At 65.0% G+C, this 56852-nt stretch carries 51 protein-coding genes and 2 tRNA genes (2 of these 53 cut by a window edge); 21 read left to right on the top strand and 32 right to left on the bottom strand.

All coding sequences use genetic code 11. The features are described 5' to 3' along the window. Together F3N42_RS12585 and F3N42_RS12590 are read left to right on the top strand one after the other, a co-directional pair. Positions 1 to 2639, top strand: the 3' portion of a protein-coding gene (locus tag F3N42_RS12585; RefSeq protein WP_191621400.1) for a TonB-dependent receptor. 121 nt of this gene lie to the left of the window's left edge; 2639 of the gene's 2760 nt are visible here — the last part of the coding sequence; the start codon falls outside the window, past its left edge; the stop codon is at positions 2637 to 2639. Between the two features lie 163 nt (positions 2640 to 2802). After that, complete coding sequence (locus tag F3N42_RS12590; RefSeq protein WP_191621401.1) at positions 2803 to 3477, top strand: peroxiredoxin-like family protein; 675 nt, start codon at positions 2803 to 2805, stop codon at positions 3475 to 3477. Here F3N42_RS12590 and F3N42_RS12595 read toward each other — a convergent pair. The 4 genes from F3N42_RS12595 to F3N42_RS12610 form a co-directional block, all read right to left on the bottom strand. Next, positions 3474 to 3758: a BrnA antitoxin family protein gene (locus F3N42_RS12595; RefSeq protein ID WP_150864827.1), complete on the bottom strand. Its 285-nt coding sequence runs from the start codon at positions 3756 to 3758 to the stop codon at positions 3474 to 3476. The two genes, F3N42_RS12590 and F3N42_RS12595, sit on opposite strands and share 4 nt — an antisense overlap. Then, positions 3718 to 4005, bottom strand: coding sequence for a BrnT family toxin (locus F3N42_RS15920; protein ID WP_150864828.1), 288 nt, complete (start codon positions 4003 to 4005; stop codon positions 3718 to 3720). Before F3N42_RS15920 ends, F3N42_RS12595 begins: the two co-directional genes overlap by 41 nt. A gap of 169 nt (positions 4006 to 4174) precedes the next feature. Further along, positions 4175 to 5563 carry a glutamine synthetase family protein gene (locus F3N42_RS12605; RefSeq protein WP_191621402.1) on the bottom strand — a complete coding sequence of 463 codons (1389 nt, stop codon included), beginning with the start codon at positions 5561 to 5563 and terminating at the stop codon, positions 4175 to 4177. A gap of 63 nt (positions 5564 to 5626) precedes the next feature. Next, positions 5627 to 7150, bottom strand: a complete 1524-nt coding sequence (locus F3N42_RS12610) for an aldehyde dehydrogenase (protein WP_150864830.1) — start codon at positions 7148 to 7150, stop codon at positions 5627 to 5629. A gap of 298 nt (positions 7151 to 7448) precedes the next feature. Here F3N42_RS12610 and F3N42_RS12615 point away from each other — a divergent pair, with 298 nt between their 5' ends. From F3N42_RS12615 to F3N42_RS12625, 3 genes are all read left to right on the top strand, one after another. Beyond that, a complete protein-coding gene (locus F3N42_RS12615) occupies positions 7449 to 7697 on the top strand; it encodes a type II toxin-antitoxin system ParD family antitoxin (RefSeq protein WP_150864831.1) in 249 nt (82 codons plus the stop codon). Between the two features lie 8 nt (positions 7698 to 7705). Beyond that, entirely contained in the window at positions 7706 to 7990 is a 285-nt protein-coding gene (locus tag F3N42_RS12620) for a type II toxin-antitoxin system RelE/ParE family toxin (protein WP_224784913.1), read from the top strand. A gap of 192 nt (positions 7991 to 8182) precedes the next feature. After that, a complete protein-coding gene (locus F3N42_RS12625) occupies positions 8183 to 8821 on the top strand; it encodes an FMN-binding negative transcriptional regulator (protein ID WP_150864833.1) in 639 nt (212 codons plus the stop codon). 59 nt (positions 8822 to 8880) lie between these two features. Here the strand turns inward: F3N42_RS12625 and F3N42_RS12630 are convergent, their stop codons facing one another. Beyond that, positions 8881 to 9492, bottom strand: a complete 612-nt coding sequence (locus F3N42_RS12630; protein WP_150864834.1) for a DUF4136 domain-containing protein — start codon at positions 9490 to 9492, stop codon at positions 8881 to 8883. Positions 9493 to 9890: 398 nt separating this feature from the next. Here F3N42_RS12630 and F3N42_RS12635 point away from each other — a divergent pair, with 398 nt between their 5' ends. After that, a complete protein-coding gene (locus F3N42_RS12635) occupies positions 9891 to 10232 on the top strand; it encodes a helix-turn-helix domain-containing protein (RefSeq protein ID WP_150864835.1) in 342 nt (113 codons plus the stop codon). Between the two features lie 18 nt (positions 10233 to 10250). On the opposite strand, the gene F3N42_RS12640 is transcribed toward F3N42_RS12635, so the two are convergent. The 4 genes from F3N42_RS12640 to F3N42_RS12655 all read right to left on the bottom strand — a co-directional run bounded on the left by F3N42_RS12640 (position 10251) and on the right by F3N42_RS12655 (position 16308). After that, positions 10251 to 11759, bottom strand: a complete 1509-nt coding sequence (locus tag F3N42_RS12640) for a hypothetical protein (RefSeq protein WP_150864836.1) — start codon at positions 11757 to 11759, stop codon at positions 10251 to 10253. A gap of 148 nt (positions 11760 to 11907) precedes the next feature. Then, a complete protein-coding gene (locus F3N42_RS12645; RefSeq protein ID WP_150864837.1) occupies positions 11908 to 13113 on the bottom strand; it encodes an aminomethyltransferase family protein in 1206 nt (401 codons plus the stop codon). Beyond that, positions 13110 to 14699 carry a phytoene desaturase family protein gene (locus F3N42_RS12650; protein ID WP_150864838.1) on the bottom strand — a complete coding sequence of 530 codons (1590 nt, stop codon included), beginning with the start codon at positions 14697 to 14699 and terminating at the stop codon, positions 13110 to 13112. Before F3N42_RS12650 ends, F3N42_RS12645 begins: the two co-directional genes overlap by 4 nt. Next, entirely contained in the window at positions 14692 to 16308 is a 1617-nt protein-coding gene (locus tag F3N42_RS12655) for a phytoene desaturase family protein (protein WP_150864839.1), read from the bottom strand. Before F3N42_RS12655 ends, F3N42_RS12650 begins: the two co-directional genes overlap by 8 nt. Before the next feature lie 62 nt (positions 16309 to 16370). Between F3N42_RS12655 and F3N42_RS12660 the strand changes: the two genes are divergently transcribed. From F3N42_RS12660 to F3N42_RS12685, 6 genes are all read left to right on the top strand, one after another. Continuing rightward, positions 16371 to 17573, top strand: coding sequence for an aromatic ring-hydroxylating oxygenase subunit alpha (locus F3N42_RS12660; protein ID WP_191621403.1), 1203 nt, complete (start codon positions 16371 to 16373; stop codon positions 17571 to 17573). After that, positions 17570 to 18211 (top strand): HAD hydrolase-like protein, encoded by a 642-nt coding sequence (locus F3N42_RS12665; RefSeq protein ID WP_150864841.1) that lies wholly within the window; start codon positions 17570 to 17572, stop codon positions 18209 to 18211. The genes F3N42_RS12660 and F3N42_RS12665 overlap by 4 nt, the downstream gene beginning before the upstream one ends. A 2-nt stretch (positions 18212 to 18213) precedes the next feature. Continuing rightward, a complete protein-coding gene (locus F3N42_RS12670; protein ID WP_150864842.1) occupies positions 18214 to 18816 on the top strand; it encodes a GyrI-like domain-containing protein in 603 nt (200 codons plus the stop codon). A 93-nt stretch (positions 18817 to 18909) separates the two neighbouring features. Continuing rightward, positions 18910 to 20058 carry a Gfo/Idh/MocA family protein gene (locus F3N42_RS12675; RefSeq protein ID WP_150864843.1) on the top strand — a complete coding sequence of 383 codons (1149 nt, stop codon included), beginning with the start codon at positions 18910 to 18912 and terminating at the stop codon, positions 20056 to 20058. Between the two features lie 160 nt (positions 20059 to 20218). Then, complete coding sequence (locus tag F3N42_RS12680; protein WP_150864844.1) at positions 20219 to 21148, top strand: ABC transporter ATP-binding protein; 930 nt, start codon at positions 20219 to 20221, stop codon at positions 21146 to 21148. After that, on the top strand, positions 21145 to 22551 hold the full coding sequence (locus tag F3N42_RS12685; RefSeq protein WP_150864845.1) for an ABC transporter permease: 1407 nt from the start codon (positions 21145 to 21147) through the stop codon (positions 22549 to 22551). Before F3N42_RS12680 ends, F3N42_RS12685 begins: the two co-directional genes overlap by 4 nt. Before the next feature lie 11 nt (positions 22552 to 22562). Here F3N42_RS12685 and F3N42_RS12690 read toward each other — a convergent pair whose 3' ends face one another. From F3N42_RS12690 to F3N42_RS12710, 5 genes are read right to left on the bottom strand one after another with little or no spacing between them, the layout of a single operon-like run. Then, positions 22563 to 23405 carry a phytanoyl-CoA dioxygenase family protein gene (locus tag F3N42_RS12690; RefSeq protein ID WP_224784914.1) on the bottom strand — a complete coding sequence of 281 codons (843 nt, stop codon included), beginning with the start codon at positions 23403 to 23405 and terminating at the stop codon, positions 22563 to 22565. 19 nt (positions 23406 to 23424) lie between these two features. Beyond that, positions 23425 to 24231: a sugar-binding protein gene (locus F3N42_RS12695; protein ID WP_150864846.1), complete on the bottom strand. Its 807-nt coding sequence runs from the start codon at positions 24229 to 24231 to the stop codon at positions 23425 to 23427. Then, positions 24228 to 24773 (bottom strand): gluconokinase, encoded by a 546-nt coding sequence (locus tag F3N42_RS12700; protein WP_150864847.1) that lies wholly within the window; start codon positions 24771 to 24773, stop codon positions 24228 to 24230. Before F3N42_RS12700 ends, F3N42_RS12695 begins: the two co-directional genes overlap by 4 nt. Continuing rightward, complete coding sequence (locus F3N42_RS12705) at positions 24770 to 27163, bottom strand: GH36-type glycosyl hydrolase domain-containing protein (protein ID WP_224784915.1); 2394 nt, start codon at positions 27161 to 27163, stop codon at positions 24770 to 24772. Before F3N42_RS12705 ends, F3N42_RS12700 begins: the two co-directional genes overlap by 4 nt. Further along, positions 27129 to 28535: an MFS transporter gene (locus tag F3N42_RS12710; protein ID WP_150864848.1), complete on the bottom strand. Its 1407-nt coding sequence runs from the start codon at positions 28533 to 28535 to the stop codon at positions 27129 to 27131. The genes F3N42_RS12705 and F3N42_RS12710 overlap by 35 nt, the downstream gene beginning before the upstream one ends. Before the next feature lie 172 nt (positions 28536 to 28707). Between F3N42_RS12710 and F3N42_RS12715 the strand changes: the two genes are divergently transcribed. Continuing rightward, positions 28708 to 31230, top strand: coding sequence for a glycoside hydrolase family 3 protein (locus F3N42_RS12715; protein WP_150864849.1), 2523 nt, complete (start codon positions 28708 to 28710; stop codon positions 31228 to 31230). A 25-nt stretch (positions 31231 to 31255) separates the two neighbouring features. Here the strand turns inward: F3N42_RS12715 and F3N42_RS12720 are convergent, their stop codons facing one another. Then, positions 31256 to 32263, bottom strand: coding sequence for a LacI family DNA-binding transcriptional regulator (locus F3N42_RS12720; protein ID WP_150864850.1), 1008 nt, complete (start codon positions 32261 to 32263; stop codon positions 31256 to 31258). Between the two features lie 154 nt (positions 32264 to 32417). Between F3N42_RS12720 and F3N42_RS12725 the strand changes: the two genes are divergently transcribed. Then, positions 32418 to 33425, top strand: coding sequence for a DUF481 domain-containing protein (locus F3N42_RS12725; protein WP_150864851.1), 1008 nt, complete (start codon positions 32418 to 32420; stop codon positions 33423 to 33425). Positions 33426 to 33635: 210 nt separating this feature from the next. On the opposite strand, the gene F3N42_RS12730 is transcribed toward F3N42_RS12725, so the two are convergent. The 3 genes from F3N42_RS12730 to F3N42_RS12740 form a co-directional block, all read right to left on the bottom strand. Continuing rightward, positions 33636 to 34928 carry an NAD(P)/FAD-dependent oxidoreductase gene (locus F3N42_RS12730; RefSeq protein WP_150864852.1) on the bottom strand — a complete coding sequence of 431 codons (1293 nt, stop codon included), beginning with the start codon at positions 34926 to 34928 and terminating at the stop codon, positions 33636 to 33638. Between the two features lie 21 nt (positions 34929 to 34949). Then, on the bottom strand, positions 34950 to 37334 hold the full coding sequence (locus F3N42_RS12735; RefSeq protein ID WP_150864853.1) for a Lon protease family protein: 2385 nt from the start codon (positions 37332 to 37334) through the stop codon (positions 34950 to 34952). Between the two features lie 71 nt (positions 37335 to 37405). Then, positions 37406 to 38380, bottom strand: a complete 975-nt coding sequence (locus F3N42_RS12740) for an alpha/beta fold hydrolase (RefSeq protein ID WP_191621404.1) — start codon at positions 38378 to 38380, stop codon at positions 37406 to 37408. Here F3N42_RS12740 and F3N42_RS12745 point away from each other — a divergent pair. From F3N42_RS12745 to F3N42_RS12765, 5 genes are all read left to right on the top strand, one after another. Beyond that, positions 38379 to 38981: a peptidylprolyl isomerase gene (locus F3N42_RS12745; protein WP_224784917.1), complete on the top strand. Its 603-nt coding sequence runs from the start codon at positions 38379 to 38381 to the stop codon at positions 38979 to 38981. The two genes, F3N42_RS12740 and F3N42_RS12745, sit on opposite strands and share 2 nt — an antisense overlap. Positions 38982 to 39009: 28 nt before the next feature. Then, complete coding sequence (locus tag F3N42_RS12750; RefSeq protein WP_150864855.1) at positions 39010 to 39891, top strand: DMT family transporter; 882 nt, start codon at positions 39010 to 39012, stop codon at positions 39889 to 39891. 10 nt (positions 39892 to 39901) lie between these two features. Then, a complete protein-coding gene (locus F3N42_RS12755) occupies positions 39902 to 40804 on the top strand; it encodes a hypothetical protein (protein WP_150864856.1) in 903 nt (300 codons plus the stop codon). 475 nt (positions 40805 to 41279) lie between these two features. Continuing rightward, positions 41280 to 41356 (top strand) — tRNA-Arg (locus tag F3N42_RS12760). Positions 41357 to 41399: 43 nt separating this feature from the next. Then, the gene (locus tag F3N42_RS12765; protein ID WP_150864857.1) at positions 41400 to 42095 is read left to right on the top strand and encodes an endonuclease/exonuclease/phosphatase family protein; all 696 of its coding nucleotides are present in this window, start codon (positions 41400 to 41402) and stop codon (positions 42093 to 42095) included. A gap of 5 nt (positions 42096 to 42100) precedes the next feature. Here the strand turns inward: F3N42_RS12765 and F3N42_RS12770 are convergent, their stop codons facing one another. Both F3N42_RS12770 and rnd read right to left on the bottom strand, forming a co-directional pair. Continuing rightward, positions 42101 to 44206 (bottom strand): VTT domain-containing protein, encoded by a 2106-nt coding sequence (locus tag F3N42_RS12770; RefSeq protein ID WP_150864858.1) that lies wholly within the window; start codon positions 44204 to 44206, stop codon positions 42101 to 42103. Next, positions 44203 to 45396, bottom strand: coding sequence for a ribonuclease D (gene rnd / locus F3N42_RS12775; RefSeq protein ID WP_150864859.1), 1194 nt, complete (start codon positions 45394 to 45396; stop codon positions 44203 to 44205). The genes F3N42_RS12770 and rnd overlap by 4 nt, the downstream gene beginning before the upstream one ends. Positions 45397 to 45607: 211 nt before the next feature. On the opposite strand from rnd, the gene F3N42_RS12780 reads away from it, so the two are divergent. Next, the gene (locus tag F3N42_RS12780; RefSeq protein WP_191621405.1) at positions 45608 to 47671 is read left to right on the top strand and encodes a formylglycine-generating enzyme family protein; all 2064 of its coding nucleotides are present in this window, start codon (positions 45608 to 45610) and stop codon (positions 47669 to 47671) included. A gap of 7 nt (positions 47672 to 47678) precedes the next feature. On the opposite strand, the gene F3N42_RS12785 is transcribed toward F3N42_RS12780, so the two are convergent. The 4 genes from F3N42_RS12785 to metX form a co-directional block, all read right to left on the bottom strand. Continuing rightward, positions 47679 to 48503 (bottom strand): S1/P1 nuclease, encoded by an 825-nt coding sequence (locus F3N42_RS12785; protein WP_150864861.1) that lies wholly within the window; start codon positions 48501 to 48503, stop codon positions 47679 to 47681. Beyond that, positions 48474 to 48560 (bottom strand) — tRNA-Leu (locus tag F3N42_RS12790). Before F3N42_RS12790 ends, F3N42_RS12785 begins: the two co-directional genes overlap by 30 nt. A gap of 70 nt (positions 48561 to 48630) precedes the next feature. Beyond that, positions 48631 to 49206 carry a cysteine dioxygenase family protein gene (locus F3N42_RS12795; protein WP_150864862.1) on the bottom strand — a complete coding sequence of 192 codons (576 nt, stop codon included), beginning with the start codon at positions 49204 to 49206 and terminating at the stop codon, positions 48631 to 48633. After that, positions 49203 to 50318, bottom strand: coding sequence for a homoserine O-acetyltransferase MetX (gene metX, locus F3N42_RS12800; protein ID WP_150864863.1), 1116 nt, complete (start codon positions 50316 to 50318; stop codon positions 49203 to 49205). Before metX ends, F3N42_RS12795 begins: the two co-directional genes overlap by 4 nt. 65 nt (positions 50319 to 50383) lie before the next feature. On the opposite strand from metX, the gene trmB reads away from it, so the two are divergent. Continuing rightward, positions 50384 to 51088 (top strand): tRNA (guanine(46)-N(7))-methyltransferase TrmB, encoded by a 705-nt coding sequence (gene trmB / locus F3N42_RS12805; protein WP_224784919.1) that lies wholly within the window; start codon positions 50384 to 50386, stop codon positions 51086 to 51088. Here the strand turns inward: trmB and F3N42_RS12810 are convergent. The 8 genes in view from F3N42_RS12810 to ccmB are tightly spaced (at most 16 nt apart) and all read right to left on the bottom strand, a layout consistent with a single transcriptional unit that may run on beyond the window. Beyond that, a complete protein-coding gene (locus tag F3N42_RS12810; RefSeq protein WP_150864864.1) occupies positions 51085 to 52146 on the bottom strand; it encodes a tetratricopeptide repeat protein in 1062 nt (353 codons plus the stop codon). The genes trmB and F3N42_RS12810 overlap by 4 nt on opposite strands. Further along, positions 52146 to 52580, bottom strand: coding sequence for a cytochrome c-type biogenesis protein (locus F3N42_RS12815; protein WP_150864865.1), 435 nt, complete (start codon positions 52578 to 52580; stop codon positions 52146 to 52148). The genes F3N42_RS12810 and F3N42_RS12815 overlap by 1 nt, the downstream gene beginning before the upstream one ends. Further along, complete coding sequence (locus F3N42_RS12820; protein WP_150864866.1) at positions 52577 to 53113, bottom strand: DsbE family thiol:disulfide interchange protein; 537 nt, start codon at positions 53111 to 53113, stop codon at positions 52577 to 52579. Before F3N42_RS12820 ends, F3N42_RS12815 begins: the two co-directional genes overlap by 4 nt. After that, on the bottom strand, positions 53110 to 55059 hold the full coding sequence (locus F3N42_RS12825; RefSeq protein WP_150864867.1) for a heme lyase CcmF/NrfE family subunit: 1950 nt from the start codon (positions 55057 to 55059) through the stop codon (positions 53110 to 53112). Before F3N42_RS12825 ends, F3N42_RS12820 begins: the two co-directional genes overlap by 4 nt. A 3-nt stretch (positions 55060 to 55062) precedes the next feature. Beyond that, complete coding sequence (gene ccmE, locus F3N42_RS12830; protein ID WP_150864868.1) at positions 55063 to 55530, bottom strand: cytochrome c maturation protein CcmE; 468 nt, start codon at positions 55528 to 55530, stop codon at positions 55063 to 55065. 2 nt (positions 55531 to 55532) lie between these two features. Further along, a complete protein-coding gene (gene ccmD / locus F3N42_RS15645; protein ID WP_191621406.1) occupies positions 55533 to 55694 on the bottom strand; it encodes a heme exporter protein CcmD in 162 nt (53 codons plus the stop codon). After that, positions 55691 to 56440, bottom strand: coding sequence for a heme ABC transporter permease (locus F3N42_RS12840; RefSeq protein ID WP_150864870.1), 750 nt, complete (start codon positions 56438 to 56440; stop codon positions 55691 to 55693). The genes ccmD and F3N42_RS12840 overlap by 4 nt, the downstream gene beginning before the upstream one ends. Positions 56441 to 56456: 16 nt before the next feature. Then, positions 56457 to 56852: the 3' portion of a heme exporter protein CcmB gene (ccmB, locus tag F3N42_RS12845; RefSeq protein ID WP_150864871.1), read on the bottom strand. It continues 300 nt past the right edge of the window; only the last 396 of its 696 coding nucleotides appear in the window; its start codon lies beyond the right edge, outside the window; its stop codon occupies positions 56457 to 56459.

The raw sequence follows: 56852 nt of genomic DNA on the forward strand, positions 1-56852 counted from the left end.
TCAAGTACAGCATGACGGCGGCCGTCGAGATCAAGCGTGAATCAATGGCGATCGTTGATTCCATCGTCTCTGAGGATCTCGGTAAATTCCCCGATAACAACGTGGTCGAAGCCATGCAGCGCATCCCCGGCGTGCAGGTGACCGATCGCGGCGCGGGCGAAGTGTCCGTGGTGTCGATTCGCGGCCTGGCCGATGTCACCACTACGATCAATGGTCGCAACGTGTTTACCGCCGCAGGGCGTTCCGTGGCGTTGCAGGACATTCCGTCCACCCTGATCAACCGGGTCGACGTGTACAAGACGCGATCCGCCGAGAACATCTCGCGTGGTATCGCCGGCCAGATCGATATTCACACCAATCGCCCCTTCGATTTCGATATCGACGAGGGCCTGCATTTCCTGGGCCAGGTGCGAGCCACTTACATGGAAGCGGCGGATGAGTTCAACCCGCAGGGGAGTTTCCTGCTGAGCGACCGTTTCGAGACCGGTGGCGGCGGTGAATTCGGCTGGTTGATCAACATTGCCTACACGCAGGTCGACTGGCGTGACCAGGGTGCGCATGCCGGTGCATCGTTCCCGTTCGACACCGTGGCCAACGGCCTGGGCCAGATTCCGCCTGACCAGGGCTGGACCCCGGGTACCGACCGCGGCCTGCCGACGGCGCCCGGTTCGACGTTGCCTGGCGACCCGAGCCGCGAATACCTGCACTGGCGTGACGCCATGTTCAACCTGGACGCGCGCGGTGAGCGTGAGCGCCCGGCGGGTAACGTGGCCCTGCAGTGGGCGCCGAATGAAACTTCCCAGTACACGATGGAAGTGTTCTACAACGGTTACCGCGAGGACATCTTCAACAGCCTCTGGTTCCAGTTCCTGAACTCGCCGATATACGACCTGGCTGATCCGGTCGAAATCTACAGCGGCACCAACATCATTCGTGGGCGCACCATGGGCGACGGCTTTAGCTTCACCTCCGGTGACGTGACGGTGCAGCAGACCGACAGCTGGCTTTACGCATTGAATGGCCAATGGGAGCTGAGCGATACGTTTACCCTGGAATCCGATGTCGCCTTCCAGGACAGTGAGTTCGAAACGGACTTCTGGGGCCAGCGCGTGGCCCGCATCGCACCCGAGTTCTACATCAACATCAACTCGGGCGACGGCGTACCGTACCTTGACTATGACCCCAGTGGAATGGGTTCTCCGGCGAATGACCCGACCAACGTCGACAACTACTTCCTGGACTGGGGCTTCCAGAACGGCGCACGCTCCAGCGGCGATGCCTTGACCTGGACCGCCGACGCGGACTGGGACGTGGACTGGGGTGTTGTGAAGACACTGACCTTCGGCGCCCGCTGGGACGACCGTTCCGCCGAAGACCAGGTCACGCCCGGACTGGAGGGTGGCCCGGTTGATGGCACCACGCTGGCGGACCTGCCGCCGGAATTCACGATGTACAACACCGGCGATTTCTTCGGCGGACAGGAAGGCGTCGTGCAGGGCTGGGTCGTGGCAGATCCGAACTGGGTGCTGTCCAACCTGCCGCAGTTGCGCCAGATTTACGGCTTTGCGGACCCGAGTTACAGCCCGGTGTTCCAGGTCGACGAAACGCAGATCGCGGCGTACATGCAGGCTGACTTCTATGCCGATGTCGGCGCCGGTTTTATCGACGGTCGCGTTGGCCTTCGCTGGCTGGACGTCGACACTGATATCGCGTCACCTGATGATACCGGCGCATTTGTCACGGCCAACAACAGCAACACGACAACGTTGCCCAGCCTGATGGTGCGTTGGGGCATGACCGAGAACCTGCTGGCACGTTTCAGCTACACCGAAACGTTCAACCTGCCGGCGTTCAACCAGCTGAATCCGTACATCCAGTACTTCCCGGACGTCACGAATATCGGCTATGGCACGGCCTCGGGCGGTAACCCGAACCTGGAGCCGATCGAATCGGAGAACACGGACATCTCGCTGGAGTGGTACTTTGCCGAGGGCAGCGTGCTTTACGCCACCTGGTTCAAGCGCGATATCAGCAACAACATCGTGCCTTTCCGGAATGTCGTCAACATCGACCTCCCGGATGACTCGCCGGACCGTGGTCCGTATGACTACATCCTGAGCCAGCCGGATAATGCGGGCGCCTCCAGCCTGGACGGTTGGGAGTTTGGTGTGACCTGGTTCCCGGAACTGCCCGGCTGGTTTAACGGCCTGGGCATTCAGGGCAGCTACACGATCCTGGATTCCGAGCAGCAATTGCCGGTCCTGGATGACGTCGGCAACATTACCGGGTTCGACATCTCGCCCATCGGTGGTGTGTCCGACACCTCGTACAGCGCGATCCTGGCCTACGACCGTGATACGTGGAACATGCGCCTGAGCTACTTCTGGCGTGATGACTTCTACAACAACAACGAGGCGGCGTTGTTCGCCAACCCATTGCAGGTCTGGCGCGGCCAGGAAGAGAGCCTGGACTTCCAGCTCACCTGGATCATGACCGACCACCTGACGGTGACCTTCGATGCCACCAACCTGACCGAGCCTGAGTACCACTGGAATTACGGTAACCAGCCAGAGTTATTCAACTTCCACAACTACCTGTACAGCCGGACGTTCTCAATGGGCCTCCGGTTCGAGTACTGAGTAGAGCAAACACACTTCAACGTGGTGTGCTGGGCCGGTATGGAAACATGCCGGCCTTTTTTTGCGTAAATTGCGCGAAGGGCGCGAATTGGGATAATTGAAAGCAAATTGAGGTTTGGGCGGTCAACTTGCTTTCATGAACGTGAATCTCCGGGAGAGATTGATGAGTAAACCGTTGAATGGGTGGCTGGTGCTTTGCGCGTTGCTGCTTTGTTTCATGACTGTGGGCGCCACCTGGGCTGGTGATGAGCGCACGGCCATTCATGCCGATGCCAACGATGTGCAGCCGCTGCTACCCGGCATGGTTGCGCCGGCCTTCGCGGCCCGCACGGTTGAAAACCAGCCGTTCGAGTTTGATCCTTCGGCGATGGAAAAACCCGTGGTGATGACGTTTTTCCGCGGCGGCTGGTGCCCCTACTGCAACATGCACCTGGCGGAAATGCGCAAGGCCGAAGCGGAGCTGAAAGACATGGGCTTCGAGGTCTGGTTCCTGAGCATGGACCAGCCGTCACAGCTGGTGTCCAGCCTGCAGGACCCGGAGATCGGCTACACCATGCTGTCCGACGCGAAGGCAGAAGCCACGCGCGGTTTTGGTATCGCCTTCCGCGTGGATGATGCCACCATTGAGCGCTACCAGGGGTTCGGTATTGACCTGGAGGCCGCATCCGGAGAAACGCACCACGCGTTGCCGGTGCCGGCCACATTTATCGTCGGCCAGGACGGCGTGATCAACTTCACCTACGCCAACCCGTCGTACACGGTGCGCCTGCATCCGGACGTGTTGTTGGCGGCTGCGAAGGCTTACAAGGATGACGCCGACAAGCGTCTGAAGCGCTAACCCGGTTTGTGCGCCTCCATGTAGGCGCGCAATAAGGCATTAATTTTTGTTTGGTATCCGCGCCCCTGAGCGCGGAACCACTTAAGCACATCTGCATCAACGCGCAGCGTGACCTGCTTTTTGTTCTCGACCGGCTTCAGGCCTACCCGAACCACGCAATTGGCGAACATTTCCGGGGTGACCTCGGGAATGTCGGACAGGTCGATGTCTTCGTCGCGCATGCGCCGCAAGCGGTCCATGTCACTGAAAACGGAAGAATCTGAAGTATTCTTTTTGCTCATGTTTGTGCGCCTTTCGGGCCGAAATGATGCGAACCGTGTCGTCGCAGTCAGCAAAAGCGATAACTATCAACTGGTTGTGGAGCCGGCCAAACGTTTTGAACCTGTACTCGTTGTACGGAAACCGATTGTCGATCAGCGTGATGCTTCGTGGGTCGTCGAGAATGCTCACGCAATCGCGAAAATCCACGCCATGCTTGCGGAAATTTGTTCGCTGCTTGGCTTGGTCCCATTCGAACTTGACTGCCATTGTAGTTACATTTAGAAGTTACATCAATGCGCGTTTTCTTCAGTTGAGGTTCAAAGCACCGCGCGCAGAAGGAACAGTCTGAGACATGGTGGGCTCTCGTGCTGTCAGAAAACAGCGCGAAGGGGTGTCATCATATTGCTGAAACTTGAATGTCGCGTCGAAAAGTTTCTCAGACAGCCCGCAAATACCACTCGTAATCGCGGTCGGTGATCTCGGCGTGGAACATGTCGGATTCCTCGCGCTTGGCGACGCCATAGACGCGGTGGAATTCGTCGCCGAAGTAGGGCTTCAGGATCGAGCCTGCCTCGAACCGGTCCAGCGCCTGGTCCCAGCGGATGGGCAGCGTGACCTCGTAGTCGACGTCCTCGCGCTCGCGGGTCATGGGGCCCGGTTCGCAGCGGTTGGTGATGCCGTGGTGCATGCCCGCCAGGATGGCGGCGACCACCAGGAACGGGCAGGCGTCGGCGCCGGAAACGCGATGTTCGACACGGCGTGCGTCATCGCCGGACACCGGGATGCGCAGCGCCAGGTCGCGGTGGTTGGGACCCCAGTTGGGCGTTGCCGGCACGAAAAACCCGGGCGCGTAGCGGCGGTAGGAATTGGCGTTTGGCGCGAACACGGCCATCGACTCCGGCATGGCCTCCGCCAGCCCGCCGATCGCGTGACGCAGCGTGTCCGACCAGGGCCCATGCTCGCTTTCACCGGCAAACACGTTGTTGCCGTCCTCGTCGACCAGGCTCACGTGGATATGCAGGCCGGAGCCGGCATGCTCGGCGAACGGCTTGGCCATGAAGGTCGCCGCCAGGCCATTCTTCTTGGCCGCCGCCTTCACCGCGCGCTTTAGCAGAATCGCGTGGTCGCAGGCCAGCACCGGGTCGTCCACGTGTTGCAGGTTGACCTCGAACTGGCCCGGTGAGTACTCGGCCAGGGCTGCGCCGGCCGGAATGTTCTGCACCCTGCAGAAATTGTCCAGGTCGACCAGGAACGGTTCGACGTCGTCAAGGTCGTCGAAACTGCCAAACTGCACACCCAGCTGGTCCCAGTCGGAGCCGGCAATCTTCGGGTGGCGGGGCACGAACGTGTCGCCGTCATAGTCGATCAGGTAAAACTCGAGCTCGGTGGCCATCACCGGCGTCAGGCCCATGTCCCTGAACGGCTGCATGGCCTTGCGCAGCACATTCCGCGGGTCCAGGAAGTACGGCGTGCCGTCGAACTCCTGCAACTCCAGCAGGCACTGCGCGGTGGGCACGCTGGCCCAGGGCACCGGCACGAGAGAGCCCGGCACGGCCACCGAGCGGATATCCGGGTCGCCGTCATGCGCGCCATATTGCAGGCGCTCGGCGGCCTCGCCACGGGTATTCATCAGGGTGGTGGCGGCGCAGAAGTTGGCGCCTTTTTCGAACGGTTTCTCGAAGTCTTCCTGGGGCAGTCGCTTGCCGCGGACGATGCCGTTGATGTCGGCGGCGAACACGTCCATGAAGCGGGTCTCGGGATGGCTCTCCAGGAATTCCTCCAGTTCCTGCAGCAGGGGCTCCGGCGGCGCATCCACTTCACTCATGTGGGTTTCAGGTTCGTACTTCGTATTCTCGTATTCATCGTTCATGAATCACCTGGGGCGCGATTACCCCGATAGTTTCACCCAGGCCGACTTGGTCTGGGTGTAGCTCTTGTAGCTGTCGATGCACTTGTCGCGCGCATTGCCGGACTGCTTGTAGCCGCCAAATGGCTGGGTGAAGTCCGCGTTATCGAAGGTGTTCACCCACACCACACCGGACTGCAGCCCACGCACCAGCTTGAAGGCCTTGTCGATATCCCTGGTCCATAGCCCGGCGGCGAGCCCGTAGATGGTGTCGTTGGCGATCGCCAGCGCCTCGTCGACGGAGTCGAAGGGGATGACACTGGCCACCGGCCCGAAGATTTCCTGCTGCGCGATGCACATGCGGTTGTCGACATCGGCGAACAGCGTCGGATTCACATAGGCACCCGGCTCCAGCGCCTCCGGCGCATCACCGCCGAACACCAGCCGCGCACCCTCGCTGCGCCCGGTCTCGATCATGCCCAGCACGCGCTGCTGGTCCGCCTTGGTCACCAGCGGGCCCATCTTCGTGCCCGGGTCCAGCGGATCGCCGGGAACGTATACGCCCTGGCTCTCGGCGGTGAACCGCTCGATGAACTCGTCATAGATAGGGCGTTCGACCAGCAGCCGCGAGCCCGCCGCGCAGACCTCACCCATGTTGTCGAACACGCCGCCATAGGCCGCCTTCACGGCCGCGGACATGTCCGGCAGGTCGGACAGGAACAGGTGCGGCGACTTGCCACCGCACTCCAGGCCGACGTGCTTCATGTTCGACTGCCCGGCGTACTGCAGCATCAACTTGCCCACCGCGGTGGAGCCGGTGAATGAAATCTTGGCGACGTCGTTATGCAGCGCCAGCGCCTGGCCGGCCACCTCGCCGATACCGTTGACCACGTTGAACACGCCCGCCGGTCCGCCGGCGCGCACGAACAGCTCCGCCAGCCGCGCGCTGGTCAGCGACGATTGCTCGGCGGGCTTCAGCACCACCGAGTTGCCCGCTGCCAGCGCCGGTGCGAACTTCCACGCCGCCATCAGCATCGGGAAGTTCCACGGCGTAATCGCGCCCACCACGCCCAGCGGCTCGCGCAGCACCATGTGCAGCACATCGCTGGCCGTGTTGGTCACCGAGCCGTCGACCTTGTCGATGCACTCGGCCATGAAACGGATGGTCTCGCACACAAGCGGCAGGTCGACATTGATCACATCGCGAATCGGCTTGCCCATGTCCAGCGATTCCAGCACCGCCAGTTCCTCGGCATGCTCGGCCACGAGATCGGCAAAGCCGTACATCACCTTCATGCGCCGCCGCGGCGCCATCTTCGACCACGCCCCCGACTGGAAAGCGGCCATCGCCGATGCCACGGCGCGGTCGATATCCTTCACAGTGCCAGCCGACACCGCGGCGATCACCTCGCCGGTGGCCGGGTTGACCGTCTCAAAACGGCCGCCGTCCACCGAGTCGACCCAGTCGCCGTCAATAAAATGCCGCGTTTCCGGCTTCTCGACCGCCCGGCCGGCCAGCGCATGCCAGCGGTCTCGGTCGTGCTGGCGCAGTTCGGTAAAGCTCATGGTGAAACCTGGGTTTTCAGATGCGGTAATGATGCCATTTGTGGAGGGGGTTTTGTTGGGTTAGCGCGAAGCCCTCAGCGTTGGTGGTGGAGTGGGGGATTTTTTCCGCAGATTTCGCGGATTTCGCGAAGGGCGCGAAAGGGACCAGGGAGGGGTTTTCCTACGTGAGAACGGGTGAATGTCCGATACGTTGCGGATTCAAGACTGGTTAATCTGCGGATCACATCTTATTCGGGCGGAATTTGCCGGGCGCATGGCCTAAAATATTCATATTGAATAATCTCGAGGCGTATCGACAATGGCGACGACATCCCTGAGCCTGGGCCAGCACTGGGAGGAGTTCATCAAGCAGGAAATTGCCAGTGGGCGCTATACAACTGCCAGCGAGTTGGTTAGGGACGCGCTACGTGAGCTTGAGGATCGCGGCAGGCGGCTCGAAGCGTTACGTCATCACCTGGCGGAAGGCGCGGACCAGGCGGCCAGAAAGGACTTCGTCGAGGACTTTGATATCGAAAAGGTCATTGCGCGTGCCAAAGCGCGATCGTGACCCATGGAGTGAAGTTCACACCCAGGGCGGCTGCTGACCTGGAGGCGATTGCAGATTACACCATTGAAACCTGGGGGCTTCGCAAATTGGAAGCCTACATGCGCGCCCTGAATACCCGGATGGAATGGCTTGCCCAGCATCTGTTGGCAGGCCGGGAACGCAATGATGTTCATCCGGGCTACCGAAGCTTTCCTGAAGGCAGCCACGTGATTTTCTATATCGTCGGCACCGAAACCATCGAAGTTATCGGCATTCCCCACCAGTCGATGGATATCCCACCGGGCTGGGTCTGACGCCCTTACACGACTGATTACGGTGGTGGTCGATAACCGCCTCGCTTGTGACTTCGGCGTAGACTGGGTTTGCGGGTTGAACTGGATGTCTCGCTCCAGCCCGTAGAGGCCAACCAGAGGTTTGGTTTATTTCCGACCAGAAGCGGATATTAGGCGCTCCTTTAAACTCAACGTTAGCAATCAACTGCGATTATGTACATACCCCGCCATTTTAAGCAGCATGACCACGGCGCTATCGTCGAACTGATGCGCTCTTATCCTTTCGCAACGCTTGTTGTGCTTGCCGGCGACAACACGTCTGTCAATCATGTTCCACTCCTGGTTGACGACGCAGGGGATAGGGGGCTTGTGTTGAGAGGCCATGTAGCCCATTCGAACCCCATCTGGAGAACTGACGAATCAAGGTCATGTATCGCTGTTTTTAATGGCCCCAATTCGTATGTTTCCCCCAGTGCTTATCCAACCAAGAAAGAGCATGGCCGGGTCGTGCCCACGTGGAACTACACCGCAGTTCATGCGTCAGGCGCTATTGAATTCATTCATGATGCACGTTGGAAAACGACGTTTCTCGAGAGCCTTACGAATGAGCATGAGGCTGCTCAGTCCGAACCGTGGTCATTAGACGATGCCCCGGAGGACTTCATTCATCGACTCCTGGGGGCGATTGTCGGGTTTGAAATCCGCGTTGAGTCTATCGAAGGCAAATGGAAGCTGAGTCAGAATCAGCCAGCCAAGAACTACAACGGCGTTGTTGAGGCTTTATCTCGCGATGAGAGCGAATCGGCTCAAGAGATAGCGAGATTGATGCGGAACGGTCCATCCGGACGCTAACATTTGCCCGAACATGCCCCGTGGTCCGATTTGGTTCTGAACCCCTGTTGAGCCGAAACTTACCGGTTGGCCATGCTGCGAGTCAGGCGGCCGTCGCGCTCGGGCGAATCGCCGAACATGGTGGCAACGTCATAGCTGGCTGAAAGCAGCAGGCGCTCGCCCCTGTCGTTCTCGTCCAGTCGTACCAGAGAAACGCCTTTCATGATGGACTGGTCCTGTTTGGCATCCAGAAGCTCAACCGAAAACTGGCCGTCCGCGTACTTGCAGACGGGGCTTCTGCTCTCGCCCGTCGTGCCGCCGTACGAGAAGTTGTACCAGCGGCTGAAGTAGTCCTCGTAGCTGGGACAGATGCCATTGCCGACGCCATCGGCCATGGGCGCGCGGGTGACCTCCTCAAGCTCTGCGGATACGTCGATGAGAATATCGGGGTTGTCAGACTCAACCAGGCCTGCCGCGCGCAATTCCTGCACGACGGCAGCGCTCACATAGAGTTCAAGCTCGCTGACCAGGTCGGCGTCCCTGAATTCGGCGCGGCTTTTGAAACCATACGTTTTGTGCTGACTGATCTGCAGTTCGTCCTGGTAATCCGACTGAATCCTGGAGGTGCTGGTACAGGCCGTCATCCACGCGCATGCGGCAATGGGCAACATCACTTTGATTAGCTTGGTCACGAGATTCCTCCAGTCCAGTGGTTTCCGCTGAATCTGCCATTAGCGAACAATCTGCGCATGGTCAGACACGGTCATTTATCAGCATAGCATGCAACTCGTTGTTTTTTACGGAGCAACAGCTGAAACAGCCGAAGCAGAAAAGCGCGCCCGCCTGTGGCCGAAAACTGCTGTCTGGGAACGAGTATCCCGCAGGTGACGCGTGGTGCGCTTTGGGCTTGAGTGAGGGTTTCCTACATCAGTTCAGGCGCAACGCCGATATCCAGCGCGTGGTCTCTCATCTTCAGTGGCTAGTCGTCATGCCACGCTTCGCGTGTCGGCTCTACTTGATTCATATACCTGAACGGGTATATTTTGATGGAATATGTACTTAAGCCCATTCACTTGTCGGCTGACCGACCATGACCGGAGTGCTTGAAGTGAACAGCCTCACTACAGGAAAAGTTTTCGAGGATCTCGGCTTTACCAGGGAAGAGTCTGCGCACCTCGCACTGAAGGTGTTTCTTGGCGAACAGGTCAGGATATTCATCCGGCGCAACAGGCTGAGCCAGGCCAGAGCCGCCGCCCGCCTGGGTGTCCAGCAACCGAAGATCAGCAAGATTCTTAACGAAAACCTCGACGGAATGAGCATCGAGTACCTTGTCAAACTGGTCGCCCGGACTGGTGGCACACTCGAGTACTCGTTTACCCCACCAAAAAAGAATCGCCGCAGAAAAGACAATTCCCAAACATCGGCTACCTGAGACTCGCTACTCGAACTGTTAACGCAACGGTGGGCCCTCTGGGCAATCGGCGCTTCGATTGGTCGTAAGTCTTCCCAAGGTCTGAGTTTGCGCAACGATGCTCGTGTCAAGCGGGTTGTAGTCAAAGGTTATTGTCTGACAATCCTGAACCGTGACAGACAACGTTCCCCAGGCTAAAGCTTCGGCTTCACCGATGATGTTCCCATCCACCAGGGCAACGCCTTCATTCACGAACGCATCCACGGTGACGGTCTGTCCACCGGATCCTCCGAATCCGTATACCCACACAGGCTGACCCAGGTCATCAAAGCTGTTCCACATCAGCAATATGTTGCCTGGGCCGTAATGACTGATCCGGAGGTATTGACCATCGTTCTCCGGGTCGAACCAAAGCCCATCCAGCCCCGGGTGCAGGTTCGGAGTGGCTCGGTTATCGAACGCGCCCCTAAGACATTTGTTTTCCAGGCGCAGGTAGCCGCGGTTGTCGATCAATTCGCAGCTGGCTTCAGAGGTCTCAGACGGCTCCGGGTTGCCAAGGTTGCCCTCAGCTGAGGCCAATGGGAATCGAAAACGGTTCAGTTGCCTGATTCTCTCTACATCACCCGGGCGCGACGCGCCGCCCAACGCCCCGGCCACGCGATCCCCTGGGCCGTTGAACTGGCAACCACCGTCTGGGCTCTGGGAATTTGGCCGGACCGTGTTGTACCCCAGCGAGACAACTGACCCCTCGCAGGCGTAGGGCGAACTGATAATTGAGTTGCTGACCCTGGTTTCTGCCCCCGGCGTGGCTAACAGGTCATTTGCGAGGCAGCCGGTTTCATCGCCGAGCGCACCTTGATTGTTGCGCAGAACCCGGCCGTCAAAAATCGAAGTGTTGTTGATAATCAGGCTGCCCTCGTTCAGCACACCGGCACTTCCAAACACTTCACAGTCCGCCAGCGGAGTCTCGCTGTCATACAGCGACTCGGAAACCCCGTAAAGCGTATTGCCGGCGACTACGACATTGCGTAGCGTCATAGTGCCGCGATTAAGCAGCGTGGCACGGGCATCCTCCTGTCCAGGACTTCCCCAATCGAGACCTTGCCCCGGTGAGTTGTAGAGCAATGACACGCCCTGTAGGTCGGCTCGACCGTCGTTTGCGATGACGTCGGAGCCTCCGCCATTGCGGATCTCCAATTGCTCAAGGGTTAGCCAGCCGCCCGCATGAACCGAAAACCCACTAAACCCTTCAAGGTCGAGGACGGAGTTGTTTCCTTCAATGGTCAGCTGGCCCAAAACCTCACGCGCACCTGGCTCAACCGGAATAACCCCGAAGGTTCCGCCATAACGGCATGCCCGCCAACTCTCCACAAGAACCGTGTAGTGGCCACGTTCGGCCAACCGGACCACGGTATGGTGCCCCGGAAAGTCCGCCGCGTCACACAGGACCTGTACGAACCCATTCGCATCACCATCGTCAATGTCGATTATGCGTACAGGCAACTCGTCAGAACTGACGGAGAAAGCGGTTGAGATGAGCAATAGCACTAAAGTGAAACGTCCTGTAACCACTGCTGCACTCCTGATAATCGACTGTTGAAGTTTTGCCCATGTTATCAATCAAGGCTGAACTCAAGCTGAATTGCTGAAATGACTTGTTTGCCTTTGGCGAAAAGCGGACATTCGTGATCAGAGATTACCAATCCCCAGCCGGCGTCGCCCGCCGCCGTTCCGGCGCCCAGAACGGCCCCTCCACGACCTTTGCCTTTGCCATCTTGCGATTCCACTGCAGTTCGCGCTGGTAGTAGATCTCCACCTGCAGGTCTTCGCCGGGCTGGCCGTGCGGGGCCTCGACCGTGGCCAGGGCGATGTTCTTCTTGGCCGATGGTGACCACATGGCCGAGGTGACCCAGCCGATGGTCTTGCCTTTGGCGTCGAAGACGTAGGCGTTGTGGGCGGGTTTGTTGTCTTCGATGTCCAGGCGGGCGAAGGCGTAGCGCGAGCCTTCGGCTTTTTCGCGCAGCAGGGCGCGGCGGCCGTTGAAGAGTGGCTTGGTGAAGTCGACTAGCCAGTCCAGGCCCAACTCGAACGGCGAGCGAGTGTGGCCGGGGCGGACGGTGTGCATGGCGGGCATGAAGTCGACGCCGGCCAGGATGAAGCCGGCCTCGATGCGCAGCATGTCCAGGGCTTTTGAGCCGAGCGGCTTGATGCCGCGCTGCTCGCCGGCGGCGAACAGGCGGTCCCACAGTCGCTCGGCATGGTCGGGGTCGATCCACAGCTCGTAACCCAGGTCGCCGGTGTAGCCGGTTCGCGAAACGGTGAGTTCGGTGCCTTCGAAGTCGAAGTGGGCCAGGCCGAAGGGCGTCAGTTTTTCGATGCCGGGCAGGCCCATGTCACGCAGGATGGCATAGGACGTGGGGCCCTGGACGGCCAGCGCGGCCACGTCGTGGGTTTCCTCGGCGACCTCGACGTCGAAGCCCTCGGCATTCATCAGCAGCCAGTCGATCTGGTGTTCCTGCGAGCACAGGCGGTAGTCGCCGTCGCGCAGGTGGAAGACCGTGCCGTCGTCGATGACCTGGCCGTCGTCGTCGCACCACACGCCGTAACCGACGCGGCCGGGGCGGATTTTCTCCATGCGCCGGGTCATCAGGCGTTCCAGGTAGGGCAGGGCGTCGGCGCCGCCGATGCGGTGCTTGGTCATCGGCGTCAGGTCGAAGACGCCGCAGGCGTTGCGGCCGGCGAAGTATTCGTGGGTCTCGCAGGTGTAGGCGGGCACGGACTGGTAGTCGTACCAGCGCGACCAGACCTTGTTCTCGTTCAGCACGGCCTGGCGGCTGTGGAACGGGCTGGGGAAGACCTTCGTCCGGTAGTGATCGCGGTCGGAAATGTCGAAGGTCTTCATGCCTCGTCCTCCGTGGGTTCTGGAGTGCCAGTCGTGCCGGCGGCCAGGTCGCGGTCGACCACCCAGGCGGCGTTGCGGCCGGCGTTGCCCATGATGCCGCCGCCGGGGTGGCTGCCGGCGCCGCACAGGTAGAGGCCGTTGACCGGTGTGGCGTACTGCGCGGCGCCGGGTACCGGGCGCAGCATCATCGACTGGTCCAGCGTCAGTTCGGCGTGGTGCCAGTGGCCGCCGGCGTTGCCGAATTCCGCGGCCAGGTCCCAGGGTGAACGCAGTTCGTGGTGCAGCACCTGGTCGCGGATGCCGGGGGCGTATTGCTCCAGCATCAGCAGGCAGGCCTCGACCAGGTGGCGTCGCGCGCCGTTCCAGCCACCCTTCAGGTCGTGCGGGGCCCATTGCACGTTGGCGGAGAGCACGTGCTGCCCGGGCGCGGCCAGGCGGTTGTCGTGCAGGCTGGGGATCGTGATCTCCATGGCCGGCTGCGCCGAGAACTCGCCGTACTTGGCGTGGTTGAAGGCGCGCTCGACATAGTCCGGGTCCGGCGCAATGACCAGGCGCTGGCCGGTAAGGGCTTCATCCAGGCCGTTGAAGGCCGGCAGGCCGTCCAGCGCCAGGTGCAGCTTGGCCACGCCGCCTTTCGCTCGGATGTGCTTCACGCGGTGGGCGAAGCCAGCTTCCAGGCGCTGCAGGCCCAGAAGTTCACCCAGCGTGGTGCGCGGGTCGGCGTTGGAAATCACCACGTCGGCCGTGTGCTCGTCGCCGGTCTCCAGGCGCACGCCGCAGGCGCGGTCGAAGTCCATCATCACGCGGCGGACCGGGCAGCCGGTGCGGATGTCGGCGCCGGCTTGGCGAGCGGCGTCGGCCATAGCGGCGGTTACCGTGCCCATGCCGCCGGCGGGGATGGCGTAGCCCTGGTCGTCGTAGCGGTTCAGCAGGTTGAAGACGGTGTTGTTCGAGCGCGGCCCGGCGAAGGTGCCCAGCGTGCCGTCGAGCGAGATCGCGCCTTTCAGCAGCGGGCTCTCGAAGCGCTCGTTGAGCACGTCGTAGACGTTGATGCCGGCGATGCGCAGGAACTCGCGCATGTCGTCGCGGCCCAGGCGGCGGATGGCCCAACCGAGCTTGCCCAGTGCCAGCAAGTCGCCGCGGTCGCGGGTGCCCAGGCGCGGCGGCACCTGGCCGCGCAGATTGCGTAACAGGGCGGCGAAGCGGCCGAACTGGCGATCGAAGGTCTTGATGGCTTCGCGGTCGGCGTCGCTGGCGCCCGGGCCTTCCAGTTCGGCACCCAGGTAGCGTAGCCACTGGCCATCCGGGTCAAGGCCGACGGTGCCAAGACCCGTGGCGGCGTAATCCAGGCCGTGGTCGGCCAGTTTCATCTCGCGGGCGATGGCCGGGTCCAGCGCATGCAACAGGTGCGCGCCGGCGGAGACGCGGAAGCCAGGGGCGAACTCGCGGGTGATCGCCGCGCCGCCGACGCTGGTGGCGGCTTCGAACACGGTCACGTGATGGCCGGCGCGGGCCAGCGTGGCGGCGCAGACCAGGCCGTTGTGGCCGGCGCCGATGATAATGATCCTGCGGCCGCGGTCAGTCATCGGTCCAGCCCTCCGGCACCGTGTTCGGGCGGCGCAGGTCGCGCAGGATCTCGCGCGCGGCATTGGCGCCCGGCGCTGCCATCACGCCACCGCCCGGGTGGTTGGATGAGCCACACATATACAGGCCCTTTACCGGGCCGCGGTACTGCGCGTAGCCGGGAATGGGCCGGTTGAACAGCAGCTGGTCCATGGTTAGCTCGCCCTGGAAGATGTTGCCCTCGGTCAGGCCGACCTCGTTCTCGAGCTCGCGCGGGGTGCGCACTTCCACGTGCATGACCTTGTCGCGGAAACCGGGTGCGTAGGCCTCGATGCGGTTCAGCACGTTGTCGCTGAAGGCGTCGCGGTCGGCGTCGGTCCAGTCGCGGCCCTCGATCTTCGGCGGCACGTATTGCACGAACACGCTCATGAAATGTTTGCCCGGCGGCGCCATGGTCGGGTCGGTCAGTGACGGGATCAGCATGTCCAGGTAGGGCTCGCGCGACCAGTGGCCGTCTTTCCAGTCGTCATAGGCGCGTTCGAGTTTCTCGATGCTGTCGACCAGGTGCATGTCGGCGCAGAGCAGTTCGGTGTTGCCACGAAGGGCGGTGAACTCGGGCAGGCCATCCAGGGCGATGTTCAGCTTGCCGGACGAGCCGCGGATCTTGAAGTTGCGGCATTTCTCCAGGAACTCAGGAAGCAGGTCCTTCGGGTCCATGCATTCCAGGAAGGTTCGCGGCAGGGTCATGTTGGAGACCACGGTATCGGCGCGGTGCTCATCGCCGTTGGCCAGTGCCACGCCGGTGACGTGGCCGCCGCGCGTGGTGATTTGCTCGACACTGGCGCCAGTGATGGTCGTGCCGCCGTGGTCTTCGAAGCAGGCCTGCATGGCGTTGGCAATGGCGCCCATGCCGCCGCGCGCGAAGCCCCAGGCGCCGGCGGTGCCGTCGACATCGCCCATGGCGTGGTGCAGCAGAACGTAGGCGGTGCCCGGCGACATCACACCCATGGCCGAGCCGATGATGCCGCTGCCGGCCTTGGCCGCCTTGATCAGCGGGTTCTCGAAGTACTCGTCCAGGTAGTCGGCGATGCTCATCGTGTAGAAGCGCATCGTGTCGTAGATGGTGTCTTCGCCCAGGGCCCAGAGTTCGCGGCCGATGTGCAGTAGTTCCAGCAGGTCGCGCGGCTTGAACGAGGTCGGGTCCGGCGCGGTGCGCAGCAGGAACTGGCGGATGAAACGGCACTGGCGCATGACGTCGCGCTCGTAGCGGTGCAGCGCGTCGGCGTCGCGTGGGCTGTGGCGCTGGTATTCGCGCCGGCTGGCGTCCGGGTCGGTGTAGCGGCCCAGGTAGTCGCCGTCGCTGGAGAACGTCACCGAGCCGCCGTAGGGCACTACCTGCAGGCCGTATTTGGCCAGGTCCAGCGCGCGGTAGACCTCCGGGCGCAGCAGGCTGCACACGTACGAGCAGTTGGAGTAGATCCAGTCTTCATGCAGGTTGCGGCTGACCGAGGCGCCGCCAATCCAGTCGTTCTTCTCGACCAGCAGCACGTCCAGGCCGGCCTTCTGCAAAAAGGCCGCGTTGGCGATGCCGTTGTGTCCTGCGCCAATGACAATGGCGTCGTATTTTTTCATCGCCGTATTATGGCAGGATGAGCACGCCCGAAGGACACCCTGTTTGCGTGGAAACCCCGTTGATGAACGACAGTGATCTCCGCCGCCTGGTCGACGCCCAGCCCCCGATGCGCGCGCTGGACCGGGCGTTTTACGCCGAGCCGGCAATTTACGCCCGCGAACTGGAGCAGCTGTTCATGCGCAGCTGGCTGTACGCCGGCCACGTCAGCGAGATTCCGGCGCCGGGCGACTGGTTCCTGTACGAGCTCGACACCGAGTCGGTCATTATCGTGCGCGGACGCGACGGCGGCATCAACGCGCTGCTGAATGTCTGCCGCCACCGCGGCTCGCGCATCTGCGTGAAACCACGTGGTTCGTCGAAGCGCCTGACCTGCCTGTACCACGGCTGGACCTACGACCTGGAAGGCCGGCTGCGCGCCGCCGCGCACATGGGCGATGATTTCGACAAGGACGGCATCGCGCTCAAGCGCGTGGCCTGCCAGGTGGTCGCCGGCATGATCTTCATCAACTTTGCCGAAGAACCGTCCGACCTGGCCGCCGCCACGCGCGAGCTGAACGATTGCCTGGCGCCGTACCGGCTGGACCAGGCCAAGGTCGCACACCGCCAGGCCTGGTCCATGGCCGCTAATTGGAAGCTGGCAGTGGAGAACTACTGCGAGTGCTATCACTGCGCGCCCGCGCACCCGGAATACTCACGCGGCCACGCGCTGGCCGACCCGGAAGAGCGCTACGGCCCGCTGTACGAGCAGGTGATGGCGCGCGCGCCGCAGTGCGGCCTGCGCAACCCGCAGATCGAGCTGAAGTTCGCCGACGCGCCGGGCTTCGGCGCCGACGTGGTGTACACCCACTACCCGATGTGGAAAGGCCACGTGACCGGCAGCGAGGACGGCCGCCCGGTGGCACCGCTGCTGGGTGATATCAGCGACTATTACGGCGGCTGCGCCGACCTGCAGATCGGCCCCGTCACCTTTGGCCTGGCCTATTGCGACTACGTGGTGATCTACGCGTTCCGGCCGGTGTCGCACCAGCGCTCGGTGTGCGACATCACCTGGCTGGTGCGCGGCGACGCGGTCGAGGGCCAGGACTACGACCTGGCGCAGCTGACCTGGCTGTGGGATGTGACCACCGAGGCCGACAAGCGCATCATCGAGCGCAATGCCGAAGGCGTGAACTCGCGCTTTTATGAACCGGGGCCATTGTCGAAGATGGAAAAGTACGGCTGGGATTTCCTGTCTTGGTACCTGGCCACGGTGCGGCCGGCATGAGCGTGGCGACACTGGTTTTCGACCTGGACGGGACGATCAGCGATTCCAGCCCGGGCATCATTCGCAGCTTTAACCACGCACTCAAAGTGCACGGGTTCGAGGCCGCGCCGGAGGCCGCCATCGCCGCGGAAATCGGCCCGCAGATCGACAAGACCTTCCTGAAACTGGCCGATGGCCTGGAGCCGGCACGCGTGCCCGACATGGTGGTGACCTACCGCGAGCGCTACGCCACCACGGGCTACGCCGAGAACACGCTGTACCCGGGTATTTACGATGCCATCACCGGCCTGGCGGCGAGCGGCGTCACCCTGGGCGTTTGCACTTCCAAGCGCGAGGACCTGGCCATCAAGGTGCTCGACCACTTCGAGCTGCTGCAATGTTTCTCGTTCGTCAGCGGCGGTGACGTCGGCATCCGCAAGCAGGACCAGCTGCGCGACCTGCTGGCGGCGGGGCGGGTCGCGCCGGACGCCTGGATGATCGGCGACCGGGATATCGATATCGCGTCGGCGAAGGCGAACGGCCTGCGAGCGCTGGGTGTACGCTGGGGTTTTGGCGCACCGGGTGAACTGGAGCGCGCCGGCGCGGACCGTGTGGCCGCGGACGTGGGCGAGATGCTCGACATTGTTGCGGAGGCATAGGCATGGCAAAGATCGACTACAAGAAGGAACTCAAGCATCTCTACGGGCCCAACGCTCGCCAGGTTCAGTTCGTCGACGTGCCGGCCATGAACTACCTGTCGGTGGACGGCGTCGGCGAGCCCGGCGGCAAGGCCTACACAGCGGCGCTGGCGTCGCTGTACCCGCTGGCCTACACGCTGCGATTTGCCCTGCGCGATGAGGGCGTCGATTACGGCGTGATGCCGCTGGAAGGGCTGTGGTGGTCAGACGACTACACCGACTTCACGGAAAACCGCCGCGAGAACTGGCGCTGGACCATGATGATCATGCAACCGGACTGCGTGACCGGTGCGCACGTCGAGGTGGCCATCGACACCGTGCGGGCGAAAAAGAATCCGGCGGCGCTGGATCTCGTGCGGTTCGACGCCTTTGAAGAAGGCCCCAGCGCGCAGATCCTGCATATCGGGCCGTTCACAGAGGAAGGCCCGACCATCCAGAAAGTCCACGCCGCCATCGAGGCCGACGGCCACACCCTGGCCGGCAAGCACCATGAAATCTACCTGAGCGACATCCGTCGCGCGGCGCCGGAGAAGTGGCGCACGGTGATTCGCCAGCCGTATTCCTGACCGGCGCTGTCATCGTGTTGCGCCGGCGGCTTGATTAGCGCACCGGACCTGTAAGAGGATGCTCCCTCGGCTCAAGCAGGAGACAACAGGACAATGGCGAACAAAATCCGTATGGGCATGGTCGGTGGCGGCCCCGGCGCGTTTATCGGCGCGATTCACCGCATGGCGGCCGAGATGACCGGCGACATCGAACTGGTGGCCGGCGCGTTCAGCCGCGACGCGGCGGCCTCGAAGGCCTTCGGCGTCGAGCTGGGCCTGGACCCGGAGCGCGCCTACGGCAGCTTCGACGAGATGTTCGCCGCCGAGGCCGCGCTGCCGGAAGACCAGCGCATGCAGTGCGTGGCCATCGTCACGCCGAATGATTCCCACAAGCCCATCACCTGCGCCGCGCTGGCGGCCGGCTTCCACGTGATGTGCGACAAGCCGGCGGCCGGCAACCTTGAAGACGCGCTGGCGATGGAAAAGGCGGTCAAGGCCAGCGGCCTGCTGTTCGGCCTGACCCACACCTACACAGGCTACCCGCTGGTGATGGAAGCGCGTGAGCGCGTCGCCCGCGGCGAGCTGGGCAAGATCCGCCGCGTAGCCGTCAGCTACCTGCAGGACTGGATGTCGCGCGAATCCGACAACGGTTCCAGCAAGCAGGCCACCTGGCGCAGCGACCCGGCGCGCTCGGGCGAGTCCGGCGCCTTCGGCGACATCGGCACGCACGCCTTCAACCTGGTCGAGTTCATCACCGGCGAGCGCTTCACCGAGGTGGCCGCCGACATGCGCGCCGTGGTGCCCGGCCGCAGCATCGACGACGACGGCCAGGCCATGTTCCGCCTGGCCGGCGGCGGCGTGGGCCTGCTGTCCGCCAGCCAGGTCTGCACCGGCTCCATCAACGCGCTGAAAATCGAAGTCTACGGCGAAGAAGCCAGCCTGTTCTGGTTCCAGGAACAGCCCAACACCCTGACCATCAAGCGCCGCGGCGAGCCCGAGCAGGTGCTGCACGCCAACACCCCGTACCTGTGCGACGCCGCCCAGGCCGTGGCGCGCACCCCGGCCGGTCACCCGGAAGGCTACATCGAGGCGTTCTCCAACCTCTACAAGGCTTTCGCCGCTGATCTGCGCGCCTACCCGGCCACGCCCGAGCAGCCCGCCTATGCCACCATCGACGACGGCGTTGCTGCGCTGCGGTTTATCCGGGCGTCGCTGAACAGTTCGGCGAATGGGTCGGCGTGGACCGCGCTGGGGGACGCGTGAGGAGGTAGGAGGGAGGAGGTAGGAGTGATGACGTCACTTATCGGCGTTTTCCTGCACGCTGGCCTCCTCCCTCCTCCCTCCTCCCTCCTCCCTCCTCCCTCCTCCCAAAAAGTAACTTTTCCTCCGCGCTTACGTCACAATGTAAGAGGGAGGGGAATCCATGACAGATACCGCACTCGCGGCCGTTGGGCTGCGCAAGTCTTTTGGTGACACCGTGGCGCTGGATGGCCTGGACCTGGCCGTTCCGAAAGGCGCCTTCTTTGGCCTGCTGGGTCCCAATGGTGCCGGCAAATCTACGTTCATGAGCCTGGTGACGGGTTTCCAGGATGCCGATGGCGGGCAGTTTTCGCTGTTTGGCGAGGTGCTGGACCCGGCGGATACCGGCCAGAAACTGCGGATCGGTTTCGCGCCGCAGCACATCGCCCTCTACAAAGAACTGAGCGCGGAGGCCAACCTGGCGTTGTTTGGGCGGCTGTACGGGCTTTCCGGACGCGGCCTTGATCAGCGCGTTGAGGCGGCGCTGGAACTGGCGCGGCTGATGGACCGGCGCGGCGACCGGGTGAAGACCTTTTCCGGCGGCATGATGCGCCGCCTGAATATCGCCGCGGCGCTGCTGCACGAACCGGAACTGCTGCTCTGCGACGAGCCCACGGTGGGTGTCGACCCGCAGTCGCGCAATGCCATTTTTGAGACCCTGCTGGAACTGAAATCGCGCGGTATGACGGTGATCTATTCCACCCACTACATGGAAGAGGCGGAACGGCTGTGCGACCGCGTGGCGATTATCGACCACGGTCGCATCCTGGCCGAGGGCGATATCGACGGCCTGCTGGAAGGGCTGCCGGCGGTGAACGCGGTGCGGGTGCGCGGGGGTGAGCTGGACGAGGCCGCCGTGGCGGCGCTGTCGCAGTTCGGTGCGGTGTCGGTCAGCGAACGCGCGCACCACCTGGTGCCCGGCGAGGGTTTCCGCCTGTCGCGTTTCCACGTCTGGGCCGAGGGCGAAGGCCTGGAGCCCCGTGATGTGATCGTCGAGCGGCCGACGCTGGAGCACCTGTTCCTGCAGCTGACCGGCCGGGAGTTGCGCGAATGAGGGCGGTGATGGCCCTGCTGGGCAAGGAATACCGCCTGTTCTTCGGGGACAAGGCGTCGATCCTGCTGACGTTCCTGGTACCGTTCGTACTGATCTACATCTTCGGCAATATCTTCTCCGGTGTCGGTGATGATGACGGCGGCATTGGCGCGAAGATCACGGTCGCGGCGCTGAACGCCTCCGGCGAGGCCGGCGGTGACGCGGTCATCGAGGCCATGGCGGCCGAGGACAGCCTGCGCGTGCTGCGTGGCCTGGAAGACGAGGAAGGCAACCTGGCGCCGTTCACGCCGGAGAGCATTCGCCAGGGCATCGTCGACCGACGTTACAACTTTGCCGTGGTCGTGCCCGAAGACTACCTGGCCGAGGACGGCATCGGCGTGCTCATCGAATTCATTTCCAACCCGCGCAACCAGATCGAGTCGCAGGTGGTGAACGGCCTGGTGCAGAAGTCGGTATTCATGAAGCTGCCGCAGCTGCTGGCGCCGCAGGCGGATGCCTGGCAGGAGGACAACATGGGCCTGTCACAGACGGTCGTGTTCCGCGAGGGCCTGGCCGCGCTGCTGAACGAGTCCATCGACGACCCCGCCTTCCATGTTGATCCTGACGACATGACCTTCGGCGCGCTTCTGGATGGGTTGATGGATGACGGGTCGTCGGCTGCGACCGGGCCGGACCCGACGGATGGCGAAACCAGCGCCGGCGCGGGTACGGAAGCGAGTTCGACGGGCCTGGATTCCATCTTCAATAACCTGCTCACCATCCGCGAGGACCAGGTCTACGGCAAGGAGGTCAGTAACCCGCACCTGACCCGCATGATCGGCGGTTACGCGCTGATGTTCCTGCTGTTTGCGACCACGGCCTCGGCGGCGTCGCTGTTCGAGGAGCGACGCGAGGGCATGTTCCTGCGCCTGCTGTCGATGCCGGTGAAGCGCACGCATATCCTGTGGTCCAAGTACCTGTTCAATACCTCGCTGGGCGTGCTGCAGGCCCTGACGCTGTTTATCGCATCGTCATTCCTGTTCGATATCGATGTCTGGTCGCACGTTCCGACCCTGGTGCTGATTTGCGTGCTGGCGGCATCGGCCTGCACCGCGTTCGGCATGGTGCTGGCGGCGGTGTGTTCCACGCCGCAACAGACGCAGGGCATTGGCACACTGCTGATCCTGGGCATGACCGCCATGAGCGGCGCCTGGGTGCCGCTACAGTGGATGCCGCCGCTGATGCAGGCCATCGGCAAGTTCAGCCTGGTCTACTGGGGCATCGAGGCGTTCCGCGGTGCGCTGTGGGAAGGCCTGGGCGTGCTGCAGCTGGCGTGGCCATGGCTGGCGGTGCTGACGGCCTATTCGGTGGTGCTGCTGGCCATCGCGGCCTGGCGCTTTCGTGTCGGCGGTATGTTCCGCTGAACGCGCGGTGATCAGACGGCGAAATCACCCAGCTGGGGGCGCTGCAGCCAGTTGCTGTCGCGCCACGCCGCGCCACGGTTGGCAAAGTGCATGGTGAACGCCATGCGCGATCGGTCGGAGCGGTTGACCGCGCTGTAGTGCGGCAGGTGATCGCTGAATAGCACCAGTGTGCCGGCCGGGACTTCCAGGGCCCGGGCCTGCTCGGTAGTGGGCCACGGCGAAGGGTCCAGCGACCGAAGCCGGCCGCAGCGGCGTTCCCAGTCCACTTCATGGGTTTCCCGTAGCGGACCGAGATGGCCGCCCGGCGCCACCCACAGGCAGCCGTTGTCGCGGTCGGCATCCTCCAGCGCCACCCAGGCGCCGATCACGCCGGGCGGGCCGGCGTCCAGGTAGGTGGCATCCTGGTGCCAGCCGACCTCGCCGCCGATTCCCGGCTGCTTGAAGATCACCATGGTCTGCACCAGCACCGGTTGGTCATGCCCCAGTTCCCGCAACACCCGCCCCAGCAACGGCTGGCGGCAAAACGCGCCGAACGCCGGGTCCAGGTCATGCAGCGCATGGCCGATCTTGTTGATGGCCCGAGCTTTGGGCCGCGTCAGTCGCCCCTGCGCATCCACCGCGCCTTCTTCCAGGAAGCAGTGAACGGCCTCGGCAGAGTCAAGAAAGTAATCATCATTGGCGGTGTCACGATCCACCGTGCTGAACACCGTACGATGCGCATCGGCATCAAACCGGTCGACGATGCATTCCGCCGCTGCCCGAAGCCGCGCAAGCTGATCATCGCCAAACGCATTCTCCAGCACGATGTAACCATCGCGCCGAAAAACCACCCGGCTCGCCACGTTACGCGTCACGCGTCACGCGTCACCGACGTCACGGCTTGAGGACGAGCTTGCCGAACACGCCCGCGTCAATCCAGCCACGGTTGCGGTCGCCGTCCACGGGCTCGATCTCCATGTCGCCAACGAAATGCTCGCGGCCTTCGCCGGGGACATCGGCATCGCAATAGGCGACCATGAAGCCGAGTTCCTTGCCGGCCGAGAGCGTGACCGGGCGTGCCGGGGTCTCGCCGGTGGCGTAGCTGTCCTTGAAGTTGCTGCCGTAGACGGTGATGCGCACTTCCCAGTAAACGTACTTGCCGGCGTCGTGGCTGCGTTGCCAGCGTGACAGGATGTGATCGGGGAACACGCGGATAAACTGCTTGCCCGCGGCTTCGTCTTCCGGCGACCGGAACGGGCCGGTGTCGACGGCCTGGTTATCCAGCCCGACGTGATAGGCGAAGGCGTTGTAGTTGAACTGGTGATCACCGTTGCTGTCGTCCTCGTCGACGAAGATCTCCAGCGTGTCGTCTTCCCAGTAGTGGTCCAGTGGATCGGGGTGCGAATCGAGCAGGACATCGTCGGTGATCTGCGCCAGCAGGTACAGGTGGTCACGGGTCCAGACCACCTTGTAGCGGCCGGAAAAGTCGTCCGATGAGGGCATGTCACCCAGCATCAGCTTGTCCATGGGCCGCCAGGCTGCGGCTTCCCAGGCCGGGTCGGACGGGTCGCCGTCAACGATCGGCGCCTCCTTCGCGAACGGCGCCTGCAGCGTCATCCGGGTGCTGGCGGCCTGGCCGGTGCCGGTTGCGAGCAGGGTCGCGACGGCCGCCATAAAAGCGACCGCAGTTTGGCTGTTCATGTCTCACTCCTCCTCCCGTTCGCCCGCAGAAAGTCCCGCGTGGCTTCAACGGCCTGTTCGATCACCTGCTCAACCGACACGCTGACATCGATGTCGATGACATCCGGCTCAGCGTCAGTCGGGTCCAGGTCGTGATACTGGCTGGCCAGCAGCGCGGGTGGCATGAAGTGCCCGGTCCGCGCGGCCATGCGCGCCGCGATCACATCCTGTTCGCCATGCAGGTGCAGGTACAGCACAGGGTAACCCAATGTCCGCATGCGGTCACGGTGAATGCGGCGTAAGCCGCTGAAAGCCAAGGCGCAATCGTTGCCGGTGCGCAGGGCTTCCCCGACCACGGCGCACAGGCGGTTCATCCAGGGTTCGCGGTGTTCGTCGCTCAGGGGTTGGCCGGCCGCCATGCGCGCAATGTTTTCCGGTGGGTGGTGGTCATCGGCTTCGACCCAGCTCATGTCCAGGATGTCGGCCAGGGCCCTGGCGACCGTGGATTTGCCGCAGCCACTGACGCCCATGCAGGCGACCAGGATGGGTTGACGTGCGCTCATGCTCGGGGCAGCCGGACGTCGACGGTGTAGTGGCGGCCGGGCTCGATGTCGCTGATGATGGCGTCATCGCAGGCCACGCCATTCACCGTGACCCGGGGGTGCCGGATGCCGTCCTGGCGCTGATAACTCACCTCGAAATCGGCGCCCCGAAAACGCCGGAGTGCACGGGCACTTTCCCAACCCGAGGGCAATTGCGGTGCGACACGCAGCCCCTGGTCGCAGCCACGCAGGCCGAACAGGTCCTCGACCAGGATCCGGTACAGCCACGGCGCGGTGCCGGTGTTGATCAGTTGGCTGGAACGCCCGGCGGTGCGGGGGTGCAGCTCATACGCGCCGCGATAGTAATTGGGCACGAACACCGGCAACTGGCCGCGTTGCAGCCGGTCTTCGGTATCGGGGCCGGGCAGCATGCGCCGCAGCGTGGCGAAGGCGCGGTCCGGCTCGCCGATGGCGTACAGCGCGCGGACCCAGAACGCGGCGGCATGGTTGTAGACAGAGCCGTTCTCCGCCGAGCCGGGGTGCTTCTGCGTCAGCCGGCCGATGTGCTCGTGCATGCGGGTGTACGGCGGCCCCAGCATCGTGGTGCCGTAGGGCGTATCCAGGTGCTTCTCGACGGCGGCCAGCATGGACGCCTGCTGGTCGGCACTGGCGATGCCCGCCAGCAGGGCCCAGCTCTGGGCGTTCAGGTAGATTTTGCCCTCGTCTTCGCTGGCCACGCCGAAGGGGCGGCCGTCGTCGGTGATGCCGCGGGCGAACCAGCCGCCGTCCCACAGGTGTTCGCGCACGGCGCGGACGCAGTCGTCGGCCAGCGTGTTCATGGTCGCGGCGGTATTGGTGTCGCCGGTGCGTCGGCAGATCGACGCCCAGGTCTGCAGCGCGAATGCGGTGGCCATGGTCAGCCAGCCGGATACGCCGCGGCCGGCCGGGCCCACCATGTTCATCGGGTCGCACCAGTCGCCCTGGGCGATCAGGGACAGGCCGCGTGCGTCGCGGTTGTCGGCCAGCCAGTGCATCGCGGTGCTCACGCGCTCGCCGACGCTGCGCGCGGGGCCCTCCGTGGCGGAGATAGGCTCGTCAAGAAAGGCCGTGTCGCCAGTCTCGTCCAGCCAGGCCTCCAGCACCAGCGGCACCCAGCAGGCATGGTCGGTGTGCGGGACCTGGTTGATGTAGGTGAGCTCGGCGTCGGCGTTCAGCAGGATGCCGTCGGGCATGGCGCCGCTGGCTTCCTGCTGCGCCAGCGCGTGGCGCAGGGCCTGGCGCGTCGCACCCGGGTCGACGTAGGCCATGCCCAGCGCGTCCTGCAGGTAATTGCGGGTTTGTGGGTCAGTGGTCAGCCGGTTGGTCTGGCCCTGGTAGTGGACCTGGCGGGGCAGCCAACGGTTGGCGAAGGCGTCCAGTTCGGCGTCCGGGCTGTGCATCTCCAGCGTGCCGCGACCGCGGGCCTGGTAGGCCCGCAGGCTTTCGGCGGCCTGTTCGAAGCCGCCGTCGCACAGGTAGCGCTCGCCCAGGGCCTGGATGTCATCCGCGGTCTTCGCCGGGCCGAACAGGAACCGGAATGATCTGGTTTCTCCGGGCTCGAGGGTCAAGCGGTAGTGCAGGGCGGCGAGCGGTGTTTCGTAGATGGCGTCGCCGTTTTGCAGCCCGCCGCGGGTGACCGCGTCCGGCGCATGCAGGCCGCCTTCGCCTTCGAAGGGCTCGCGCGCGGCTTCCCAGCCGTTCGGCGCTGTGCCGGGGAGCAGGAAGGTCAGGTCTTTCATTTCCCGGACTTTCGGCCAGTCATCCAGCTTCTGGTAAGGCGTCACGCAACGCGCCACCAGCGCGCCCAGTGCCGGGTCCCAGGCCGCCGACTGGTTCATCCAGCTCATGTAACCGACGGTGAAATACGGGAACAGCGACAGCCGCCGCGCCCGGTCGCCGGGGTTGCTGACCGTGATGGTCCACAACTCGACCACGTCGTCGGCTGGCAGGGCCAGGGTCATGTCGACCTCCACACCCAGGTTGCGAACCCGCCATTGGATGTCGGCAGAGCCGGCCGAGAACAGGAAGTCTTCCGGCGGTCGCCGCACCGGCTCATGGGGCGCGGAGAAGAACGCACCGTCGTCGTCGTCGCGGACGTAGACGAAGCGGCCCGGCTGGTGCGGATAGGGCGGTTGCTCCGGCTGCAGGAAGGTCTTTGCTTCCAGGTTGGGGGCGTACGAGTAACGCGCCGGCTCCGGCTGCATGTGCCGGGCGTCGACATGGCCACGACAGTTGGCCTGGACCACCAGGTGCGGGTTCCACAGGTAGGCCGTGGCCCGTGGCATGGCCAGCGGGCAAGTCAGTTCAACGCGGCCGTCGGCGTCCGGCCGGACCGGGTCAGGTCGCGTCATCGGCACGGGCGTCGAGCTCATCCTGGATCTTCTGCAACTGCGGGCCGGTCAGGTTGTAGAACGAGATGACCACTACGGCGAGCAAGGCGAACGCGCCCGGGATGGCCGTCTGCAGCAGGTTGATGCCGGCCTGCGAGGCGCCGCTCTGGGCCTCCTTGGCGATGTAGCCAATCGCTGCCAGGATCCACAGCATGCCGGCCGAGCCCAGCGAGCCGCCCAGTTTCTGCGCAAAGGTAGCAGCGGAGAAGGTCATCGCGGTGGCGCGGCGGCCGTTCTTCCACTCGTTATAGTCCGCGGTGTCTGCATACATGGACCAGGTCAGCGGCGATTTCGGCCCCAGCGCCAGGCTGATCAGGATATTCAGCGTGAACATCGCCCAGATCATGTCCTTCGGCACAAAATAAAACAGCACCGACAGCCCGCCGACCGTGCCCATCAGCAGCATCAGCAGTTTCGCCTTGTCGATGTAGCGGGTCATGACCGGGGCCAGCACCGCGCCGGCGGCGTAGGCGATCATTTGCCAGAACAGGTAGCTGGAGAGCAGGTCGGGCCGCTCCACGTAGTAGTGGAAGTAGTAGTACGCGGAGCCGGCACGCATGGTGAACGTCATCATGATCACCATGGCCAGGATGAACAGGATGATCCACGGGCGGTTGCCGAGCAGGTCCTGGATGTCGCGCAGCGGGTGCGTGGGCGCCTGGCTGGCCGGTGGCTCGATACGCTCGCGGGTGGTGAAGAACGTCACTGCGAAGATGATCGCGGCCAGTGCGCCGTAGAGCACCAGGGTCATTTGCCAGCCACGGATCTCGTTGCCGCCGCCAAAGTACTCCACCAGCGGCAGCGTGTACTTGTTGACCAGTGCGCCACAAGTGAAAGCGAAGATGAAGCGCGCGCTGATCAGCGTGGTGCGCTCCTGGCTGCTGGCGGTCATCACGCCGGACAGCGCCGAGTAGGGCGTGTTGAGCATGGTGTAGAACAGCATCAGCACGGAATACGTCGCATAGGCCCAGACCAGCTTGCCGCCTTCGCCCAGGTCCGGCGTGGTGAAGGTGAGCACGCCGGCGGCGGCCATGGGCAGCCCGCCGAACAGCAGCCAGGGGCGGAACTTGCCCCAGCGAGATTTCGTGCGGTCGGCGATGGCCCCCATCATCGGGTCGGTGAAAGCATCGATGATGCGGGTCACGAAGATCATGGTGCCGGCTGCGGCGGCCGAGATGCCGAAGACATCGGTGTAGAACGCCGCAATAAACGAGGCGATGGTGGTCCAGTAGAAGTTGAAGCCGAAGTCGCCGAGTCCGTAGCCGAGTTTCTCACCCCAGCCGAGCCGGGCCTGGCGGCCGGTCGCGGCGGTGGGGCCGGGTGTGGGGTTTGCCCCCTGAGCCTGTTGATTCATTGTGTGTTTTGCTCCTTTTGGGCTATTCTGCCTCAACTTCGACGAATAATGACAGCGTTGGTCAATCAGGCCGGACGACCCGTGTGCCGGCTTTTTTGTTTCCAAACGCGATAAACACTGGAGAACGACGTTGAATTTCACCCGTACGATGCTTTTCGCTGCAGTTTCCACGATGTTGATGACGGCGTGTGGCCCGTCCGAGCCCGCTGGCGAGCCCCAGGCTGCCGCCGAGGCTGAGCCGGCGGCAACCCAGCCGGCGGTGGAAACCACTACGCCGGTTGAGCAGGCCGGCGCCGGGATTGACGCCGACAACTGGCCGGCGCAGTCCTCGCCGTTCCAGCGCGACCCCGCCATGGAGGCCGAGATCGAGGCCTTGATGGCGAAAATGACACTGGAGGAAAAGGTCGGGCAGGTGATCCAGCCGGACATCGCCTCGGTGACCCCCGCGGATGTGAAAAAGTACCACCTGGGCTCGGTGCTCAACGGCGGTGGCTCGGCACCGCAGGGTGACCTGCGCATCGAGCCGCAGGCCTGGCTGGACCTGGCCGATGAATTCTGGGATGTGTCCACCGACACGTCCGACGGCTACCTGGGCATTCCCGCCATCTGGGGTACCGATGCCGTGCATGGCCATGGCAACGTCACCGGCGCGACGCTGTTCCCGCACAACATCGGCCTGGGCGCCGCCAACGACCCGGAGCTGATGGAGCGGATCGGCGAGATCACCGCGCTGGAGATGCTGGCGACCGGCATGGACTGGACCTTCGCGCCGACCATCGCCGTGGTCCGCAACGATCGCTGGGGGCGGACCTACGAGGGCTATTCCGAAGACCCGCGCATTGTTGCCGAGTACGCGCCGCGAATCATCACCGGCATCCAGGGCCGGCCGGGTGACGACGACTTCCTGCGCGACGGACACATGATTGCCACCGCCAAGCACTTCGTTGGCGACGGCGGCACCGTCAACGGCCATGACCAGGGCAATAACGTGGCCACCGAGGCCGAACTGCGCGATATCCATGCCGCCGGCTACCCGCCGGCCATCGCCGCCGGCGTGCAGACCGTCATGGCGTCGTTCAACAGCTTCCACGGCCGCAAGCTGCATGGCTACGACGCGCTGCTCACCGACGTGCTGGTCGGGCGCATGGGCCTGGACGGCTTCGTGGTGGGTGACTGGAACGGCCACGGCCAGGTGGCTGGATGCAGTAACACCGCCTGCGCGCAGTCGTTCAATGCCGGCCTGGACATGTTCATGGCGCCGGACAGCTGGAAGGGCCTGTACGAGAACACGCTGGAGCAGGTCCGCTCGGGCGAGATCAGCATGGCGCGCCTGGACGAGGCCGTGGCCCGCATCCTGCGGGTGAAGTTCCGCGCCGACGTGTTCAACGCCGGGCGGCCGTCCTCGCGTGATCGCGCCGGTGATTTCGAGCTGCTGGGTGCGCCGGCGCATCGAGCCGTGGCCCGCGAGGCCGTTCGCAAGTCGCTGGTGCTGCTGAAGAACGCCAACGGCGTGCTGCCCATCGCCGCCGATGCCACGGTGCTGGTGGCCGGCGACGGTGCCCACGACATCGGCAAGCAGTCCGGCGGCTGGACCCTGTCCTGGCAGGGCACCGGCAACCAGAACTCGGACTTTCCCAATGCCACGTCCATCTACGACGGCTTCGCCGAGGTGCTGGCCGCGAACGGCGGCCGCGCGGTGCTGAGCGAGAGCGGCGACTGGGAAGAGAAGCCGGACGTCGCCGTGGTGGTCTTCGGTGAAGACCCGTACGCCGAGGGCGTGGGTGACCGCAAGCACGTGGACTACGTGCCGCACGACGGCCTGGAGCTGCTTCGCCGCTTCCGCGAAGACGGCATTCCCGCCGTCGCCGTGTTCCTGTCCGGGCGGCCGATGTACGTGAATCCGGAACTGAACGCGTCCGATGCTTTCGTCGCGGCCTGGCTGCCGGGTGGCGAAGGTGCGGGCATCGCCGACGTGCTGGTGGCCGCTGCCGACGGCGCGCCGGCCCACGACTTTACCGGCCGGCTGTCATTCAGCTGGCCGCGTGACCCCGAACAAGTGGAGGTCAACGTGGGCGATGCCGACTACGACCCGCTGTTCGCCTACGGCTTCGGACTGTCCTACGGCGATGAGGGCGCATTGGCGGCGCTGCCGGAAGATGCCGACACGGTGGCCGCGAATATCGGCGAGCTGATGGCGTTCGGCGACCCCGTGGGCACCTGGGAGCTGGCCCTGCAGGATGACGGCCGCAACCGCGTTCACGACAGCCGCGGCGCCAGCCACGGTGGCAACGTCAGCGTGCAGCCCTTCGACGACGAGGTGCAGGAAGACGCACTGCGCGTGACCTGGACCGGCCCGGCGGCGCTGGTCATCGAGGGGCCGTCGCGTGATTTCACGGGCATGCAGGGCGCCGCGCTGGAGATCACCTTCTCCATGCAGTCACTGGGTGACGCCAATATGAGCGTGGGCATGCACGATGGCAGCTACAAGTTCCGCGAGATGGATGTCTCCGGTCCGGCGGCCGGCATGGTCGGCCAGGGCTGGCAGACCCAGCAAATCGACCTGGCCTGTTTTGGTGGCCAGGGCGTGACCCTGTCCGACCTGACGGCACCCTTCGTGCTGACGGCCACGGGGCCGGCGGAAGTATTGCTGAAGTCGGTGCGGGTGGTGGAGAACGCGGCGGCCGGCGACTGCTGAGCCATCGGCCTGGGTGTCGGCGCCGTCAGTCCGGTGCTGGCCCCGTTGAATCGCGCAGCACCAGTGCCGAGTCCAGCACGTGGGCGTTGTTTTCCATGCCGGGGTTGGTGACACGGTCGATCAGCAGTTGGGCCGCGGTGTGGGCCATGTCTTCCATGGGTTGCCGAACGGTGGTCAGGCCGGGCGTCAGCTGGCCTGCCAGTGGAATATCATCAAAGCCGGTGACCGACAGGTCGCCGGGAACGGAGACGCCGGCCTCGTGGGCGGCGCGGATCACGCCCGCGGCCATGTGGTCATTGGCGCAGACGATCGCGGTCGGCCGGGGGTTCAACCCAAGCAGTTCCTTGCCGCAGCGGCGCCCCGATTCGAACGCGTTATCGCCCACCGGCGCCGCCATGCTTTCCAGCCCGGCGGCCGCCATGCCATCAAGGTAGCCCCGGTAGCGGTTGCCCATGGCCTTGTGATCGGGGTGCCCGCGTACGTAGGCGATGCGGCGATGCCCCAGCCCTTCAAGGTGCTCGATGAGCTGGCGGCTGATGTGGCGGTCGTTGGTGTCGACCGACCAGCCCGCGTCGCCTTCGTCGGCTTTTGACAGCACGACGCTGGGAACGCGCAGTTCATCCAGCAACTCACGTACGCCAGCGCCGTCAGATATGGGCGGCGTTAGCAGCAGGCCATCAACGCGGCGGCTGGCCGCCAGTTCACGGATCTCGCCCAGCAACGCCTCACCCTTCTCATTACATGGGTGAATCAACAGCTCGTAATGGCGGTCGCGACAGGCGTCCAGCACACCGGCCTGGACACGGCTGGCATAGCTGGAGTTCTGCTGGTAGACCAGCCCCAGCAGGTAGGTTCGCTTGCCTGCCAGGCGCCGGGCCGAGGCATTGGGACGGTAGTCGAGGGCCACGATGGCCTGCTTGACCCGGTCGCGGGTGGCGTCACGAACCAGCGGCTCACCATTGAGCACCCGGGACACGGTCTTGATGGAAACGCCGGCCTCGCGGGCGACATCGTCGATGGTGGCTTTGGACACCGATGAGCATCCTCGAACAATATAGTGGCGCTAGGTATACCACATCCTTCACGCCCTGTTCGCAGGCGATGAGCTACAAAGGTATGCGCCAAGCGCTTGATTTGAGATAATAGGCGGCTTTCCTGACCACTTTGAAAATGTCCCTGGGGGGAACATGAACTTTAAGACCCTGTCCGTTGCGGCACCTTTTGTGCTGTCACTCGTCCTGCCGCTGAGCGCGGTGGCCAATGATCGCCTGGTAATGAAGAACGGCGACACCATCACCGGTGAAATTTCCAAGATCGTCGATGACGAAGTCTGGATCGATCCCGGCTACGCTGATGAGTTCGCGGTTGATATCGCCGAGGTCGTGAGTGTGCACACAGACCAGCCCTTCGAGATCGAGCTGCCGAACGAGGAAATCGTCAACGGCCAGATCGAGCTGACTGATGCCGGTGAGCAGGTCGTGATCATCGATGGCACGGCCCGCCCGGTCTCGCTGGCCGACATTGCCCGCGCCGAGGAGCCCGAGCCGTACTACGACTGGAGCGCGACGGTGAACTTCAACGCCACCGACAACTCCGGCAACACCGACTCCTACAACACGCTGCTGTACGGCGCCGGCATGTTCAAGCATGGCGACCACCGTCACACCGGTGACCTGACGTTTGCGCGCGAAGAGATCGACGGCAACCAGACCAAGGACCAGGACCTGCTCAACTACAACTACAACTGGTTGTTTGCTGACCCCTGGTACATGGGTGGTTCTTTCACCTACGAGCGTGACCCGGTGCGTGAACTGGATCATCGTTACACCGCCGGCCTGATCTTCGGTCGCGACATCTTCGACACCTCCAGCCGCTTCCTGAGCATCTCGATCGGCCTGGGTTATTCCGACGAGGAAATTGGTGGCGTGAGCACGTCCGGTTCGGTGGGTCTTTGGAAGCTGAACTACACGCAGGCCATGTGGAGCGGCATCGACTTCTTCCACAATGACAGCGTGACGTACCAGTTCTACGACAACAACAACACCATCATCAAGACCAACACCGGTTTCATGTTTGACCTGTGGGGCGACCTGTACGCCAACCTGTCATTCCGCTACGACTACGAAACCGAGCCGGCGCCGGGCGTTGAGAACTACGACTCTACGCTGGCTGTTGGCCTGGGCTACGATTTCTGACGAAGTCCGCCTGCCCCGTGACGCGGGGCAGGCTTTTCGCGTGAGCGGGGGAGTTTTACCAATCCCCGGACACGCTGTGAATACATCCCTGTACGCTCATCGGCGGCATCCCTGCCGCCGATGGTCCGGGGCTTGGCAAAACTCCCCCGCTCCGGAATGCTCTTCGCGTCACGCGTCACGCGTCACGCGTCACGCGTCACGCGTCACGCGTCACCGCAACAGGTCCCTGAGGCGGTAGTAGAGCATCCCCAGCGCCAGTACCTGGTTGCCGAATACGCGGCCGCCTGGAATGCGGTGGTGCGGCATGGCGGCGAACAGGTCAAAGGCTTCCGTGTTGCCGTTGATGGCGTCGGCCAGTACCTCGCCCATGATGTGGCTGGTGTTGACGCCGTGGCCGCTGTAGCCCTGCGCGTACCAGACGTTGTCATTGATTCGGCCCAGCATGGGCACGCGGTTGAGCACGATGCCGATCTTGCCGCCCCACTCGTAGTCGATGCGGGTGTCGCGCAGTTCCGGGTACAGCTTCCACATGCGTGGCGCCATGGCGCTGCGGATGCTCTTGGGGTCGCGCCCCGAGTAGTTGCAGCGGCCGCCGAACAGCATCCGTCCGTCCGCGGAAAGGCGGAAGTAATCGAGGATATCCTTCATCTCGCAGATGGAGGCGTTTAGCGGATTGATGCGTTGCCGCGTGGCCGCGTCCAGGGGTTCGGTGGCGATGATGTAGCTGCCGGCCGGGAACAGGCGGCCGGACAGGGCGCCGGGTTCCAGCCGGTGGTAGGCGTTGCCGCCCAGGATGACCTGGTCGGCGATGACTTCGCCGTGCTCGGTGATCACCCGAGGCCGCTGGTCATGGGCGATCGTGGTCACGGGTGACTGCTCGAAGACCAGCGCGCCCAGGTCGGCCGCGGCGCGGGCTTCACCCAGGCACAGGTTGAGCGGGTGCAGGTGGCCGTTGCGGCGTGTCAGCAGGGCGGCGATATAGGCGTCGGTGCCGGTTGCGTGGCAGGTCTCGTCACGGTCGAGCAGGCGAAACTCGTGTTCGTGGCCGGCGGCCTGCAATGCGCGGTACTGGTCCTGCAGGTCGGCCACGTGGTCGCGGTTCGAGGCGACTTCCAGGTAACCCGGTGCGTAGTCGCAATCGATGGCGTAGCGCTCGATGCGCTGCTGGACGATGTCGTTGCCGCGCCATTGCAGGCGCGCCAGGATGTCGCGCGCGCGGTCACCGAATCGTGTCTCCAGCCGGTGACTGCCGCTGATACCGTCGATCAGCTGGCCGCCGTTGCGGCCCGTGGCGCCCCAGCCGATGCGGTGCGCCTCCAGCACGGCCACGCGAAAGCCGCGTTCGGCCAGTGTCAGGGCGCTGGCAATGCCGGTGAAGCCGCCACCGACGATGGCGACATCCACGTCCAGCGTGCCTTCCAGGGCCGGGTAGCGGCGCCGGTCATTGGCGGTCGCCGCGTAGTAGCTGTCGACGTGCCCGGTCGGCTGATCGGTGGTGTTCATCGACCGCGCGGTAAGCCGGGTTCAGGACTTCCGCGCGATGGACATGCCGCTGAATTCCGCCGAGCGCTGGCGCGCGCGGCCGTACAGCGTGTCCGCGGGGTAAGGCTCGCCGCTTTCCGGGTCGCCGGCCGGCACGCCGGTGAGGACTTCCAGCGCTTCGCCGATGAACTCGACCGCGTAGACATGGAAGCGCCCGTCGGCGACCGCGTCCACCACGTCCTGCCGCAGCATCAGGTCGCCGGCATTGGCCCGGGGGATGATCACCCCCTGTTCGCCGGTCAGCCCCTGCGAGACACAGGCGTCGAAAAAGCCATCGACCTTTTCGTTGACGCCGCCGATGGCCTGCAGGTGGCCGCGCTGGTCGATGGCGCCGGTCATGGCCAGGCCCTGGTTGATCGGCGCGCCGGTGAGCGCGCTGACCAGGCAGCAGAACTCGGCGCCGGAAGCGGAGTCACCATCGATGCCGCCGTAGCTCTGCTCGAAGGCGATCGAGGCGCTGAAGGCCAGCGGGTGATCGGCACGCAGGATGTAGCGCAGCAGCCCGCCCAGGATGTGAAAGCCCTTGGTGTGGATGGAACCCGACAGCGCCGCCGCGCCCTCAATATCGATGACGCCGGCCCGGCCCGGGCCCACCGTTGCGGTAATGCGCGCCGGGAAACCGTAGCTCAGCGGACCGGCATGGATCACGGCCAGGCCGTTGATCTGGCCCGCGACCGCGCCGTCGGTTTCGATCCGCAGCGTGCGGTCGCTGATCATCTCCTGGAAACGCTTGGACGGCAGGCTGCCGCGGTAGCGCGTACGGCGGATGGTCTCCTCCACGTGCTCGCGGCCAACCGTTTCCTGGCCCGCCTTGCGGGCGATGAAAGCGGCCTCGCGGGTAATGTCGGCGACGCGGCCGAAGCGCGCCGTGATCTTGTCGTGACGCGCGGCGATACGCGCGCCATGTTCCGCCAGCGCGGCAACACCGGCGGCGGAAAAGTGCGGCAATCCTTCCATTTCGCAGATGTAGGCAACCACGCCGGCATACTGTTGCACGCCCTGCGGCGAGCGCTCGATCTGGTCGTCGAAATCCGCCAGCACCTTGAACAGATCAGAAAAGTCCTGGTCGTACTGGTCCAGCTGGTAGTAGAGATGGCCGTTGCCCAGCAGGATGACCCGCACTTCCACGTCGATGGGTTCCGGCTTCAGTGACTGGCTGGTCAGCGGCCAGCCCAGCTCGGCCGGCACGATCTCCACGCTGCGGGTGCGCAGCGCGCGCATCAGCAGGCGCCAGGCACCCGGCTCGGTGAGCACGTCATTGGCATCCAGTACCAGGAAGCCGCCATCCGCGCGCACCAGGGCGCCGGCGCGCACACCCTTGTAGTTGGCGACCACCTGGCCGCCGGCGACAAAGTCCGGTTCAACGCCGCCCAACAGGTTGGTCACCGTGGGGTTGTTCTCGGTGATGATGGGGCCTTCCCGGTCACAGTCGCCATGCGAGCAGATGACGTTGACGCCGTAAATGTCCGTGGCGTCCGGCAGGTTCTCGCTGGCATTGCCCGGCATGCGGTTCTCGGTGATATCGGCGACCACTTCGTCCAGGAAGGTTCGCACGGCGTCCTGCGGGAACGTCTCGCGCACCGGCTCGAACAGGCGCTCCAGCACCTGGCCGATTTCCTTTTCGACATAGGCCTGCAGGCTGTCCTTGCCGGCCTGGAAGGTCTTGCCGACGTCCAGCGTGACTTTCTCCAGGCGTTTGCTGTGCTCGCTGATTTTCTTCAGCAGCGCCTCGGCTTCTTCCTCGCTGACCTGGCCCTCGTTGACCAGCTTGCGCAGTTGCTCGGGCGGGACCGGTTCGCCGTCACGCATGGGGAAAATCACCGCGCGGCTGACCGGGCCGGTCTGCATCGGCACCAGCGCCAGGCCGTCGGCCTTCAGTTCGGCTTCCAGCGGCCCGGTGATCTCCGACACCTTGCGCTGGGTGTCTTCCTGGATGGCCTGGCGGGCCGCCATCGAGGCCGGTGACTCCAGGACCTCGCCCAGGCGCGTGTCGATGAACTCGCCCTTCTCGCGCATCATGCGCCGCAGCCGGGGGCCATGGCCCGCGGGCAGCGTCAGCAGGCGGGGGCGGTCCGGCTGGGTGAAGTTGTGCACGTAGCAGCGGTCCAGGCGGCGACGCGGCTTCGGCTTCAGTTCATTCAGCACCGAGCGCACCAGTGTCATGCGACCAGTGCCGGTCAGTCCGCGGACATAGATGTTCTGCCCCGGCGCGTCGCACTCGATGCCAAAGCGCATGGCCTCGATGGCGATGGGCTGGCCGACGATGCCCTCGGCCGGGTCGACCTCGGCCGTGGTGCTGAAATTTAGCTGGGTGTCATCGAATTGCCAACGCAGGGCGTCGGCGGAAAGCTTCGAGGGATGGTCCAAAACAGGCTCCGGTTACTGGCGGTCGTCCAGTGCCCGATTATAGGCCCACGCGGCAGGCCGCGCCGACCGGGTCAGGCAGGAAGCCAGCCGTGCTTGCGCGCAAACCGCCGCAACGCGCTGGCGGCGCGGGTGGGGCATTCCAGCATGACCATGTGGCCGCATTCGTCGTGGGTTACCACGTCCGCCTGGGCCAGGCAGCCTGCCAGCAAACCCGCGGCGGTCACGTCCATCACCTTGTCCTGTTCGCCCCATTCGACCAGTGTCGGCACGTCGATCTGCCGGGTAAGTGACTGCAACGACGGCGCGGTGCCCAGCACCTCGCCGGGCACCCGCTGGGTGATGGGCGACAGGCGGCGGGCATTCAGGAACGTGGCCCGCGCGATGGGGTAGGGCACCTGGGGGGCGCTGTTGAACAGCAGCCGGGTCAGGGTGCGGAAGTCGGCCATGCTGTCCATCTGGAACGGGTTCTCTCCGGCGGCCATCTGCTGGCCCAGCGCCGTTGCCGGAACGTCGGCGGTGCCAAACGGCGCCAGCAGCCACAGGCCCCGGGTTCGCCCGGGGTGACGCGCGGCAAACGCGGCCGCGACCCAGCCACCCACGGAGTTGCCGCCGATGATGCAGGACTTGATGCCCAGGCTGTCGAGCCAGTCAGCCAGCCGGTCCGCCATCGCCTCGATGCCTACCGGCTCCGGGGTGGGTGGAATGGCGGTGCTGAACCCCGCCATTTCCGGGATCAGTATGCGGAAATCACGGCGCAACTGCCCGGCGGCGCCCAGCCAGTGATCGGCCTCGCCGGCCATGCCGTGCAGCAGCACCAGGTCGGGCCCGGTACCGCCGTCCAGGTATCGCCAGGTGGTCTCCCCGGCCCGGATCGCGCGGGTTCGAAAGCCGGTGACCCGCCGGCCCAGGCGGGACAGCATCCACAGCCAGCGGCGCGGAATGACATACCAGCTGGCGACACCGGCCAGCAGAAAGGCCAACAGGTAGATCGAAGTGCGGTCCATATCGTTATCATAGGCGCTCAATTCGACCAGGACCTGTTTCATGACTTCCAAGATGCTTTCGGCGCTGGCCGCCATGGCCGTGATTTTCGTCCCGACCGCGGGTGCGTTCGAGTGTGACCCGGAGCCTGTTTTGCCGGGGAACGCGTTCCCGGTCGTGGTGATGGAAACCAGCATGGGCAATGTCGAAGTCGAACTCGACCGCCTGCGCGCACCGGCGACCGTCAACAATTTCCTCCGTTACGTGGTCGAGGGCAGTTACGACAACACGATCTTCCACCGCGTGATCGCGGGCTTCGTGGTGCAGGGCGGTGGCTATGACGGGGAGTTCGAGCAGCGCCCCGTGCATGACCCGGTCATGAACGAGTCCGGCAACGGCCTGGGCAATATCGCCTGGACCATCGCCATGGCGCGTTTCTCCGACCCGCATTCGGCCACCAGCCAGTTCTACTTCAACGTGGCGGACAACTCCGGCAAGCTCGACCCGAGCTCGCGCCAGTGGGGTTACACCGTTTTCGGCACCGTGATTGCCGGACAGGACGTGCTGGAAAAGATCGCCGCCGTGGAGACCGGCTACAACGCCGATGTCGACTTCCAGGACGTACCCCTGGTGCCGGTGATGCTCATCAAGGCCACGGTGCAGTAGCCACCATGTCCGGCCGCCGGTCCCGCTAATGGGCTGGGGTGAGTTTTACTCGCTGGCCTCGCCCATGGTCTGGGCGCTGGCCGTGGTGCTGTTCCGCCGCAGCGGCGAAACGCTGCCGCCCGTCGAGCTGAACCTGTGCAAGAACGGCATCGCCATCGCGCTGATGCTGCCGACGGTGCTGATCTGGGGCGGCTTGCAACCGCCCGCGATGACGGGTTGGGAGTGGTTGCTGGTGCTGGGGTCGGGGGCGCTGGGCATGGCACTGGGCGACTGGTTCTATTTCGAGGCCATCAATCGCCTGGGTGCGGGTCGCGGCGGCATTATCGGCAGCCTGCTCAGCCCGTTCGTTATCGTGCTGTCTGCGGTGTTCCTGGGAGAGCGGCTGGCGGGCCTGCAATGGCTGGGCTTCGCCCTGGTCATGGCGGGTATCGTCATGGTCACCTGGCGACGACGCCGCCGCGAGGTGACCGGAGACGACCTGCGCGCCGGCGTGATCTTCGGCGTACTGGCGATCTTCCTGTTCGCGCTGGCGATCGTCATGGTCAAGCCGGTGCTGGAGCAGCACGAGTTCACCTGGATCGTCCTGCTGCGCCTGCTGGCAGGGCTGGCCGGCATGCTGCTGATTGCCGGCTGGCGCTCGGGAGCGCGCCGAACCCTGGCGCGCTTTCGTGGTCCGCAACCGTGGGCGACCGTGATCTGGGCCTGCGTACTGGGCGGTTGGCTGTCGATGGTGCTGTGGCTGGCCGGCTACAAGCTCATACCCGCGTCCGAGGCGTCCATTTACAACGAAGCGCAGGGCGCCTTTATCGTCCTGTTCGCCTGGTGGATACTGAAAGAGCCCGTGACCACCCGCAAGCTGGTCGGCCTGGGGCTGACACTGGCCGGCGTGGTCACCATGCTGATGGCCTAGGAGGCATCCGATGGATTATCAACGCACGCGCCGGTTCCTGCTGGCCGGCACACTGGCCCTGGTCGCCATCCTGGCGGCGACACCCTTCCTCGATAACCGCGCGGAAGCCAACTACGAGGCCCTGTTCCAGCGTGCCCTGGTGACTTTTGCGCTGGCGCGAACGCTGAACGGCGTGATCTCCGCAGTGCAGGGCACCGAGGTGGCGCTGCAGCCGGCGGGGGTGGGCGTGACGCTGACGCCGGGGGAGATACTCGACCCCGTCAACGACCTGGTCGAGCGGTTTTCATGGATTATGCTGGGCGCGACCGTTTCGCTGGGTATCCAGCAGGTGCTGCTGGAAGTGAGTGCCTGGTGGGTGTTGCAGGCCCTGGTGGTGGTTCTGGCCGTCAGCCTGTTGCTGCTCTTGCTTTTACGGCCGCGTGGCGCCGACGGGACGGACGGCACGGGCCGCCGGGTGCTGTGGCGGGTGCTGATGATCGCGCTGTTCCTGCGCTTCGCCGTGCCGCTGACGCTGATCGCCAATGAAGCCCTGTACGACCTGTTCCTGCAGCCCCGCTACGACGCCAGCACCGAGGTGATTGCGACTGCCGGCGAGGCGCTGGAACGCATGGCCGTGGAAGGCGGGCCCGGTGAGGATGGGCCGCAGCCGGGTGACGGCGAAGCCGGTGGCTCCTGGCTCGATGGCGTCGTCGATTCCCTGGGCCGCGCCTGGGATGGCGCCAGGGACAGCGTGCAACTGGGCGAAAAGGTCAATCGCGTCAAGGAACGAGCCGCCGAGGTCATCGAACACGTCATCCAGTTAAGCGTGGTGTTCATCCTGCAAACGGGCGTTTTGCCCATCGTATTCCTGTGGCTTTTCCTGCAATTGGGCAAATGGTTGCTGCGCCCCAGCACTGGTCGTGCAGAACATTGACATTAATTGAGTAAATTACCTACAAAGTATATATTGACAATAACGGCAATATTTATTATAACAGTCATACAGGGGAGACGCCCAACACGTTACCGGTCTGGCCTGGATAACACGCGGCCCGCATCAAGGGGATTAGCGGAGAAACGCGCAGGGGAGGGACAACGGGTAACAACAGGGTGAAAACAGCCGGCCAGGGTCGAGGCCGGCTGATTTTATGCCTGGACAAAATGCCGCAGGCCACCAGGAAGCCTGCCCTGCACCAGGAATCTGGTGCTCCGGGTCTGCCAGGCCACGAATTCTTGATACCATTCCCACCCAACGCGCCCGTAGCTCATCAGGATACGGGCGACGGCCCAGGTGCCCTGCTTCTTGCGCTTCGCGCAAACCGCAGGCCACCAGGAAGCCTGCCCTGCACCAGGAATCTGGTGCTCCGGGTCTGATAGGCAGCGATTTCTTGATACCATTTCCACCCAACGCGCCCGTAGCTCATCAGGATAGAGCACCAGATTCCTAATCTGGGGGTAGCAGGTTCGAGTCCTGCCGGGCGCGCCATGCTCACTACTCACTCCTAACTCCTCACTCCTCCCCAACCACCTTGACCCAGATCGCGACCTACAACATCCACCGCTGCATCGGTGGCGATGGTCATTACGATCCCGGCCGTATTCGTAAAGTGCTGCAGGAGATCGATGCGGATGTCGTCGCGCTGCAGGAGGTGGAACTGTTTCACGAGCATCCCGGATTGCTGGATGAACTCACCCGGGGCAGTGAGTGGCGGGCGATTCACGATGTCACGCTGCGGCGGTCTTCCGGGCACTACGGCAATGCCGTGCTGACCCGGTTGCCGGTGCTGGCCATGGAGCGGGTTGACCTGTCCTGGCCGGGCCGGGAGCCGCGCGGTGCGCTGGTGTTGCGGCTGGATTCCGGGCACGGCGTGATCGGTTTCGTGGCCACTCACCTGGGGTTGCGGCCGGCGGAGCGGCGGGAGCAGGTGCGGCGCTTGCTGGCCACCATGGAGCGCCTGGATGCGGACGGGGATGAGGGTTGTCCGCTGGTCCTGGCCGGTGACCTGAACGAATGGCTGCTTTGGGGCCGGCCGTTGCGTTGGTTGCGGCGCCGGTTCCTGCCTACACCATCGCCGGCGACCTGGCCCGCTTCGCGGCCGGTTTTCGCGCTCGATCGCATCTGGGTCTCACCGCGCAGTCGGCTGGTCAGTATCGATGTGCATGACTCGCCGCTGGCGCGGCGGGCGTCTGACCACCGGCCCCTCGTCGCCAGGTTGGAGACCTGACTGGGTCAGGATGATTTCAGGACGCGTTTGAGCCCCGTGGCGGCCAGTGCGATCACGACAACGACGACGACCAGTGCCGTCACGGTACCCGCGCCCGGGTCTTTGACGGCCTTGACCAGGCTGCCTGAGAAAAGCGTCAGAGCGCCGATGCCGGGCAACAGGCCGATGGCCGAGCCGACCATGAAGCGGAACAGGCTGATGTGTGAGGCGCCGGCGACGACATTGACTACGGTGTACGGCGCGACGGGGATCATGCGCAACACCGCGACGGCCATGATGCCGCGCTCGGAGAGTCTCTGGCTGAGGCGGTGGACGCGGCTGCCGTCGTAGCGTTCCAGCAATGTGCCTCCCATCAGTTTGCCGGCCTGGAAACCGGCCGCGCCGCTGATCAGGGCGCCGATCATCGAGCAGGCGAAACCCTGCCAGGGCCCCAGCAGCACGGCGGCCACCACGACCAGCAGGCTCAACGGCAGCATGAACAGGCTGGTGATGGCGATCACCGCAAGCACGGCGCCAAAACGGGCCCAGCCATCGTCAAGGAACCCAAGCCAGTCCTGCAGGCGTTGCGTGTCCAGGGCGTCACCCAGCGGTGTCCAGCGCCAGGCCGCCGCCAGTGCCAGCATGAGGACGACCAGCAGGATGAATCCGATCAGCCGTCGATGGCCGGTGGGCTGCTCCTGCTTGGGGATGGCGCGCTGCACCAGGTAGTTCGGGTCGATGGGTTCTTCCGGGTCGAGCAGGTCGCCATCGTCGTTGAGATCAAGCGGCGCACCGGACGCTTCGCGCTCGAGTGGGCGCAGGGAGCGGCCCTGCTCGCTGGCCAGTTCATCGATGACGCGGCTGAGACGGCCATGCTCTCGCAGGTGGTCGCGCACGACGTTGGGAGAGGTATCCAGGTGTTCGGAAAGCAGCCGGTCCAGCGTGTCGGCGGCGGCTGTCGAGTCCGGGGCGTCAATGGCCAGGTCGCACTCGCTGTCCAGGCCCATCGAACGGTTGCTGGCGTTGGCGGAGCCGATGCGTACGAGGCGGTCATCGATCACGGCAATCTTGGCGTGCACGCTGATGCATTCGCCATCGCCCAGTCCGGGCTGGTGTGGGTAGCGCACGCGCAGGCGATCGGCGTGGTCGGCGGCGTAGAGCTGTTCCAGGCGGTGGCGACGCAGTTCATCCATCGTGACCTGCTCAAGCCAGCCGCCGGTATGGTGCGGCAGTACCAGCACCACGTCCGGGCCCTGCTCGCCGGCCAGGCGCTCGGCCAGGGCGCTCGCCAGGCGGGCGGAAGAAAAGTACTGGTTCTCGATATAGATGTAGTCCTGCGCGGACGCGATCGTGTCCAGCCACAGTTGTTCGACCTCGCGCACGGGCTCGTGCTCTTCCCAGGCGGGCAGCGTGCGGGCAATGGCCACCGGGGTTGCTTCCCAGGCTGGCTCCACCGAATCCGGCCAGGGTGATGTCGCGTGGTCGTTGCGCGCGGGTTGTCCAGGGCATGGGCTGGCGCCGCAACGTTGCCAGCGCGCGCGAGCCAGTTCGCCGAGTGCGGCGGCGGCATCGCCTTCAACCACCATCATGGCGTCGTGGAACGGGGGGTAGGGCTTGCCGTCAGGGTCGGTCCGGCGTGGGTCATCCGGGGCATGTGACGCGTCATCCCAGCGCCAGCGGCTGAGGTCGATGCCGCCACAGAACGCGACCCGGTCGTCGATCACCACCAGTTTCTGGTGCTGTGATCCGCCCGGGGGGTGGGCGCCGTCAAAATGCACGTGCAGGCGCTCATCGGTGCCAAAACGCAGCTTGAGGTCCTGGAACCATTCGCGCTCGCGGGCATAGACCGGGTTGTAGTTCCAGCTCAGCAGCCAGGCATCGAGATCGGCGTTGTCTTCGACCTGCCGGCAAAGGGCGTCCTGCAGGCTCGGGTCGTCGTCGCCGCGTCCCAGCCGTTCACGGCGGTCGAAATCCCAGCCGACGATCAACACCTGTTCCCGGGCATGCGCCAGCGACTCGCGCAGCGCGCGGAAGTAGTGCGCCGACTCGACGATGACGGCCGCACGGCTGGCGATTTCGATCCGCCAGGCGTTGTCTCCGGGCCTGAACGGTGATGAAGGTTCTGCCGTCATTCCTCTTCGTCGTTGACCGGGTTGGCGAATTCCGTGAGTACGTCGTCCAGGCAGTCAGCGCGCCAGCCATCCAGGCGGCCGGGCAGGGGCGGCTGGGTGCCCTCGTAAACCAGCTGTTCCAGTTCCTTTCGCGACGCCAGCAGCGCGGGTTCGATGTCCAGGGCGCGGGCCTTGTTGGCCACGGCGTCACGCAATGCCGCCAGGCGCTTGCGCTGTTTCGGGGTCGCCCGGGGGATCTCGGGCAGGCGCTCGCCGCTGTCCAGCACGTCCTGGACAAGCCGGTTCAGCGTGGCCTGGTGGCGCTGGCGGGCCCGAGGGTGCAGGCTTTCGACCTCGATGAGCTGTTCGGGCTCGGTCATGCGGCGCGATGCGATGGTCAGCAGTGCGCCGTCGGGGATGATGAAACCACGCGGCCGATTGCGCTCGCGCGCCACGCCTTCGCGCCAGGCGGCGAGTGCCGAGAGGATGGCCAGGGCCTGGCCGTCCAGGCGTCCCGCACCCTTGATCCGCTGCCAGGCGGTGGACGGGTCGGCGGGCCTGGCGGCGGCATCGATGACGCGCGCGCAGTCTTCTTCCAGCCAACCCAGGCGGCCTTTGTCCTGCAGCTGCTCGCGCAGGATCTGCCACATCTGCGGCAACACGCAGACGTCCAGGGCCGCGTAGCGCAGCTGCGCCGGCTTGAGTGGGCGCGCGCACCAGTTGCTGCGGGTCTGGTCCTTGTCGACCTCCAGGCCCAGCAGCCATTCCGCGGCCTTGTGGTAGCCCAGTTGCAGCGGCTGGCCGAGCATGGCGCAGGCCAGCTGGGAGTCGACCAGCGGCACGGGCAGCGCGCCGACGGTATTGGCGAGCACGTCGAGGTCCTCGGACGGGCTGTGGAACAGCTTGGTGATGCCCGGGTCCTCGAGCAGTTCGCGCAGGGGCGGCAACGTGCCTTCTGCCAGCGGGTCGAGCAACCAGACGGTCTGGCCGTCGGAAATCTGCACCAGGCCGAGCTCGGCGAAGTAGGTGCGCTCACGGACAAATTCGGTATCAAGCGCCAGCAGGTCGGCCCGGCGCCAGGCTTTCGCGGCGCGCGCGACCTGCGCGCCGGTGGTCAGCATGATGGGGCGGTCGGCCGCCGCGAGCGCGGTGTCCAGGGTCTGGTCGGTGAGTTCTGGCAAGGTGAGGTTTCGCTTTTTAAACAGGCTCATCAGCCTTGTTTATGAAGGTTTTTTAAAATTTCCCGGAGCCTTGTTGCTCCGGAACAACTGGGGTATTGTGAGGCATTGGGGCCGGTACCCTTCGCGGCCATCGCAACCATAACACGCGAAGGTGAATACAGTGGACGGTTCAGCAACTGGATTTGCAAGAATAATGGGGCGTTTAAGCAGGTCTTTCCCGCTTATCTTCTGGCTTGCCTGCATGCCGGGCACGATGGCGCTTGCCCAGCAATCGTCCACCGACACCGACAGCGACAGCGGATCGGCCGAGACGCCGGTCAAGCGACTGGGCGACGTGGCCGGCGAGGATTATTCGATCGGTTTTGACCTTCCGGCCGCAAAGCCCGAGGAGCGCGGCCGGGCGATGTACGAGCTGCCCGACCACTCGCAGAACGCCCGCCTGCAATCCATCCTGTCGCGACTCGCCACCCGCCCCGGCAACCCACAGGCACTGAAGGAACTGCAGTCGGTGCTGCGCGAAGCACTGGTGCTGGCCGATGACTTCATGAATGAGGGCGACCTGGACGAGGCGGCACAGGTGCTGTCGGTGATTCGCAATGTCGACCCGAATACGTCTGGACTGGGGGCCGCCACGCAGCGGTTGAACGACCTGGTGCCGGATAACGCGGCGCGCCGCGCACCGCAGAAGCGCAACACCGTCGACAGCGTGTCGCCGTACAACCTGCCAGACCCCACGCAGACGGCCCGCCTGGATGAACTGCTGTCGATACTCGCCACGCGGCCGCGCAATGGCCCGGCGCTACGCGAACTTGATGCATTGTTGAATGATGTCCTGCGCCAGGCCGAAGTGGCCCGCGAGGCCGGGGACTACGAGCGCGCGGAGCGACTCAACCGCGTAGTTCGTTCCGTGAACCCGCGCAAGAGCGGCCTGGCCGAATCGCGCGAAGGGCTGGAAACCGCCCGCCAGGTGGATGACCTGCTGGCGGCCGCGGCGGCTGCCAGGCGCGCCGGGGCGCTGATCGAGCCACCCCTGGAAAGCGCTTACTACTACTGGCGCCGCGTGGTCGAACTCGACCGGACCAACCCGGAAGCCGCCGAGGGCCTGGCGCAGGTCCAGCAGGCCATGGTGGACAACGCCATGGCCGCGGCCCAGAACGACGATGAGGAGCTGGCCGAGCAATGGCTGGAAGAGGCCTCGGCCGTGCGCGAGTCGCAGGAGCTTGTTGTCGATGCGAGGCTGCAGATGGGCCGGTTGCGTGATGAACAGGCGCAGTCCATTGAAAACCAGGTCATTTCGCTGATCCACCAGGGCGATTACCAGCGCGCCGAATTCCTGCTGATCGACCTGATCGCCCTTGGGGGCTACGAACACCGCGTGGCCGGCCTGCGTGACATGATCGCCCGTGAACAGGTCTACGGCAGCTACGAGCCCGGGCAGGTCATTCGCGACCACCTGCGGGGCAGTGGCGCCCGCGCACCCGCGGTGATCGTGATCGGCGCCGGCGGTTTCCAGATGGGCGCCGCGGCCGATGATGAAGACGCCGTGTCCACGGAGCGGCCGGCTCACCGGGTCAATTTCCAGCGCGCGTTCGCCATCGGCATCAACGAGGTCACGGTCGGGGAATTCCGCGACTTCATCCGCGCGACCAACTATCGCACCGATGCCGAGCGCGACCGCCGAAGTGATGTCTGGGACGACGACCTGGGCCAGCTGGCCTCGCGTGGCCAGGTGGACTGGCAGCTCGATTACGCTGGCCGTCCGGCCACGGACCAGCTGCCGGTGCTGCATGTCAGCTGGAACGACGCCCAGGAGTATGTGCGCTGGCTGTCGCAGGTTACCGGTGAGCGCTACCGTTTGCCCAGCGAAGCCGAATTCGAGTACGCCCTGCGCGCCGGTACGCACCGACCCTGGTGGTGGGGCAGTGACCGCCCGCGCGATGCGATCGAGAACCTGGCCGGTGAGCACGACAAGTCGGCGTCATCGCGGCGCTTCTCCAACTACATCAGGGGTTACGGCGACGGCTACTGGGGACCTGCGCCGGTGGGCGTGCTGTCGAGTAACGCCTGGGGGCTTTACGACATGGCCGGCAACGTGGCCGAGTGGGTACAGGACTGCTGGCACGTCAACTATGTCCGCGCGCCGGCCGATGGCAGCGCCTGGGAAAACCCCGGCTGCGACCGCCGCGTGGTGCGGGGCGCCTACTGGGCCAGCTCACTGAAGCAGGCGCGCTCCTCGGCCCGCCTGTCCGTCGCGCCGGACCTGCACACTCCCCAGGTGGGGTTCCGCGTGGCCCGCGACCTCTGATCGACGCCTAGTCGTTTCCCAGCTCGCTGTTGAGCACCAGGGTCAGCCGTTCGGCGGCCATGTCCATCTGCTGTAAGGTCACCTGCCAGCTGCGTTGGGCGAATGCGTCGTTGATATCCCGGCTCGGCGGGTAGGCGAAATTCCGCGTGACGGAAAAGGTTTCGTTGGTCCAGGCGATCAGTTCCGCCGTATTCCAGGCCCGCGCGCCGGTATTCGGTCGCGCCTCCAGCGTATCCGCCAGCCCTCGCCAGCCATCGCTGAAGTGCTCGGGCAGCGCGTGGTCCCAGAAGGCGTGCAGGTTCAACTTCTCGCCCCGGTAGCGAACCGACACCAGGTTGCCGCCCCTGTCGTCGGCGTAACCCACGTGCAGGGGCTGGTGCAGGTCGCCCATGAAATGGCACAGGAAGCCGAACGCGCGCGCCCGGTCCGCGGGTTCCAGCGATGGGTCGCCCAGCTGCCCGGCGTACTTCGCGACCGCGGCCACCACGCATTGCCCCCCGGGACAGTCGCGCGCCGCGGAGTAGCGGTTCGAGCCAGGGTCAATGTTGACGTAGTGCAGCGGCGCACTCCATTCGCCCCCGGCCGTCTCGCGATAGGCGTCGGGATAGCGGCAAGCGGCGGCGATGGTGTCTGCGCCGACCGTGGCGCCAGGGGTGTTTTCAGCCAGCAGCCGTGACAGCGCTTGTCGCGTCACGGGGCTGGCCTGCTCGACTGCCAGCACGCCAATGGCGGCGTGGCCGTCGCCGTCCCAGGCCACGGCGGACGGGGCCAGGCTGGCCAGCAGTAGCAGCAGGGGTACGAATGGTGCCGAAGGAGAGACTCGAACTCTCACTCTGTTTCCAGAAACGGATTTTGAATCCGTCGCGTCTACCGGTTCCGCCACTTCGGCACGGAAGGGACGCAGATTATATCGACGGTGGACGGGCTTAGCCAGCTTGGAAACCTTGCCGCAGGCCGGGTCAGGCGGCGTCCAGCTCCAGGGTTTTCGGCACCTTTCGGTACCAGTCGGAGTCGCCGTCGCGCATGAACATGTTGCAGGTCTCCATGGCATGCTTGTAGATGTGGATGGAGACGGCCGGCTTTTCCGGATCGGTGTTCTGGATGGTGTGGTACTCGTGCGGCGGAATCAGGCTGCCGGCGCTGCCGCAGCCGGCGACGATGCTGCCCATTTCCTCGAAGCGGTAACGGTCGTCGGCCTGCTCCAGCAGCTGGTAGGAGACCACTTCGATACAGCCGGCCCAGACGCCTTCCACGCACCACATGCCGTCATGGTCGTGAATGGGCGTACCCTGGCCGGGGCCCCAGGTCATGGCGATCATCGAGTAGCCGCGCGTGGGGTGGGTGAAGACCTCGCGGCGCGCGTAGTGGCCGGGGATGATCTCGAACAGGCTGTCCGGCAGGCGGATGCCCGGGTCGGCGATGCATTCGACCAGCGCGCGGCGCAGGCAGGTGGTGGTCTCGTACGCGCACTCGCCGTAAATGGCGCGGTCGACGCGCTCGATCATGCGATCCTTACCCTGGAATTCGAGGCTCATGGTGCGATGTTTTCCCGCTTGGCGATGGAGCGGAAGTAGCCGCCGACGACACTTCCGAAGTTGTCAGAGTCTACCAGAAAGGCGTCGTGGCCCTGCGGTGACGGCAGCATCTCCAGGCGCGTATCGATGCCCAGCTGGATCAGCGTGCGCGCGATCTCACCCTGTTGCCGCGCCGGGAACAGCACGTCGGTATCCACGCCGATCACCAGGGCGCTGTCCAGGCGCACGTCGGCCAGGGCTTCGGCCAGGCCGTCTTCACAGCCCGCGGAGGCGTCGAAGCGGTCCATGGCGCTGGACAGGTACAGGTAGCTGCAGGGGTCGAAGGCACCGATGAAGCGGCGGGCCGCGGCCTCCAGGTAGGACTCGACCTCGTAGCGCATGCCCCACCAGGCTTCATCGTAATACGATTGCTGGTCGCGCCCAAAGCGGTCCTGCCACTCGATGGCCGAGCGGTACGAGACCATGCCCAGCTTGCGCGCCAGCCGCATGCCGTTCTCCGGCCAGGCGTCGTCGCTGTACTGGCCATCTTTCCAGTTCGGGTCGGTGACGATCATCTCGCGCTGGAGAGAGCGGATGGCGATGCTGAACGGCTCGGCGCGCGGCGCGCTGGAAATGCTCAGCAGGTGGCGGGCAGCCATCGGGTCTTGGCGCAGGTGCGCCAGCGTGGTCATGCCGCCCATGGACGGGCCGACCAGGGCGCACAGCTGTCCCACGCCCAGGTGGCGCAGCACCAGTCGCGAGGCCGCGGCGATGTCTTCCAGCGCCAGCAATGGGAACGCACGGCGCCATGGCCGCCCGGTGGCCGGGTTGATGCTGGCCGGGCCGGTGCTGCCCTTGCAGCTGCCCAGCGAGTTGACGCAGATGACAAAGAACCGCTCGGTATCGATCGGCTTGCCGGGGCCCACCATGAACTCCCACCAGCCTTCCTCCGGGTCGGCCGCGCAGGACGCCGCATGGGCACTGGGCGACAGGCCGGTATGGATGAGCACGGCGTTCGAGCGGGCTTCATTGAGCTCGCCCCAGGTTTCATAGGCCAGTTCGATGGCATCCAGCTGGCCGCCGCGCGTGAACGCGAAGGGCTGGTCGTGTTTATAGATCTGGGTGGCGGACATCTGCTGTGGCGACGGGCGCTTCAAATCGGGTAGCGTAATGAAAAGCCGTACCGAGAGCCACCACCGTGACCCAATCTCCAGCTGCCGCAAACACGCCATCGGCGATGTCGGGGCGTTCGCGCGAGGTCTCGAGCCGCCAGTCGGAGCCGCATCCGCGGCTGGCGGAGGTGCTCGAACGGCACCGGGCGACACGCTGGAAGCAACCACTGCACCCTCCGACGATCGCCGCGTTCCGGGCCCTGGAGCGGCAACTGGCGCCGGGCGAGCACGAACGGCTGGTGCTGGATTCGGGCTGCGGCACGGGCGATTCGACACGCGCGCTGGCCCGGCTTCACCCGGACAGCGTGGTCATCGGCGTGGATCGCAGCGCGGCCCGACTGGCACGGACGGGCGTCGGTGCCGAACCACTGCGGCAGGACAACTGTCTCTGGGTGCGCGCCGAGCTGGCGAGTTTCTGGCGGCTGGCGCTGGCGGCCGGCTGGCGGCCGCGGGTCCATTACCTGCTGTACCCGAATCCCTGGCCCAAACCCGGGCAGTTGCAACGGCGCTGGCACGGCCACCCGGTGTTTCCGGACCTGGTCGCGCTGGGTGGGCGGCTGGTCATGCGCACCAACTGGGCGGTCTATGCGCAGGAATTTGCGTTCGCCCTGGGCCGGGCGCGGGGGCGCGATGTGGCGGTGGATAAACTGGCCCGGCCGGACGGCCTGACGCCGTTCGAGCGCAAGTACCGCGACAGCGGACACTGCCTGTACGAGGTGTCGGACGGCTAGTCGGCCGTGGGCTTCAGGACCACGATCAGCTGCCCGGTCGTGTCGTGGGTGTCGACGGTGACGGGGTCGCTGGCGGGGTCGTTGGGTCCGGGCAGCGGGTCGCCATCGAGTGACAGGCGTGCCAGCACTTCCAGCCGGGCCACGCCGGACACCGGCCGGGCCGCCATCATGGCGTTGCCGTCATCCAGTGTGACGTCCACCGGGAACAACGGCTGCTCAACGCGGACCACGCCCAGGGGCGGTCGCGGCGCCATCGGGTCGCGGGCCACCAGGTACAGCACCGCGCCGTCGGGGAAGGGCGGCTGCAGGTCCGGGGCGGTGATGGTCACGCGCAGGCCGGGCCAGGCGCCCTCGGTGCTTGCCTGGGCCGGTGAAACGGCAGACGGCCCAGCCGGTTCGGCGGATTGCCCCAGCCGTCCCCTGGCCTGGGCCAGCTGTTCCTCGACGCTGGCGGCCACGTCCGAGCCCGGTGGCAGCATGGGCAGCAGGCGTTGCCAGTAATCAATGGCCGCGGCGTCATTGCCGGCCTGGACCTCGAGGATACCCAGCAGCCACAGACCCTTCTGCAGTGTGGGGTCGGCATCGACCGCCGCCTGCAGCAACTCGCGAACCTGCGGATCGACGCCATCGCGGCGGCCGGAGGCAAAGATCATGGCCTCCGCCAGCTCAACCTGCACCACCGCGTCGTCCGGTGACAGCGCCAGGGCATTGTTGAAGGCTTCCAGCGCGCCGTCGTAGCGGCGCATGGACTTCAGGCTGCGGCCCAGCAGCATCCAGCCTTCCAGGTTCTCCGGGTCCGCGGCCAGGCGCTCGCGCAACTGCGCCAGCAGGGTCTCGACGTCGGTATCCTCCGCAGTGGCCGCCGCCGCTGCGGTCGTAGCGCCCACGCCGACCCCTTCGGGTGACCCCACGCCCTGGTACAGCATCAGCGTGGTGACCGGCACCAGCAGGACCAGGCAGGCGCCCAGGCCCAGCCAGGTCCCGCCGCGCCGCAGCAGCGGCCAGCACAGCACCAGCGCGGCAAAAATAGGGATGGCGATGGCAAGGATCCAGAACATCAGGGCAACTCACTCTCTTCATCGTCGAGCAGGCCGCGGCGCCGGCGGATGTTGACGCCGACCAGTACCGCGCCGGCCAGCAGCAGGAACAACGGCGCGACCCACAGCACCACGGTGTTGGGCTGGACCGGTGGGCGGTAGAGCACGAAGTCGCCGTAGCGCTCGACCATGAAGCGCTTGATCGCCTCGTCGTCGTGGCCTTCGCGCATCATCCGCCAGACCTCGTGGCGCAGGTCCTGGGCCAGCACCGCGTTGGAGTCGGCCAGGCTCTGGTTCTGGCAGACCACGCAGCGTAGCTCGGCGGCCAGGGCCTGGAACCGGGCCTGCTCGGCCGCGGATTCGAAAACCAGCGGCTCGCGGTTGGCCGACGGCTGGGCCAGGGCGGTCGCCGCGACCAGCCACGTGAGCAGGGCAAACACCAGCGATCGGGTCATGGCGGACCGGCCTCCATCCGTTGCAGCAGCGGCAGGATCTGGTCCTCGACCACCTCGGGCGTGACCGCGCCGATATGCTTGAAGACAATCACGCCGTTGGCGTCGACCAGGAAGGTCTCGGGCGCCGCGACAACGCCGAAATCGATACTGGTGCGACCGTCCTGGTCATTCATGTGAAACAGGTAGGGGTCACCGTGGCGTTGCAGCCAGGCCTTGGCCTCAGCCGGCGTGTCGCGGTGGTTCATGCCGACCACGCGGACCACGCCAAGCCGGGCCAGGTCGGCGATGACCGGGTGCTCCACGCGGCAGGCATAGCACCAGCTGGCCCAGAAATTGGCCAGCCAGGGCTCACCCAGCATGTCTTCCGGGGTGTAGCGTTTTTCCGGCTGGAACAGGTCCGGCAGGTCAAATTCGGGTGCGGGTTTACCCACCAGCGGGGAGGGCAACTCGTCCTTGCGGTCGGCGTTTTGCAGGCCAATCCATAGCAGGATCGCCAGGCCGGCGAACAGCAGCAGAGGAACGAGGCGGCTCACGCGGCGGCACCGGCGCCGCTATCCGGCGTGGCTTTCCGCCCGCGGTAGCGCCGGTCGGTGGCGGCCAGCAGGCCACCGGCAAACATGAACAGCGCACCCAGCCAGACCCAGCGCACGAACGGCTTGATGTAAAGGCTCACGGCCCAGGCCCCTTCGCCCAGCGGCTCACCGAGCGAGACATACAGGTCACGGCCCAGGCCCGGGTCGATGGCGGCCTCGGTCATCACCTGGCCGTCGCGCAGGTAGTGCCGCTTCTGTGGCTTCAGCGTGGTCACCGGGGCCTGGTCACGGCTGACCATGAAGTCGCCCTCGTCGGCGCGGTAGTTCGGGCCCTGGACCTGCCGGGTACCGCCGAATTCGAAGGTGTAGCCACCCAGTTCGAAGCGATCGCCCGGCGCCATGCGAATGTGTTTCTCGGCGCTGGTCACGCCCGCCAGCGAGATACCGACCATGAAGATGCCCAGGCCGAAATGGGCCAGTGTCATGGCGGTTTCCTGCCGTGTGAAGCCGGCCTGCTGGCCCTGGCCGCGCAGGCGCTTCAGCGGCCAGGCCAGGCTGGCGGCGATCAACCAGGCCGCGCCGGCCACACCGGTGACAGGCGCGATGCCCGGTTCCGGCAGCCACCACCAGGTGAGCGCGCCGGCCACGGCGGCCAGCGTCGCCGGCCAGCGCAGCTGTTTGAGCAGGCGACCCAGGCGGTCGCGTTTGAAGCGCGCGAACACGCCCAGCGGCAGGGCCACCACCAACGGCACCAGCAGCAGGCTGAACAGCAAAGCGAAGTAGGGCGGGCCCACGGAGATCTTGCCCGCGCCCATGGCGTCCACGGCCAGCGGGTAAAGAGTGCCCAGCAGCACCATCGCGCAGATCACCGCCAGCACCAGGTTATTGACCAGCAGCAGTGACTCGCGGGAGATGCCGGCGAAGCCGCTGCCCATCATCATCTTTGGTGCGCGCACACTGAACAGGGTCAGCGAGCCGCCGACGACGATCACCAGGTAGCCCAGGATGAACAGGCCACGGGTGGGGTCGGAGGCGAAGGCGTGCACCGAGGTCAGCACGCCGGAGCGCACCAGGAAGGTTCCCAGCAGGCTCAGCGAAAACGCGGCGATGGCCAGCAGCAGGGTCCAGTTGCGGAAGGCACCGGTTTTCTCAGTCACGGCCTGTGAGTGCAGCAGTGCCGTGCCCACCAGCCAGGGCATGAACGAGGCGTTCTCGACAGGGTCCCAGAACCACCAGCCACCCCAGCCCAGTTCGTAGTAGGCCCACCAGCTACCCAGCGCGATGCCGAGGGTCAGGAAGGCCCAGGCCACGTGCGTCCACGGCCGGGTCCAGCGCACCCACTGCCGGGTGACCTCGCCGCGCAGCAGCGCCGCCACCGCGAATGCGAACGGAATCGCAAAGCCGACATAACCCATGTACAGCATCGGCGGGTGGATGATCATGCCCGGGTCCTGCAACAGCGGGTTCAGGTCCAGGCCCTCCACGGGTGGCGGCAGGATGCGCTCAAACGGGTTGGAGGTGTACAGGATGAACAGGCAGAAGCCCACCGCGACCCAGCCCAGCACCGCCAGTACGGTGGCGCGGAACTCGGCCGGCAGGCTGCGGCTGAATACGGCCACGGCCAGGGTCCAGCCCACAAGGATCAGCTGCCACAGCAGCAACGAGCCTTCGTGGGCGCCCCAGACGGCGGTAAAACGGTAATACAGGGGCAACTGGGAGTTGCTGTTGCGGGCTACGTACTCAACCGAGAAGTCCTGCGTGACGAAGGCCGTGGTCAGCAGCACGTAGGCCAGCAGCACGAGGACGAACTGCACCAGCGCCGCGGTGGGCGCCAGGCCCAGCAGCGTGGCTTCGCGGCCACGCACGCCCAGGACCGGCACCACGCCCATGAACAGCGCGACCAGCAGCGCGCAGACCAGGGTGACCTGTCCCAGTTCGGCGATCATGGTTCAGCCCTCGCCGTTGTCTTCAACAGGCTGGCCGCCCATCGGGTGACCGGCTTCGCGCAGCGCCTCGGCCACTTCCGGGGGCATGTAGTTCTCATCGTGCTTGGCCAGCACCTCGGCCGCGGTAAACACGCCGTCGGCCCCCAGCGTGCCGCGGGCAATGATGCCCTGGCCTTCGCGGAACAGGTCCGGAAGGATGCCGTCGAAACGCACCGGAACCGAGGCGACGCCGTCGGTGACCACGAACTCGACCTGCAGGCCGTCGTCGGCGCGGCGCACGGAACCCAGCTCGACCAGGCCACCCAGGCGGAAGGCCCGATCCGGCGGCAGGGACTGCGCCTGCACGTCCTTGGGGCTGATGAAGTACAGCATGTTCTGGCGCAATGACCAGGTCAGCAGCGCGGCGGCAACGCCCACGCCAACGAGAATGATGAGGATGCCGAACAGCCGGCGTCTGCGAACGGGGTGCATGGTCAGTCGGGGGTTCCGTTTTGATCGGGTTTGGGCGCCGCGCGATGCCCGGCCAGCCAGGACTTGCGGAAGCGGCGGCCGCGCAACACGGGCGCGATCGCGCACCAGGCCAGTACGACCACGGCAATCGCGTAGGCAGACAGTATGAACGGCGTATGGTTCACGATGAGCCCTCCATCAGCACCTCGCGCGCCCAGCGCTTGCCGCGGTCCTGCTCGAGCAGCTGGTTGCGCGCGCGCGTCAGCAGGCAGGCGCCGTAGTAGAACTTGGTGGCGACCGCCATGATCAGCAGCGGCCAGAGCATGGACGGGTGAATGCTGCTGCCACTCATGCCGATGCTGCCCGGCTGGTGCAGCGTGTTCCACCAGTTCACCGAGAAATGGATGATCGGCACGTTCACCACGCCGACGATCGCCAGCAGTGACGCGGCGCGGGCGGCCTTTCGTGGCTCGTCGTAGGCGTTGTAGAGGCCGATGACGCCCAGGTACAGGAACAGCAGCACCAGTTCCGATGTCAGCCGCGCGTCCCAGACCCAGTACGTGCCCCAGGTGGGGCGGCCCCAGAGCGAGCCGCTGGCCAGGGTGACGATCGTGAAGGCGGCGCCCACCGGGGCGCTGCAGATCATCAGAATTTCCGCCACGCGGACGCGCCAGACCAGTGCGCAGATACCGAAAACGGCCATGAACAGGTAGATCATCCATGACATCCAGGCCGATGGCACGTGGATGTACATGATGCGCACGCTCTCGCCCTGCTGGTAGTCCGGCGGCGCCAGCACCAGGCCCTGGAACAGGCCCCAGGCGGTCAGCAACACGAACGCCGCCCACAACCACGGCACCAGCTTGCCGCTGAAGCGGTAGAACCAGGGCGGGGATCCGAATTGGTGAAACAGTCGCTTGAGTCGGCTCATTATCGGTCGTCGACGGTCATTCCAGGCTCAGCCTGAGGGCGGCGGCAATGGCGAATGGCGCCAGCGTCGCGGCCGCCACCAGCATGGCCACCATCAGGCCAAGCTGCCCATTGTAAGGCAAGCCGTCCACGGCCGCCCCTGTCGCGTTGGTGGCGAGGATCAGCACCGGCACGTAGAGCGGGAAGACCAGCAGTGAAAGCAACTGACCGCCACGACGGGCACCCACGGTCAACGCGCTGCCGATGGCGCCGATGGCACTCAGCGTCGGCGTGCCGATGGCCAGTGTCAGCGCCAATATGACAGCGCCTTCGGCCGGCAACTGCATCCACACCGAAAGCAGCGGTGACAGCAGCACGATGGGCAGCCCCGCCACCAGCCAGTGCGCGCAGACCCGGGCCAGGGCCACCAGTGT

Source organism: Marinihelvus fidelis (assembly GCF_008725655.1).
GTDB lineage: Bacteria > Pseudomonadota > Gammaproteobacteria > Xanthomonadales > SZUA-36 > Marinihelvus > Marinihelvus fidelis.

Bases quoted from the DNA above. Each gene is read 5' to 3' on its own strand.
- F3N42_RS12685 (WP_150864845.1), top strand. From the start codon at position 21,145: ATGAGGGCGGTGATGGCCCTGCTGGGCAAGGAATACCGCCTGTTCTTC.
- metX (WP_150864863.1), bottom strand. From the start codon at position 50,318: ATGTCCGCCACCCAGATCTATAAACACGACCAGCCCTTCGCGTTCACG.
- F3N42_RS12825 (WP_150864867.1), bottom strand. From the start codon at position 55,059: ATGATCGCCGAACTGGGACAGGTCACCCTGGTCTGCGCGCTGCTGGTC.
- F3N42_RS12675 (WP_150864843.1), top strand. From the start codon at position 18,910: ATGGCGAACAAAATCCGTATGGGCATGGTCGGTGGCGGCCCCGGCGCG.
- F3N42_RS12625 (WP_150864833.1), top strand. From the start codon at position 8,183: ATGTACATACCCCGCCATTTTAAGCAGCATGACCACGGCGCTATCGTC.
- F3N42_RS12840 (WP_150864870.1), bottom strand. From the start codon at position 56,440: ATGAGCCGACTCAAGCGACTGTTTCACCAATTCGGATCCCCGCCCTGG.
- F3N42_RS12665 (WP_150864841.1), top strand. From the start codon at position 17,570: ATGAGCGTGGCGACACTGGTTTTCGACCTGGACGGGACGATCAGCGAT.
- F3N42_RS12730 (WP_150864852.1), bottom strand. From the start codon at position 34,928: ATGAACACCACCGATCAGCCGACCGGGCACGTCGACAGCTACTACGCG.
- F3N42_RS12780 (WP_191621405.1), top strand. From the start codon at position 45,608: ATGCCGGGCACGATGGCGCTTGCCCAGCAATCGTCCACCGACACCGAC.
- F3N42_RS12615 (WP_150864831.1), top strand. From the start codon at position 7,449: ATGGCGACGACATCCCTGAGCCTGGGCCAGCACTGGGAGGAGTTCATC.
- F3N42_RS12680 (WP_150864844.1), top strand. From the start codon at position 20,219: ATGACAGATACCGCACTCGCGGCCGTTGGGCTGCGCAAGTCTTTTGGT.
- F3N42_RS12750 (WP_150864855.1), top strand. From the start codon at position 39,010: ATGGGCTGGGGTGAGTTTTACTCGCTGGCCTCGCCCATGGTCTGGGCG.
- F3N42_RS12610 (WP_150864830.1), bottom strand. From the start codon at position 7,150: ATGAGCTTTACCGAACTGCGCCAGCACGACCGAGACCGCTGGCATGCG.
- F3N42_RS15920 (WP_150864828.1), bottom strand. From the start codon at position 4,005: ATGGCAGTCAAGTTCGAATGGGACCAAGCCAAGCAGCGAACAAATTTC.
- F3N42_RS12795 (WP_150864862.1), bottom strand. From the start codon at position 49,206: ATGAGCCTCGAATTCCAGGGTAAGGATCGCATGATCGAGCGCGTCGAC.
- F3N42_RS12705 (WP_224784915.1), bottom strand. From the start codon at position 27,163: ATGAGCTCGACGCCCGTGCCGATGACGCGACCTGACCCGGTCCGGCCG.
- F3N42_RS12755 (WP_150864856.1), top strand. From the start codon at position 39,902: ATGGATTATCAACGCACGCGCCGGTTCCTGCTGGCCGGCACACTGGCC.
- F3N42_RS12670 (WP_150864842.1), top strand. From the start codon at position 18,214: ATGGCAAAGATCGACTACAAGAAGGAACTCAAGCATCTCTACGGGCCC.
- F3N42_RS12810 (WP_150864864.1), bottom strand. From the start codon at position 52,146: ATGTTCTGGATCCTTGCCATCGCCATCCCTATTTTTGCCGCGCTGGTG.
- F3N42_RS12745 (WP_224784917.1), top strand. From the start codon at position 38,379: ATGACTTCCAAGATGCTTTCGGCGCTGGCCGCCATGGCCGTGATTTTC.
- F3N42_RS12645 (WP_150864837.1), bottom strand. From the start codon at position 13,113: ATGAAGACCTTCGACATTTCCGACCGCGATCACTACCGGACGAAGGTC.
- F3N42_RS12700 (WP_150864847.1), bottom strand. From the start codon at position 24,773: ATGAGCGCACGTCAACCCATCCTGGTCGCCTGCATGGGCGTCAGTGGC.
- rnd (WP_150864859.1), bottom strand. From the start codon at position 45,396: ATGAGCCTGTTTAAAAAGCGAAACCTCACCTTGCCAGAACTCACCGAC.
- F3N42_RS12605 (WP_191621402.1), bottom strand. From the start codon at position 5,563: ATGAGTGAAGTGGATGCGCCGCCGGAGCCCCTGCTGCAGGAACTGGAG.
- F3N42_RS12695 (WP_150864846.1), bottom strand. From the start codon at position 24,231: ATGAACAGCCAAACTGCGGTCGCTTTTATGGCGGCCGTCGCGACCCTG.
- F3N42_RS12715 (WP_150864849.1), top strand. From the start codon at position 28,708: ATGTTGATGACGGCGTGTGGCCCGTCCGAGCCCGCTGGCGAGCCCCAG.
- F3N42_RS12710 (WP_150864848.1), bottom strand. From the start codon at position 28,535: ATGAATCAACAGGCTCAGGGGGCAAACCCCACACCCGGCCCCACCGCC.
- F3N42_RS12770 (WP_150864858.1), bottom strand. From the start codon at position 44,206: ATGACGGCAGAACCTTCATCACCGTTCAGGCCCGGAGACAACGCCTGG.
- F3N42_RS12595 (WP_150864827.1), bottom strand. From the start codon at position 3,758: ATGAGCAAAAAGAATACTTCAGATTCTTCCGTTTTCAGTGACATGGAC.
- F3N42_RS12740 (WP_191621404.1), bottom strand. From the start codon at position 38,380: ATGAAACAGGTCCTGGTCGAATTGAGCGCCTATGATAACGATATGGAC.
- F3N42_RS12725 (WP_150864851.1), top strand. From the start codon at position 32,418: ATGAACTTTAAGACCCTGTCCGTTGCGGCACCTTTTGTGCTGTCACTC.
- F3N42_RS12590 (WP_191621401.1), top strand. From the start codon at position 2,803: ATGAGTAAACCGTTGAATGGGTGGCTGGTGCTTTGCGCGTTGCTGCTT.
- F3N42_RS12660 (WP_191621403.1), top strand. From the start codon at position 16,371: ATGAACGACAGTGATCTCCGCCGCCTGGTCGACGCCCAGCCCCCGATG.
- F3N42_RS12650 (WP_150864838.1), bottom strand. From the start codon at position 14,699: ATGACTGACCGCGGCCGCAGGATCATTATCATCGGCGCCGGCCACAAC.
- ccmE (WP_150864868.1), bottom strand. From the start codon at position 55,530: ATGCACCCCGTTCGCAGACGCCGGCTGTTCGGCATCCTCATCATTCTC.
- F3N42_RS12655 (WP_150864839.1), bottom strand. From the start codon at position 16,308: ATGAAAAAATACGACGCCATTGTCATTGGCGCAGGACACAACGGCATC.
- F3N42_RS12635 (WP_150864835.1), top strand. From the start codon at position 9,891: ATGACCGGAGTGCTTGAAGTGAACAGCCTCACTACAGGAAAAGTTTTC.
- F3N42_RS12815 (WP_150864865.1), bottom strand. From the start codon at position 52,580: ATGACCCGATCGCTGGTGTTTGCCCTGCTCACGTGGCTGGTCGCGGCG.